The organism is Xanthomonas sp. XNM01 (assembly GCF_014851915.1).
Classification (GTDB): Bacteria; Pseudomonadota; Gammaproteobacteria; order Xanthomonadales; family Xanthomonadaceae; genus Pseudoxanthomonas.
The window spans coordinates 1,075,756-1,129,663 of the sequence record NZ_JACVAP010000001.1; the positions used below are offsets into that span (position 1 = coordinate 1,075,756).

Sequence of the window (53,908 nt, forward strand, 5' to 3'; positions counted from 1 at the left end):
CGAGCCGACGTAGGACATGCGGCCGCTGTCGCTCTCGATGAGCGAGGCGACGCCGGCACCGGCCGCCGTGATCAGGGCCTGCGAGCCGAGGTATTGCTGGGCGTTGCTGCGCCGCTCGCCGCTGACGCAGGGGATGCCGTGCGGATCGCTGATCCAGCCCAGGCCGTCGCGCTGCTGGTTGTTCTGCTGGTTGCCTTCACGGTCTTCGGGGATGGTGCGGATCGTGCCGTCGTTGAAGACGAAGGTGATGCTGCGCACCTGACCGCGCACGCACGAGAGCGTCCAGTCACCCGATGCCGTTCCGCTGAACACCGCGCCGGCCACGTCGGGAATGTCAATCCCGTTGGCCGTGAGGTTGTCCGGCCCGACCAGCACCTTGAAGGGGTACGGGTCGTTCACCGTCCCGTCGATCGGCACGCGGCCAATCAGCGCCGTCATCGCCACGGAGCCCATCAGCGTCGAGTTGGTCGGCACGGTATAGACCGGCTTGGCGCTCTTGACGCCTGCCGCACGTGCGCCGGCGTTCGCCACGGTTTCCGCGGTGGTTTCCAGCGTGCTTTGCGCGGGGCCGAAACTCGTCGGGAAGCTCATGCCGCTGCCCGTGCCACGACTGCCGTTGCGTCCCTCGGCCTTCTTCGCGTCATCCGGTTCGACCCAGCGCACGCCGCCTTCCATGCCGGCCTCGTCGCCGTCGCGCAGCCCCAGGCCCACGGGCAGATCGGCATGGCCGCCGCCGCGCCCGCCGATGCTGTCCAGGCGCCGCTGCAGGTCGGCGAGCAGCCCTTCGGTCTGCTGGCGCGCGCTGGCCGCCTGTTCCTGGTCGCGGCGCAGGTTCGAGCGTTCGGATTCGAGGGCCGAGTTGATGCGCTGGTCGATGGAGTTTTCGCGCTGGCGCAGGCGCTGGTTTTCCTCGCGCTGCGACTTGTTGTCGGTCAGCGCGGTCTGAAGCTCGGTGCGCAACTGCTTCACCTGGGCGACGAGCGTTGCCACGGTATCGCGCGGGGTATCGCCTTCGATGCCCAACGCCTTCATTTCCTCGGGCGTGAGCTTGGAGCCGGCATCCGCGGCGGGCGGTGCCGACGTGCTTCCGCCGGAGAACAGCCGGATGGCAACGAACAGCACCAGCAAGGCGACCGGGATCATCAGCCACTTGAGCAAGCCGTTACTGCGCATGGCGGGCCTCCTTGCCGTCGTCGGCTTCAGCGTCCGGCTGCGGCAGATGCACGGCCGGGTCGAAGCGCTGGATCGCCGGCAGCAGCGACTGCGCCAGGCCGCGCCCGCGCGTCACCAGGTACAGGACGGTCGTGTCCTCGGGTGTGCCGCGGGGGCCGAGCGCTTCGTGCTGGAAGGTGGCGGTGAGGAAGTCGCCTTGCAGCACGCGCGGGTCGAGCGTGACCCAGCTCGCGCCGGTGTTGGTCAGGCGCACGGCAGTGACCCACTGGTCTTCCAGCCGCCACGACGCGAGAGTGACCGCGCGCACGGGCAGCGTCGGCATCAGCATGCCGAGGTCGAGGTCACGGCGCAGGTTCACCCGCATGACGCCCGGCAGCGGCTCCACAGTGCGCAGCGGCGCGTAGAGGTTCTGCGCGGCGAAGCGCGTCAGGACGACCGGAACCGGCGTCTCGCGCCGCGCTGCCCGCCTACCTGCTTGATCCTGGGCGCGCGCAGGGGCCTCATCGGCATCGCCTGCCTGATCGCCATAGCGCGCCGGGGTGCTGCTGCCCTCGACGATGCGTACCGGCTCCAGCTCGGCTTCGCCGTCCTTGGGCGGCTCGGCCGCGATGTCGAGCAGGATCAGCGCGCCCGTATCGGCGTCCTGCAATTGCAGCCGCGTGGGCTCGATCGGCTCGCTGGCGCGCAGGTACACCGCGCCACCCGCGCTCTGCACGCGCAGGCGTTCGCCCACGCCCGCAGGCACGCCCACGCGGACGTTCCGGTCGATGAACACGATGCGCTCCTGGCCGACCTTCAGCGGCACCGCCAGCGGCATGCGCTCCCAGCGCAAGATTTCCACCGCCTGAGCGGGGGCCACGGCGACGGCCAACAGCCCCAGCAGCGTGAGTACAGGATGCTTCATGGGTTGTTTCCTCCTTGGGGCGCTTGCGGAGACAGGCCGCCAGGTGCCGGGCGCGTCGGCTCCGGGGCGCTGATGCGCTGGGGGGCACCGTCGTAGCAGTCCAGCGCCAGGCCGAACGGGTTGCGGGCGGGATCAATGTCCACCCGCGTGACCTTCACCGGGTAGCGCACGAGAGCGCGCTTGACCTGCTCGGCGCCGTAGTACTCGTCGGCGGTGATGTCGAGCGTCACCACCCAGTCGCGGTCGGAGACCACGCGCACGCGCGCCGTGGGGTCGTCGCCGTAGCCGCGGCCGGGGATTTCGTAGATGCCGCGCACGCGCTGGCGCAGCTCGCCCGTGCTGCGGCGGTAGTCGTAGTCCGCGCGCAGGAAGGCTTGGCAGGACGGGGTGAGATACGGCGAGAGCGTGTGGAGGTTGCGCGGGTAGTCCTCTTCGCCGTTCGTCGGCCAGCGGTTGAGGGTCTGGAACACGTAGAACGTGAACGCATAGACCGATTCGGGCGGCACTTCCCACCACTTGCGGGTACTGCCGGAGCGCAGGTCGGGCGGGACGTGGATCGTCAGGTCGCGCGGCGCGCTCCACCAGCCGCCGCCCATGACCAGGGCGACGATGACCAGCGCGCCAGCACCCAGGCGAAGCGTCTTGATGTGCGCCTGCAGGTGGGCGATCTCGTTTTTGAAACGGCTCATCGTGCCCCCCTTGCAACAAACCTTCGGGTGGACCAGAAGCCGGAACGCGAGATCAACACGTGGCCGCCCACCCATCCCGCCATCAGCGGATGGCGCGTGGCGATGCGCCATTGCAGTTGCCGGTACAGCCAGGTGTCGGGGCGCCCGCGCTTGAGGCGGCGCAGGATGCCGCCGCCGATGAAGACGCCCAGGGCCACGCCCAGGACGACGAACGTCGGCGCGATGGCAATCGTGCGGAACACCCAGGACAGCGGCGCACCGACCAGCAGGCCGGCGGCGCCGGACAGGCCGCAGCAGATCCACAGTTCGTCGGCGGTGAGACCGCGCACGACAACGGGGTGGCGGTTGAGCCGGTGCGGAAGGAACGTGACCGTCCCGTCCGCACGGACGTGCTGCTGCTCGGACATACCGGCCTCGCCTTACAGGATGCCGGTGGCTTCGGTGAGCAGCCAGATGCCGATCACGAGCAGCACGGCACCGATCGCGACGGTGAGGCCGAACTGGCCCCAGGTCTTGCGGCCGGTGTGGATTTCCGCGTAGGTGCCGTAGGCGTGGTAGCAGACGCCGATGAACATCGACGCCACGACCAGGAGGGCCACGAGCATGATGATGTCGTAGCCGTAGTTCCTGATCGTTTCCATGATGCCGTTGCCGGTGCCGCGGGTTGGGTTCTCCAGCTGCGGCAAGCCTTGCGCGAACGACAGCGCGGGCAGCGCGGCGGCGCCCAGTGCCACAGCGGCGCGCTGGGCAAGACGGGAATGGAGGATGCGGTTTTGCATGGTCGTGCCTTTCAGGTCAGGAGAGGAGGAAGAAGCTCAGGACGAGGTACATCGCGACGAAGCGGATGCAGACGCCGAGGAACTGGCGCTGGTTGAGGCGGCTCTCGGACCACCCCACGTAGGCCGTTCGGATGGCCCAGACGCCCCACACGAGCAGGACCGCGAACACGACGCCGACCAGGACGGTCGCCATCGCCGAAGGCGCGATGCCGCTGTTGGCTTGAAATGCCGAGACCTGGGCGCCGTTCATTGCTTGCCCTCCGAAGTCGTCGTCGGCGATGGCGAAGCGGACCGCTCGGTGCGGTAGTCGCCGGCCAGTTCGGAGGGGTCGCGCGGCTGGGCACGCGACGGTGCGAGATGGGCCTGGATGCCGGCGCGCACGCGCGCCAGGTCAGCCAGCAGCCGCGGGTAATCGAAGTGGTAGCGCTCGCCCGGCTGGATGGGGGCATGCGCGGCGCTGTCGCCGACGGTGCGCTCCAGGGCATCGAGCTGGCGCACCGCGGCGACCAGCTCCTGGCGCTGTGCAGGGGACTCGGCCAACGCCATCGGGGACTGACCCAGCAGAAGGGCCGTCACGAGAAAAATGGGCACGCCGCGATGCGCGGCGCGCTGCCAGATCGGAGCCAACATCGCGCCATTCCTGTGTGATCAGCAATGGCTTGATCGTGGGCAGCGAGGGGCTTCTAGGCCGCAAACAATAGGAACTCGCGCGTGCCCGGATTGATGGCCTAGAGGTACTTCTTGAAGCTGCCTGCGGTCAGGCTCACGGCCAGTCCCAGCAAGGCGGCGCTGGGCAGCAGGATCAGCAGTGGATGCACAGAGATCGGCAAGGCCAGGTACGTGACCCATGGAAGTACGGCCAGCGGCATCAGGCTGGCTTTCGCGCGGTGGTAGATGAAGCCGGATTCCCGGCCAGCACCGAACCGGCGCACGTCGCGCCGCACCAGGCCATCGATCAGGCCGACGAACGCCGCGGTGAAGATCAGCGGCAACGTGAGCACCAGAACCAGCAGGCGCACCAGGAACGTGAGCGTGGTGAAGGCCGCGGCGATCAGGTAGCTTTCGGTCCAGACATAGACCTGGCTGATGTAGTAGCGGAAGTTGCGCGTCTGTCCATGGCTGGGCGTGCGTGCGCGTTCGGCGGTCTGGCTCATGCGCTCCAGCAGCCCGGAACGCACGAACACCCATTCGTAGCCGGTATCCACCAGCTCGTGCGCCGTGCGCCCCGGCTCCTGCACGACCACGCTGCGCGTGAAGTGGCTGGACAGGTGCCCCAGTTCGTACTGCAACATCTGCTGCGAGTGCCGCCAGCCCTGGTCCTTCCAGAACAGGTGCATGCCGACGCACTCCACGACGATCGAGAACAGCAGCGAGCCGATCAGTACCCCGAGCAGCCGGAACGGCAAGGTGATGGTGCCGACGATCAGACCCTGGCGCTGGTTCTGCTCCCGCTGCGCCGTCGAGGCGGCGTCCTTCATGGCGAGGCCTCGTTGCCGGAACCATCGCCGGTGGTGGTGGCCACTGCGGAAGGTTCGGCCGCAGCGGCGTCATCCAGCAGGTCGTCGGGCAGGCCGGTGTCCTGCAAGGCCGGGGAGCTGGTGAACTCCCACCACTGCGTGGCTTCGCTGTAGCTCTGGCGCATGTACCCAGCCAGTTGCTGCAAGTCCGCCGGCATCACTTCGTCCGGGTCCGGCGCCGGCAACGGCATGCGCACTTTCCAAAGCTGGCCTCCCTGCAGCAGCGCGAAGCACTGGCCCTTGGGCAGGCCGACGACATGCGACGGCTCGATCATCGGCACGCTGGACATGCTGATGCGGTCCTGGGTGTTCGACGTGAAATCGGTCGCCCCGCGAATGTCCGAGCTGTCGGTCGCACCGCTCACGATGGTGGTGGTATAGACCTCGACCTTCGGCAGTTGCCGGGTCAGCAGTTCAGCGGTCGCGGTCTCGCGCACACGCAGCATGAACAGGTTGTTGAAGTTGCCGATGACCTGACCGGCCTTGGCGCGGTTGCCGATGCGGGCTTCGATGTCCGAGAGGGTCTGCGTGTAGGCGGTGACTTGCAGGCCGGCACCGCCGCCCTTGTTGATGAGCGGGATGAACTCGTCGCCCATCAACTCGTTGAATTCGTCGGCGTGGACATTGATCGGCACGCGCGCACCGGCCGATGCGCCCGGCAGGCCATCGTCGATCCCGTGCTTGTAGATGTGCCCGGCGACCGACACGAGATCGCTGAACATCGAGTTGCCGACCGCTGCGGCGACCTCGGCGTCGGATAGCGCATCCAGGCCCACATAGACGATGGCCCTCTTACGGATGATCTGCATCCAGTCGAAGATTGGGCGCGGGTCGGCCAGGTCGGAGTAGTTCGGGGCCAGGAGCTGCGCGATCTTGCCGCTGGTGAGCTTCTCCAGCAGCGGCAGCAGCGATGCGACGATCTTGTCGAAATAGGTCTTGTCGTAGCGGACGGCCGAGCGCAGGCCGTCCAGCACCGGGTCGTAGTTGCGTGCCTGCGAGAGGTACTGCTCCAGCGCCACCACACGCTTCTCGCGCCCGATCATGTTGCGCGGGATGTTCTTCTCGTTGAGCTTGGCCTCGATCTGGACGATCACCTCCCAGGCCTTGGGCTCTGTCTTGGCGAAGTAGTGCTGGGCGTACTCGATGAACAGCGCGTCGATGTTGATGACGTGCCGCTGGATCAGCATGTAGTCCGGGCGCTGCCCCAACTCCACCAACGCGCGCGCGATGATGTTGACGAAGCGCCAGGCGAACTCGCGGAACGCCGCGCTGTTGCCTTCGCCGGAGAGCTGCCCCGCGACGCGGGTGGCCACCTCGCTGATGCGGCCGAAGCGGCCCACGGCGTTGTAGCGCGCGGAAATGTCTGGCCAGCCCAAATGGAAAACATAGAACTCGCCTTCGCGGCCCGCGCGCTTGGCCTCGACGTACATCCGCTTCAGGAGATCGGCATCGCCCTTCGGGTCGATGACGATCACGACCTCGTGCTCGCCCGCGGCGTTCACGCGCCGAATGTCCTGGGTCACGAACAGTTCGGCCAGCCGCGTCTTGCCGACGCGCGTGGTGCCCAGCACCAGGGAGTGGCCGACGCGCTCGCCGAGCGGCAGGCTGACGTCCACCTCCTCGGGTTCGATGCCGTGCAGGCGCGGCAGGCCACCCACAGGCGGCAGCGGCCGCACCGGGTTGAAAGGCACGTCCCAGCCGGTGAGCGCGGGCAGCCGGGACAGTGGGAACGGCGCGAACTCCAGCCGTTCTTCCAGCCTTCGCGCCAGCCGGTACGCGGGTGTCGGCTCGACGTAGCGGCGGAATTCAGGCCGGTACGTCTGCATCAGCCTATGGGTGTGCTTCTGCTCCCACAGGAACCCGCGCCCCACGAACAACCGCTGCTGGCTGACCGGCACGTCCTTGCTGGTCATCACGTACCGAGGCAGGCGGCGGATGTTGCGCCGGTAGCGCAGGATCACACGGGCATCGCGGTAGCGGATGGCGCCGTAGGCGCCGAACGCCAGCGCGCTGCCGACGCCCATGGACGGGCTCAGCGCGAGCGACCATGGGGCCACCAGGCACAGGAACGCGGCGCCTGCACACGCTGCGACGGTGTATAGCTCCACCGCTGGGCGCAGCAGAACCTCGACCGGCTGTTTCCCCGACATGGCTTCATTGCTCGATGCCGGTGGCCGTGATCAGCGCCGGGTAGTGCCGCAGGCCCAGACGCTCGACCAGGTCGTCGCCGGACACGGGCGCGAGCGGCACACCGGGCACCAGGGCGCGCAGCCTCACCAGGCCCTGCACGGTCTCGACGTTGACCACCAGGCCGACCGCGCCGCGCTCGCGCAGCGCGGCCGCCTGGCGGCGCAGCCAGGCCCGGGACGCCTCGTCGTCGCCCACGACCACGAAGGGCCGCAAGCCCGGGGCCTCGATGACCCGCCGCGCGACGGTGCCGGGCGTGAGCTTGGCGCTGCGCACCGGCAGCATCGCGGCCTCGTCCGCCGGCGTGGCGGGAACCTGGGGCGTCGGGATCGGCGGCCGGGCCGGCGCGTTGGCGCGCGGCTGGAGGTTCAGGGCTTCGTAGTACGGCAGCGCCGACGCGCCGCCGCGGTCTTCGACCACGATCAGCGGCTCGCCGGCAAGCGAGACCAGCGGCAGACCCGCCAGCAGTACGAGCAGGCCCCGCAAGGCCAGATGGGATGTCGTCATGGGGATGTCTCCTGACGCGCGGCGAGGACCGCGGCGGTTGGGCGCGCGCCCTGCACGCGGGCAAGGTGGCGGGATACGCTGCGCCGGTAGCGGGCGGCAGGCTCGCCCCCGGCAGGACGGTGGTAGCGGCCAATCGCCAGCAACCAGTCCTCGCCGGGGGTGTGCTGCTCGCGCAGGATCTCGGCGGCGATGGCAAGGTTCCGGTACGGGTCGAGCAAGTCGCAGGCGCTGGCGTAGCGCTGCTGGTGGTAGCCGAGGTTGATCTGGCCCAGGCCCGCGTCAATGCGCGTGTGGGGCGTGGAGCGCATCGCCCGCTGCAAGCCCGCGCAGGCATCGGCACTGGTCGCATAGCGGCGCGACTGGCCGGCGACATTGAGCGACCACGGCCACGGGACGATGCGCCCGTTGCGGCGGATGCCGCTCTCCTGCAAGGCCACGGCGTAGAGCACCGTCGAGGGGATGCCCGCGCGCTGCGCGGCGAGCTGGTAGGCCGGTGGCGGAACCTCCTGGGCCTGGGCGGCGCAGGCGCACAAGCCAACGGCGAGCACCAGCGCGCGCAGGAACTGCGAAACAGAGGTGGCGACTACGGCTGGCGCTGCCATTGGCCGTTCACCTCGCGCACGACGGCCGGAAGGTCGCCGGGCAGGCCCAGCGACAGCCAGCGGCCGCGGTCGTGGTTGAGCGTGATGCTGCCGCTGCGCACGCGCGCCGGATCGACGTTCGAGCGCTTGGCCCAGTCGCGGATGCGCGCGTCGTCCTGGCGGCTGCCGACCATGTACAGGTCGAACTCGGCCCCCGATGTTTGCAGGCGCTGCACGAGCTGCCCGCAGGCCGCGCAGCCGTCCTTGACGAACACCGCCGTGCGGCCGGAGCCGCGCGTGGCTCCGGCGAGAGGCTTGTCGTCGGGCAAGTTCACCCGCTGCATGCCGGGGTTCAGGCGCTGCCAGGCCTCGTCGTAGGCCCTCTGGTAGGCGAGCAGCTTCTCCACGCGGCGCGCTTCGACCTGCACCTGCAGCTCGGCGTAGCGGCGCCGTTCCTCGTCGGTGCGGGCTTCGATGCCCAGGGCCGACAACGGGTCCAGGTTGGGCGAGTAAATTCCCAGCGGCCCGTCCATCAGTTCGCGGTAGCGCACCCACTCCTGCGGTTGCAGGCCCCAGTCGCTCGCCACCCGGTCGTCCAGAACGCGAGCGGCCAGCGGGAGCTCCTGGCTCTGCGCATTGCGGGCGGGAGCCGCAGGCGGCTGCTGCGCCCAGACGGGCCACTGGGTGGACGCCAGCAGGAGCGCGGAAAGGATGATCGATGGCTTCATGCAATCTGCTCCGGTCAGGGAATCGCTACGCGGCGGGTCTGGTCGCCGGCCTGGAACACCGCGGTGTTGCCCTCGACGGCCTGCAAGCGCCACGGGCCGACCGCATCGCCGGGTAGCAGCACCTGAAGCTGGTCGGGCGTGAAGTCGCCATTGCTCGGCGCGACGGACACGCTGCGCTCGCCGGCACGCAATTCGGCACCGACGATGCGGAACGGGAGCGGCGGCGGTTCGGGCTTGGCGGTGGGCTTGTTCATGGTGCGCGGCTGGTCGGGTGCAGCGGCGCGCGCAGCGGTCTGCCGCGCCTTGACTTGCTCGACTTCGGCGCGCAGTGCCTGAAGATCGTCGGCAGCGGCATAGGCGCTCAGCGATTTCTCGACCTGGGCCGCGCGTGCTTCCAGGATTTGGCGGGTGTCCTTGAGGTCCGCCGCCGTGGCGATGGCCGGACGCTGCTGGATGGCCTCGATGTTCTCGGCCAGGCCTGTCGCCTGCGCTTCGAGGCGTTGCAGGCGGGAATCGAGGCGCTCCTGGTCGGTCTGGTCGTTCATCGCCTGGTAGCCGAGGGCGACGAGGACACTCAGGCCGATCAGCCAGAGCCACATCAGGCTCTGCACCACCACGGCGGCCGTTGAACGATGGGCGGGCTGCGGGGCGTTCATGGCTGGCCTCCCGATGCCGCGGGCGCCAGCGGGAACGTCTGCACCGCCTCGGCGGCGGGCGGCGCGGGTACGTTGTCGGCGGTCATGCTGTAGCCGGGCCGCTCGAAGCAGACTTGCCGCGCGCGGTCATCCGCGTGCAGTTCCCAGGCCGGACCAGCCAGGGTGAGCAGCGCATCGCGCAGGGTCATGGGGCCGAGGTGCAGGTGCGCCGCCGGCAGCGGCAGTGCGTACAGCTCGATCACCGCGTGCGCCGTCTGGCATAAGCCGTAACCGCTGCGCTTGAGCACATGCCGTAGCCCGTCGCCGACCGTGGCGCGGGCATCCTCGGGCATCGACACGTCGATGGTCTGCAACAGCAGGTCGCGCTGCGCTGCCGTCGGTGCCAGTTCCACGAGGGTGTAGCGGCCGTAGCGCACGACGGGGATGTACTCGGGCGCCTCGGGTACGGGCGCGGCCGAGACTTCCTCGATGGTGTCGGGCGCGACCGGCGCGCTCGTCGTCGCGCAACCGCCAGCCAGCACCGACCAAAGCAGGCCGAGAAAACCCGCCAGCAGGCGGCGTTCGGGATGGTGAAACCAGGGTGGAGAGGGGCACATGGCGCGTCGTCCTGAAACATCGAGCCCTCACCATCGCCGCTCGGGCCACGAGCGGCAGCAAACAATGCGAACCAGGCAGCGCCCGATTTCCCGGCAGCCTCGCTCCAAAGAAAAAGGCCCCCGAAGGGGCCAGTGAAAACGCATCGGGCTTCGCTCGATCAATCCCGAGCCAGCTTCAGGCCGGGATCGACCTGTGCCAGTTGGGTGTGCGACCAGCAGCGGACGAACTGCCCGTTCTCGCCGAGCGGCCGGTTCGCCACCGCCGCCGAATACTCTTCGGTGTCGCTGGTGTCGTAGCAGATGACCTTGATCTCGCCGGGGCTGCCGGAGCCTCCGATGCAGGCGACCGCGACTTGCATCTCGATCTCGCTGCCGTCGGCAGGTTCGGTCGAGGGGATGACGGCTCGGCCCGTGGGGGCGTCGTCGTCCATGCCCATGCGCTCGCGCATCTCGTCGGCGAATGCCTCGGGGGCCATCAGGCCATAGCGCGCCAGGCGCACGGGAATGTCCTCGGCGCTGAGGTTGCCGTCCTCGATGCGCTGTTGCATGAAGGCGGCGATCTCGGTTTCCAGCGTTTCGCGATCGGCCGCCGAAGGCACCTCGGACACATCGATCGACCAGGTGTCCACTTCGGCGGCGGTTTCGCCAGTCAGAAGACCCTCGCCGATGGCGAGTTCGCACATGCGTTCCAGCCGTGCCAGCAATTCCGGCGCGGCCTCGCTGTTGAGCAGATAGGTCACGTCCAGCGTCAAGCGCGCATTGACGGTTTCGGGCGTGGCTTGGGTAGTAGCGTTCATGAAAATCTCCTTGGGATGAAAAAAGCGCAGCCACGTCCACGGAGACCGTGGGCGTGGCTACAAGGTGGGAACAACGGAAAGCCGGCGGCGCGAGGCCGGCGTTGGCGTGGGGATCAGGCGGCGACCAGTTGCCGGGCCAGTGCGACCTCGACGGAATCACCGTCCTGGTTGAGCACATCCAGCCCGGATTCGGGTACATCGCCGGACGTGCTTTGGGACACGAGGATCTTCTTGGCCATCAGCGCGAGGCACGCCATCTGCGAAGAGGCGGCGTATCCCAGGTAGATCACCTTCACGGCGAGCTTCTGGCCGATGCGCCACGAGCGGCGCGCGGCCTGCTGCAGCGTGTACACGTTCCACCCCGATTGCAGGAAAACAATCGTCGGAAATTCGAGCAGGTCCAACCCCGTCTTGACGAGTTCGGGGTTCGTGATGAGCACGTCGATGCCCCGGTCGATCTGCTCGGCAATCCAGTCCTCGCGCTGGCTGGCATCCACGCTCGCGCGCAGTACCGCCACCCGAAAACCTTCCTGCTCCAGCAGCATCTTCAGCCGGCTCGTGGTGTCCCGCGTGCCGGTATAGACCGAATACACCAGGGTCTTGCGACCCGCTTCCTTCTCCTGGCGGCAGATGTCGATCAGCTCGCGCTCCTTGGGCATCACCTCCAGGTCGTTGAACTGGGCCGGGGTGAATGCCAGTACCTCGCGCGTGCGCGGATGGCGGACCGTCTCTGCCCTGAAGCAGCAGTCGGGCCACGCCAGCAGCGTGTTGAGGACCACGCCCAGCAAGGTGGTGTCCCGCTTGCGCAGGGCCTCCTTGAGCTGTTGCGTGAGGCTGGAAGCCAGCTTCTGATACGCCTCGCCTTGCTCGGCGCTCATCGCCACGTCCCGGAACTCCTCCTCATACGGCGGCAGAACACCGCCGATGTCTCGCAGCTTCAGGAAGATGGTGTACGGCAGGATGCACCGCAGCACGCCCTTGGGGCCGAAGCCGGGGGCCTTGACCGTTCTGACCGTGACCTTGCTGCCCTTGGCCGTCTTGTGCGCCGGACCGTCGGACTCGGAGTAGATGTCCTTGAGGACGCCGTGATCCCTCATAAAGGCCATGGCGGCTGCGTTCATGCTGCCGTTGCGGCCTGGGATGTAGCCGTCCTCGATCATGCGGCCCGGAAGCGCGCGGAACAGCAAGTGGAAAAGATCGTCGGCGTAGCCGCCCATCAGCGTGCCGGTGAGCGAGACCGTCTTGCGGACCTTGGACGCGATGACGCCCATGGCCTGGCCTTGCGCCGAACCGCCCGTCTTGTACTCGTGGGCTTCGTCTGCGATGAGCAAGTCGAACGTGCTGCGCGGCAGATACCGCTTCACATATTCGCTGGGTTGGTAGCCGCCTTCACCGAAGCCGAATTCCATGTTCGCCATGGACCGTTCCATTCGGTGCGCCTGACGGTCAGAGAAGACCAGCTTCCCGCTCGCGTCCATCAGGTTGATGAAGTTGTGCAGGTTGTCGCCGAGCATCGAGGCCAGGAAGCTGTCCCCGAAGGTCTTCATCAGCTTCTGCGCGGTGGCTTCGCCGATGGTGGGAATACGCTTCAGGGCACGAAGCACGGCCGAGGACTGGTCGCTGCCGGACAGTGACCGCGGACGCATCAGCGTCCACAGCGCGCCGCCGCAGCCATTGCACTTGCGGCGGAACTCTTCCGCCTCCAGCTCCTGAGCGGTGATCGGCTCGCCGTCGAGGTTGGTGACGACCTCCCCGCAGTGCGGGCAGGCCCCCACGTCGCCGTGACGGGTGTGCTTGCGCGCGAAGGCGGGTTTCCAGTGGAACCCCATCCTCATACGGACACGACCGAGGACGAAAAACTCCTGCGCCGGCGAAGGCACACCAAGCTGCTCGCGCAACTTGATGAGCTTGAGCAGAGTATCCGGGCCATTGAGCACCCAGACCGTTGCGCCCGCGACGGTTTCGAGGATTTCCCGGCGCCACTTGTAAACGAGGTGCGGCGGGCTCAGGACGAGCGTGCGGCGATAGCCCTCGGCATGCAGGACCGCGGCCAGCGCAATGCCGATCGTGGTCTTTCCGGTGCCCATCTCGCCGTTGACGAAGACGGCCCGCTCGCCTTGGTTGACGAGCAGTTCCGAGGCCGCATGCACGACCTCGGCCTGGGCGGGGAACAACTGGCGCTTCAGCCCGGCCAGCACCAGTTGCCGGTGCGGGCGCGGCGTGCCGCTATAGACGGGCGGGTTCGCCCGGTTGAGGGATTCCAGCAGCTCGTCTCCGAACTCGGAAACGAAGTCCTGAAGGCTCATGGATAGCTCGGACGGTTCCTGTTCGAGCAGGTCGTCCATCGGGGACGAGGTATCAGCGGCCGGCGCCGCGTCGATGACTTGTGCGTTCATGGTGATGCTCCGAAAAGAAGAACGGGGCATGCACCACTCCCCAAAGGGCGGTGACATGCCCCAGGGGTAGGAAGGAAAGACCGGCCGGATTCGGGATCTGGCCGGTGATGACGACGATCAGTACTCGCTGGGCAGCAGCACCGTGGTGACGCTGCGATCCCATTCGGTGATGACCCAGACCTTCAGGCTCGGGCCGACCTCGTAGGACGAAAACAGGCGGTCCTCTCCCGACTTCAGCGCGGCGTCGTTCTGGCGCCGGTCGCTGTCGTCGAGGTCGCCCCAGTCGGCGGACAGATGTCGCAACAGGTACGGTCGGGGATTGAGCTGGCCTTGTTGAACCAGGCTGGCGACGCCCGAGGTCATGACGACCTGGCCGGGGTTGAACCTGGGAAAAGCGTGCTGTGCAGGCATGGACATGGAGATGGCTCCTTCAGAAAAAGAGGCACCTCGCCCCATCGGGGCGAAGTACCCCGGTGGGTTGAAGAAAAGACGCCGGACTAGCGTTCGGTCGTCAGCAGGATGTGCGTAGCACTGCTGTCGGCTTCGGTGACCACGCAGATGCGCAGTTCCCGATGGACCAAGTACATGGATTCGAGCCGCTCGCCAGCTATCAGGGCAGTGTTGTTGGCTTGCCATTCGTAGTCGGCGACTTCGCCCCAGTCGCCACGGGTATGGCGCTGGAAGTACGGCATGGGATCGAGGCGGCCTTCGCGCATCAGGCGATCGACGCCTTCGCTGAAGACCAGTGCCCCGATAGGAAACAGCAGAGTGCGGCGGTAGCCGTTGGGATGGACGGTAGCCATGGAGATGCTCCTGCTCTATTGGCGGGAGCGATCTCCCGATCGGGAATCGTTCCCGACAGGGTGAATGGATAGGTGATTTGCAACCGTCAGATCAAGACTTTTCTTCCGGCAGTTGCACGACCGTGGTGCGCTGGTCGTCACTGGTGATGACGAGCAGGAACAGCCTCGGGGTGATCTTGAAACGCGAAGTCATGGGTGCCCCTTGTTCCAGCGCGACGTCGTTCATCTGGCACTCGGCCTCACTGGCCTCGCCCCAGTCGCCGCGCACATGGCGCTGCACGTAGGGCAAAGGGTCGATGAGGCTTTTGCTTGCCAGCCAATGCACCTTCTCGCTCAGCTTGAGCGTGCCCAGTGCGAAGAGCGGTGGAACCTGGGGCTTGCGCCCCTGGAAGATGGACAGCATGGGGATACTCCTTGCAGGTGATGAAGAGCAGGCGGCAGGCCGCCTTCGAGGTCAGTGGATGGTGAGAACCTGTCCCAGCGTGGAAGAGCTGGGTGTGAGGTCCCAGGCACGAATCACCGGCACGAACTTGTCCGTCAGGATTCGGGTCTCGGCCAAAGAGCCGTCGTCGCGCTCGCGGTATTCCACGACGGAAGACTTCTGCTTGAACGTGTCGCCCTTGACGGCCAGGGTGCGGCCGGTGGGTGACTGCACGACACCGGAGATCGCGCCGGCCGCGAGGGCCAGTGCCAGGTGCCACTGGGACAAGGCGCGTGCCGGAGCACGCAAGGTCTGCTGGGTCGCGCCCAGATGGGTCTCGAACGCGGGCCACAGGCCTTTGAGGCGCCGCACTTCGTCGGCGAACTGATCCGGCTCCATGCTGATCCGGTAGAAATGCTCCGGCTCGGCCTGGGCCGTGGGGACCACATACGGCAGCAGCGTCCATTCGGGCGGCAGTTCGTCTGGCTCCAACTCGGCCAAGCCGATTTGCAGCAGCCGGGCGCGCGACGCTTTCACGTCATCGCCCGTCTGGTCGCGCTGCCGGACACGACGCCCGAACACCACGACTTGCTTGAACTGCTTGTCCACCGCTTGGAACACGGTCAGGTCCGCGAAATGGCGTGTCAGCCAGCCGACCATCTCCTGATCCAGCACGTAGGACGGCAGGATGAAGACCAGGATGCCGCCGTACTGCAACAGGGGCAGCGTGCGCTGGTAGAACAGCTTTTCCAGACGGGCGCGGCCCTTGCCTTCATAGCCCAGGTTGCCGCTGGTGTCCCTTGCGAGATCGCCATAGGGCGGGTTGAGCCACAGGAGGCCGAAGGCCTGCCGCGAGATCATGGTGTCCATCAGGTCACCGTGGATGCAGTGATCGACCAGCAGCCGGGCGTGGGTGGCCCGCTCCTGATCGAACTCGACGGCATAGGCGCTGGTCAGCTCAGGCCCGAGGGCATGGGCGGCTTCGGCGATGGCAACGCCTTCGCCAGCGCAGGGATCACAAATGCACATGGGCCCATCGCTGGGCGCGAGCGCGCTGAGGGTTCTTTCGAGGGTGGCTTCGTCGGTCGGGTAGTACCCGTTCTTGGCGAAATTCCGAGCGAGCCTGGGGAACATGAGTGCCATGGGAAGTCTCCTGTCTGGCGGGGATGAAGGACGGAAGCACGCCAAGGCATGCCTCCGCGGTGGGTCAAACCGATTCCACTTCCGGCGTCCAAATCCTGGCCGGATAGGGATAGGCGGTGAGCACGCCCTGGCGGATGAGGTCGCCCAGCGCGTCGGTGAGCGCGGGCACGTCGATGGCGAGCCGGAACCCTTGCAGCGGCCCGAGGGCCATGCGCAGGGAGCACAGCATTTCGCGCTCGCGCAGCAGCGCCAGGACTGGCGATCGCCAGTGGTCCAGCAGCGGCAGCGGGCACGTGTCCTTGACCAGGTGCCACAGGCGTGACGTGGGATCGGCCGCGGAGCGCGGCAGCAGCGCCAAGGCGCTGGCCGAACTCTTGTCGGGCCGGATGCAGCGCCGGTCGAACAGCCAGAGATTGACCATCGAGCCGAACAGCGTGCGGCGATAGCTGCGGGTCAGGCGCTTTTCAAGGCGCTCGACCGAGCCGACGAACACAGGCAGCGAACCGCCCTGGTCGGTGACGACGTGGAACTGATCCAGGCCGTCCTCGCTGCGGCCCAGGGTGAGCCGCCCGATGAACTGCTGGATGGCGGTGTCGCGCGCCCAGACCGAGAGAAAGATCAAGTCGCCCTGGTCCCCGCAAACGCAGGCATCGGCCATGAGATCGCTGCATTCGTCGATGCGGTACAGGGGCTGGTCGGGTGAAATGGCAGGCATGGTGGTTTCCTCGATGTGAGGGGCGCACCGCCCGCAGGGGCAGTGAATGCCCCGTTAGGGATGAAAACGCGCAGCGCCAGGGCGAATGCCTCGGCTGCGTCGCAGGTGACGTCAGGCTTCCAGTTCGGTGAACGAACCATCGGCCTCATGCTTGACGACGCGATTGCCGACGTTCCCCGCGTAGTCCTTCTGGACCTCGGTGAACATGCTGCTCGGCACGTCGATGTGGAAATGGCCCAGGACCGCACGGTAGTAGTCCAGGCCGTGGCCGAACGGGTCTTCCTCGTGCAGGTTGCTGTACAGGAAATCCTCGTCCTCGACCTTCATGGCGCTGTCGATCAGCTCGGCAGGCTTGCGGATCGTCATGAAGAAATAGCGCAGCGGCCGATCCCAGCCGAGCATGACGGTGATGGGAAATCCCTTGTGATGGGTCTCGAAGTAGTGCTGGCTCATGGTGGTGTCCTTGGATGAGCTGGAACAGCACCGCCCGCATGGGCAAGTGCTGCCCTGGCGGGTGGGAGGAAGAGATTCAGGCCTCGGCGGATGCCGGGTTCAGATGCCGATGTGCGTGGTAGGTGCGAACGCCTGCACGCCAGGCTGCAGACTGCTCCGGTGCGAGATCCAGATAGGACAGCGGGCACGAGTAGTGGTACGGGTGCATGGATTCGTCCAGCGGCTTGTAGCCCCACTGGCCGCCGCTGCATTCGAGCAGATCGCATCGGATGTAGCGCAGGGACTGACCCGGCGAGAGATCACGATGCACGCCTTCGACCTTGGCGGTCATTTCGACCACGGACCACAGCACGTTGCCGCGCAGGGTGTGGGCGATGACCTTCGCGCTGACGCGCTCGGTCTCCTGGGGTGCGACCAGTTCCGCGATCAGTTCAGATCGCGCTTGGGAAGAGAAGTACCAGCCCATGAGAGGCCTCCTGGAAAGTGGAGCCGGAGGCCTCCCCGTGGGGAAGACCCCCGGCGGGTGATGGAATGCCGCGTGTGCGGCGATGGAACTCAGTGCGGACTAGGAACCGCAACCGGCTGGGCAACAGCCGAGGGTGATTCCGTGCGAGCAGCAGCCCTCTTCGGCGAGCCACTCCTGCGTTTCCTGCCTTTCGGCAGGTGTTGCGTAGTCCCATTCCTGGGCGGCGATTTCCAGGGCATGAGCGCGCTGGCTTTCGGGCAACCGACTGACTTGCGCGTCGATCTCGGAACTGAAAAGCGTGACCCAGTGCTCCCAGGACAGGCCGCAACCACGCTGGGCGTGGTCGGCGGCCGTCTTGCAGACAGCCTGCCATGCGGATTCGTCCAGCGTGGAACGGGGGGTATCGCAAGCGATGGTGGACATGACGAAGACCTCCAAAAAAAGCCGAGGCCTCTCCCGCGTGGGGAAAGGACCCCGGCGGGTGGATGAAGAGCACCGCGGATGCGGCGTCTGCGATCACGCAGGTTGCAGTTGGCTCCACTCCTGCGTCTTGAAGTCCAGCGCGTAGCCCATTTCGCCCAGGCGGGCGATCTGCGCACGCAAGGCGCGACGGTCGATGGTCGATGGTCGAATCCAGTTTTACGGACTCGCCCAGCGGCCACAGGATGCCGAACAGCGCGGCGTCGTCGTCTTCGGCGCTGCCGGTGGCAGCCGCCGCCGCGGACGTCGGCGCATCCACTCCGAAAGGCGTGGTATCGACCAGCGGGTCCGCGGATGCCTGCACGGGGGCGGGCTTGGCGGGCCTGGATGCCTTGGAAGGCTTGGCCGGCGTTGCCGCTGGCTGCGCCCCCAGTTCTTCATCGAGCGGATCGACTTCCTGCGTGGCGAAGCTGCGGGCCTCGTCACGGCTCAGTTTGTCGGTTTCGTTGAGCGTCATCCCGTCCAGGCTGGCACGGACTTCAAACCGCGCGCCACCTGCGACCGGATAGGACTTGGCGAAGATGTAGCGGATGACGAATTCCCCCTCGTACTTGCCTTCGGGGTATTGCTCCAGTTCCGCGTCCTTGACGGCGAACTCGCCGATGGGAGTGGTCAGGCGACCGACCGTGAACGGGCCGTTCTTGCCGCGGATGGTCCGCAACGTGAGCTGGCCCGGGACGACGATGGGCAGGACTGATCTCTCGGGTGCCGATGTGGCTGCCATGATGGTTCTCCTTGGGAAATAGGAAAAAGGCAAGGCCCCGTGAGGGGCCATGCCGGATCAGAACGAAGCAGCCAATGCCGGCTCCTGCTCCTCGACTTCACCTGCGGGCTCGCGCTCGGCGGGCTCGACGGGCTGGTCGGCAGCGGTGTCGGCGGCAACCTCGGCTTCGGGCGCGGGTGCGTCCTCGGCTTGCGGCGCCTCGGCTTGCGCCTGGCTCGTCGGATAGACCTGGGTGCCGTCGATCTTGATCAGACCGATGTGGACGAGCGTCGCTTCGAGGCTTGCTCCCGGTTCCCCGGCGCGCTCGCCCTTGGTGCGGATGTACGGATCGATCTTCATGTCGTTCAGACGGAAGGCGATCAGCACCTTGCGGTCCCCTTCGATGGCCTGCACGCACCGGCGAACCAGGTGCTCGGCTTCAGGGGTGGCGACGATGGTGTCGAAGTACCGATATTCCGGTTCACCGACAGGTCCGGCCAGCGCCGCGACGCAGCACGACAGGAACGGATCGCCATCCTTGGGGGAGACGTCCTTCGGACGGCTGAGGTAGCCGATGCCGCGGGTGATCAGCTCGTGCTGCTTGATCGAGGCCAGTTCGGCCCGGTCAAGCGGCTCGGCCTTGAGCAGCCGTGCCTTGAGCGTCGCGCCGGCCTCGCCCTTGTGCTCACCCTTGTCGCGGATGTACGCATCGCCCCAGAGGTCTCCGAGGCGGAAGCGCACCAGCGGGCGCTGCTTGGGATCGTCAACGCCGATGTAGCGCTCGACCAGCTTCTTGGCATCCGCACCGGACACCTTGACGTCGAAGTAGCGGTAGCCGGGGTCCTTGGCAGAACCGACCAGCGCGGCGATGGTGCATGCCAGGAAGGGCTGCGCACGGCGGCCGCCCCGGACGGGAACCTCGCGGACGCGCTGGATGTAGCCGATGCCCGAGGTGTGGAGGTCGAAATACGATTTCTCGTTGGACGTGGTGTTCATGGTGAATCTCCATAGGGATGAAGCGGAGACACACCGGCCCACGCATGCGGGGAAAGGTGCGTAACCCCGCGATGGGTTGATAAGGCGAAAGCATCCGCCACCAGAGACTGGTGGCCGCTCGCGGATGGATGCGGTGCGAGCTGGCTCGGTCACGCAGTGGGAACTGCGCGGCAACCTCGAAGACCGATGGTTGCCTGGCATGTCGCTGACAACGTCAGCAGGCATGGGGTCAGCATGGCCGGGCCTCGCGCGCGCGGCAGCAATCAATCGGCATCCGGGTGTTTCCCTTTGTCCGCGCCGCCTGGCGCCTGCCACAGGCACTTGCGGCCGCGCAGGTGGTCGGGGGTGCCGGCTCGGGGACGGCTGGGGCGGTTCCAGGCGCCGCCGCCGCGCATACCGAGCAGCCGCCAACCGGCGGCGCGCAGGCTGGCACCGCCTTCCTCGGGCAAGGTGTAGGTGATCAGGCGTGTGTAGCCCAAGGCCTTGGCCGCCTTCCACGCTGCACCGTATAGCTTGCTGCAGGCGTTCGGTGCGCCATCGGTGCAGACGCGGGTGACTTCGAGCGTCCAGCCGTCATCCAGGTGGCGGGCGACCGGGCGGCCGACGATGGCCACACCGCAGATGGCATCGTTGCCGGACAGCGCAACGGCCAAGGCGAACTTCGCGCCCTGAACTGGCCGGTGGTGGCGGTGGTGCTCCTGCACGAAGGCATTGGCACGGCGCAAGGACACCGGAAGTAGTCGCAGCGATGGGGAGGGCGATTGCCCGTCCATGGCCGTCAATCGCCGCAGAAGCAGGCGATCGATTCCTCGGCGGCGTCGAACAGATCGCCCTGGTCGGCGGCGAAGCGTGCCAGCTCGGCGTAGCTGGGGCCATCGGCGCGGAACCGGGCACCGCTGGGTTTGCTCGCCAGGTTCAGCGATTCCATGCGAATCCACCACACGGCGGCCTCGGGCCGGGCCTTGATGAGGGCCAGGCGCTGCCCGCGCGGTTTGAGGAAACACAGGTCGCAGTTGCCTTCGAGCGTGCGCCCGTTCACCGTCAGCAGGTCGAGGTCGAACGCTTGCGCCTGCCAGAAGGCGCCCACGTCGCGCACGGTGACGCCGGCATCCGCCAGCGGCATGCACATCGTCTCGTGGGTCGATTCGGTGGAATGGCCGCGTGCGCGAATCTTGGCGACGCGGCGCTGCTCGTCGGCGCGGATGCCAATCATCTGGTCCCAGTCGGTCCACCCCAGATGCCGCAGGTAGCGGTGCATCGGGCGGATCTTGAGGCTGGTCGTGCAGCCGCGCGCGACGGGATTGGGCAGGTACTGGCGCTTGCGGATCAGCGCCTCGAACGGCTCGCCCTGGCGGCTGGCCTGATCGAAGTCCACCAGCGTGAAGCCTGGCTCCGTGGGCAGGTATTCCAGCCAGCGTATCGGCACCTGCCAGTGCGCGGCGCAGTTGCGCACAAAGCGCAGGGTCGCTTCTACCTCCTTGCCGGTGTTGGCGAAGCAGACCACGGTGTCGGCAGGCAGGCCGCCATTGGCCTGCAACACGCGCCAGAGCATGTAGGCGCTGGTGCGTCCGCCCGAGAAGCTGATGCAGGTCGGTTGGGTGATCTTGAACGGGTCGTGCATGCGGTCGTCTCCGTGGGTAGGTCGGCGGGCGGGCCGACGCGGCGGGCCATGGCGGCCGGAGACGAGCACGCACGCGGCGAAGGCCGCAGTGCGGAAAAAAGGAAGCCCCCAGGAAGGGGGCCGTGAGGGGATGGTGGTAGTCGTCGCGCTACACCGATGGCACCACCTCCAGCGACAGGTGCGTCGTGGTGGCAGACAGCATCAGGTCGTCCGTGCCGTGCAGGATGCGTGCGAAGACGCCTTCCTTCGGGTCGAAGAACTCGCCGAAGTCGTCGCCACCCAGCTCGGCGCGCGCCAGCTCCCACCAGTCGTCAAACGGGTCGGTATCCGGGTTGCAGCCGACGGCATAGGCCAGCAGCTTCGCGCGGCCATCGGGACGGCGTTCTCCCTTCTCGGCGAGGAAGTACACGCCCTGGTCCTTGGCGAGGACGACGCGGCATTGGTTGGCAACGGCCTCGGCCAGCACGGGGCGCAGGTCGGAGCCTTTGAATCGAAGTGACATGGTTCATCTCCTGAAAAAAAGGCCCTCCACCCGAACGGATGAAAGGCCTATGGGGCAAGTCGCCGGTAGGCTGCGGAGTCAGCCGTTTGCCTCGCACGTCATGCCGCAACCGCCTGGCGGCGCCGCGGAGCCTTGGCGTCGATCACGCTCACGTCGATCAGGCGCCAGCGCCCGTCGTCGATGAGCCGATCCAGCACTTCACCGAGCATGTCGAAATACACCTCGTCGTGCCGATCGATCAGCTCGCCGTCGCGGCGCAGCTCGACCACGTAGGTGTCGCCGCCGCGGTCGTAGAGGATCGTCACCTGGCCCTCGAACTTCGCGGTCGAAACCGAGAAGCTGATCGCTGGGGGTGTCTCGATGATCTTGGACGGCTTCGGATCGACCCAGGTGAAGTCGCGGGCACCCGCATCGACCAGCATGTGGGTGATGCGCCGGAACCCGTCGGGAGCCGGCATTTCCTCCAACTGCTGGATGAGCTGCCCCAGTTCCATGCACTGCGGCTCGGGGATGGGCAGCTTGGCAGGCGCGGAGCCGAGGACGTGCCTGGTGATGGTGTAGGGAACACCGTCCGCGGTCTTCTCGGTGATCACTTCCGGGGTGTCCGCACGCAGGCCGTCGAAGCGGCGGCGGGCATACGGTTGGACATGCACCTTGGCACCTTCGCTGGGAACGGTGGTCACCAGGTTGGGATCGAGCACCGCGAACTCGCTGGGCTTGAGCTTGACGACGATGGCGTCGTCGTTGGCCGCGACCACCTTGCCGTCGAAAGGCTTGGGATCGATAGCGAAACCCAGCGCCGAGGACTGAGGCTGATCATCGAACACGCGGTACTTGAACGACCGCACGTTGCGGGGCACATGGCCTGCGACGAGCGAAGGCATCAAGGATTTGATGAGGGAACGGTCCATGGGAATCTCCTTGGGAAGAACAAGGGACTCCCCATCCACAAGGGAGAGGTCCCTTGTGGGTGGATGGACGCGGGGCGTCCGTAGGAAGAAACGACCAGCACGGTTTCCCGTGCTTGCAGCCTCGAAGGTCTCGGCTGCCTGGGCATGTGTCGGCGACGCCGACGAACATGGCGGCAAGGATGGCCCTGAATCTGCTGGTCCGCTCGCGGGAAACGGCATTGCCTCGCGCCCGCATTCCTGCGCTAAGGAAAGAAAATTGGGCGCCGTGCCCGACGCTAAGTGCGCCGGAGGCAAAAGGTGTCAGGACCTAGCGCGATGGCTGGCCTTGGGACTGGGCGCGAGCACTGCGAGGACCGCAAATCCGCGCGGTCAGCGGTCAGTCGGAGTGTCAGTCTGTTTGCGAGGGACGCTCTGGTCGCTCGTTCATCGACAAGGACCTGGCGCCATACCCCATCAGCACCAACAGCCCTATTACGAGAAAACCTACGCCGGTCACGATGCCCAACAGTCCGGGCCAAACCCCAAAGTAGCGCCGAAAATCGAGAAACAAGAGGATGGTCTCCGGCGAGACTACCGCCGGTAGTGGCTCGAAGCCAATGAAGTCGCGCGCACCGAATGCCGCGACGACAGCTCCGAGCAGCACCATGAAGCAACCGACGTATCGTCGGCCCGCCTCGTGCTCGTCTTCCTTGGGATTCATGGCGGTGATTGTGCGCCTACTTCGCCATAACGTGAAGGCGCAGCTCTCCGTCCAGCGGCTTCTGCCCCGCAAAGAGCCAAGAAAAAGCCCCTCGAAAGGGGCAGGTTGGGTCAGGCTTCGTACACGAAGTAGTGCTCACGGTGACCCGGGAAGAACACATGCTCATCCACGTGTCGCCGTTGGTTCAGCGTGCCCAAGGCGAGGACGGCCCTGACCTGTCTCAACGTATCGAATGGCGAGGCGCGACGGGGCGCCGCCTGCGTTCGCGCGTGGCGCTACGCCGCTGGTGCGGGGGGCATCGGGCGCGTATGGCGACACGGCGTCCGGTTCCCATGGCTTCACAGCAGCCGCGGCGTCTTGGACGGGAACATGCTCACTTTCCCGCCGTGGCCGCGAGCTGCTGCTCCAGCGCCGTGCTGGCGCGACGCGCCATGTCGGCGTCCACGCGCGCCGCCAGCACCTGGGTAAGCTGGCGCAACTGAGCTGCCGTCAGGCCTACGTTCATGCTGATGCGCATGTGTGCCTGCAGTTGCGATTCGGCGCCGGGCAGCGCCGACAGCATGCCCACGGTGGCCAACTCGCGGCTTTGCCAGTCGAGGTTGTCTCGCTCGAAGATGTCGCCGAACAGGTGGGTGCGCAGGTATTCATTCGCCGCTGGTGCGAAGTCGAACAGCGGCCCCTCGACAGGTCCGCCCGAGAGCTTGGTTTGGTTTGCCGTGCCGGCGGCCAGCAGCGCGTCGCCCTTCGGAATGGGACGGCTGGGCGGGCTGCCGGGCGCGTCCTGGATACCGCGCTGCTTGCGCGCGTCGAGCACCTTCATCAGCTCGCCCAGCGCATTGAGACTGCGCGGAAAGCCCGCGTAGGCGTAGAGCTGCACCAGAATTTCACGGGCGTCGCTGATCGTCATGCCGGCGTCCAGCCCCTGGTTCAGGGCCGCATTGAGCCTGGCTATGTCGCCTGCGGCGGCGAAGGCCGCGATAGGCACGATGGCCTGCTGGCGCGCGGTAAGGGTTGCGGCCGCGCTGGCTTGGGTCGGGGTCATTGGTTGCGTCTCCTGCGCGTGCGCAACAGTGGCTCCGGCCGTCGCCATCGTCAGAGCGACAGCGAGTGCGGCGGCGCAGCGGTGCGCGCGGTGTCGCTTAGCGGGCGTTGTATTGCTCATCGGTGACTTTCTCCATCCATGTGACGTTCTTGCCATCCATCGTGCCGGTCACGGCCAGGTGCGTCATCGCCGTGCCGGGAGCCGCGCCATGCCAGTGCATGACACCTGGGGGGCACCAGACCACATCGCCGGGGCGGATGATCTGCACGGGCTTGCCCCATTCCTGGGTCAGCCCGACGCCGGAGGTCACAACCAGGCGCTGTCCCGCGGGATGGGTGTGCCAGGCGGAACGCGCGCCAGGCTCGAAGGTCACCAGGCCGCCAGAGGCATTGATGTTCTTGTCGGCCGGCCAGACGGGATCGACCCGTACCCGGCCGGTGAAGAACTCGGCCGGCCCGGCGGCCGAGGCCTGTTCTCCCGCGCGCGTGATCTGCTGCGCGCTGCCGGGCCGAGGTTCAGCGGCCAAGGTCAGGCCGGTGTGCAAGAAAGCCGCACACAAGGCGATGTTGAGAAGAGAGCGCATGGGGGGCCTTCCTGGTGGTGTGCGGGGTCGGTTTAGCCGCGCGGCGACCCGGCGAAGTATTGCTCGTCGGAGACGTGCTCCATCCACTCGACATTCTTGCCATCGAGCGCTTCCTGGATCGCGATATGGGTCATGGCCGTGGTCGGCGAAGCGCCGTGCCAGTGCCGGTGGCCCGGCGGGCACCAGATGACGTCGCCAGCGCGGATTTCGACGATCGGCTCGCCTTCGCACTGCGTCCAGCCGCAGCCCGCGGTGACGATCAGCGTCTGTCCCAGCGGGTGCGTGTGCCAGGCCGTGCGCGCGCCCGGCTCGAAGGTAACGGCGGCGCAGGACACGCGGGCCGGCGCAGGTGGCGCGTTCAGCGGATCGATTCGGACCGTACCGGTGAACCACTCGGCGGGTCCTTTGACGGAAGGCTGAGATCCAGCGCGTTTGAGTTCCATGGCGGTTCCTTTCAGAGATGGGGCTGGACTGCGAGCAGCCGAGGAGCCGAGGAGCCAATGCCGAAATACCCGAGAACGGGCAAGAACAGCAGGCATGTCGTTCATACGAAACTTTATGGCGTTCGTCATTGGCTGAGAAGATCGTAAAATCGACATACTCTAGTGAATAAGATTCACCAATGCCCAAGGAAAACCTCAACGACCTGCAAGCCTTCGTGGCGGTGGCCCGCGCACGCAGCTTCACCCGCGCTGCGGCGCAACTGGGGCTGTCGCGCTCGGCATTGAGCCACGCGATGCTGGCGCTGGAAGCGCGCCTGGGCGTGCGGCTGCTCACCCGCACCACCCGCAGCGTGTCCACCACGGAAGCTGGGGCCAGGTTGCTGGACGCGGTGGCGCCCCGCCTGGACGAGATCGAACTCGAACTGGGGTCGCTCAGCGCCTCGCGCGACAAGCCCGCCGGCACGGTGCGCATCACCGCGCACGACCATGCCATCTCCACCGTCCTCTGGCCCCGCTTGCTGCCGCTGCTGCGGGACTACCCCGACGTCCACCTCGAATTCAGCGTGGACTATGCGTTCACCGACATTGCGGCGCATCGCTTCGATGCCGGCGTGCGCATAGGGGATCGCGTGGACAAGGACATGATTGCCGTGCGTATCGCCCCCGACCTGCGCATGGCCGTGGCGGCGTCGCCGGAGTACTTGGCCGACAGGCCGCATCCTTGCACGCCCCATGATCTGACCGAACACCGCTGCATCAACCTGCGCCTGCCCACGCATGGCGGCCTGTATGCCTGGGACTTCGAGAAGGATGGCAAGGCGGTCAACGTGCGAGTAGGCGGCCAGACCACCTTCAACAATACCTTCCTGATGCTCCAGGCGGCGCTGGACGGGATGGGCTTCGCCTTCGTACCGCTGGACACCATGCAAGCCCATATCGAGGCGGGCCGGCTGGTGCCGGTGCTGCAGGACTGGTGGCCGACCTTTCCCGGCTACCACCTGTACTACGCGAACCGCCGACAGATCGCGCCAGCGCTGTCCTTGGTGATAGAGGCGTTGCGGTGGCGCTGAAACGACGCCTTCGACGTGGGCAAAGAAAAGCCCCTCGAAAGGGGCTGGTTGGGTCAGGCTTCGTACACGAAGTAGTGCTCGCGCTGACGCGGGAAGAACACATGCTTCCACGTGTCGCCGCTGGTGTTGCCACCGTCGAAGACGACCATCTCGTAGTCGTCAATGTCGGTGTCCACCAAGTCGGCGCCGGCGATATGGCGCATGTGCAGCGTGCCGTGCGTGCGCTCGAATACCAGGATCTGGCCGATGGCGTCTTCCTGGCTCATGGCGTTGACGCAGGCTCCGAGCTGGTGCTCGAAGTCCGGTGCGCGCGAAATGAGGTTGGGGAACATGAGGTTGCTCCTATGAAAATGGACCAGCCCGACTCCTGGAGAGGAGACGGGCTGGCATGACAGGACAAAGAGGAAGACTGGCGTGTCGCGCGGCTGCTAGGGCCCGGCCAGCGGCAGGCCCAGCAGCGCGGGTGCGTCGGCATCGAGGATGAGGATGCGTACATCGGCCTGGCCAGCCAGTTCAAGGATGTTCGCCAGGTCGTCCGGCATGCCCTTGTTCTGGTGCTCCTGTCGAAGCTGCTCGGCGGTGATGCCCTCGGCGTGCTCCAGGTTCTTGTCCGTCCAGGGGGTGGAGATCAGCTTGACGCCGATCGCCGGGCTGTACGGCACACGGAAGGCGATGAACAGCATGGCCTCCGGCGTGGCGAGGTCCGCCAAGTTGGCGAGGTAGTGCCAGGTATCGACCGTGATGTGCTCACGGCTGATCTCCCAGCACCGGCTGTAGTAGCCGGTCTCGAAACTCAGGCGCTGCACCACTTCCCGCGCGGCCTCGGCCGAATAGGCGTCACCGACGTGGACTGGGCGGCCGTCGAAGTCCTCGCCATGGATGGCATAGACCACAGCACCGATCACACCTTCGCCGCTGACGCCTTCACCGGCATCGCATTCGGCTAGTACCTCGGCGTTCACGGCTTCGCGGCCATCGCTGACCACGGCGAAATCGTTGGCGACGATGCAGGACGATGAAACCAGTTCCTCGTCGGAGAGGTGTTGCTGGCTCGCGTGGATGTTGCGCCAGACATGCGGGCTTCCGTCCTCGTAGCTGATGCACAGCGTGCGGACGATTTTCAGATTCCAGTAGCCACGGAGAAAGGGATTGGGTTTCTGGGACATGGGAACTCTCCAGATTGAATAATGGAGCCAATTCCCCCCACCGGGAATTGGACCCGGTGGGTTGAAAATGGAAAATGCGTCAGGCGGCGCTGATCGTTGGCATCTGGGCCAGTCGTTCGGCAACGCGATGGTGCACATTCAGGCGGAACTGCTCGTCGTTGATGCCTGCGAGCAGGTTGGCGGCTTCGAGCGCGATCAATGCCGAGGCCTCTTCGATGTCGGCGGCCAGAATGGTCTTGCGCAGTTGGTCGCCGAGTTGGAGCGCCTGCGAGGACGTTCTGAAGACCTGAACCTCGCGGCTCAGGTAGCAGCCGTTGCCGCCGAACTCGAACAGCCTCGGCTTGCTGCAGTACCAGCAGCCCTCGAACTGGATGGCGGTCAGGCAATGGCCGTCATCGAAGCAGGAGGCGATCAGAAGCAAGGCGTCCAGGTCGGCGCTGCCCTCGAACTTGTGATGTTCGATCAGGTTTTCCAGCTCCCCGTCCTGCTCGGCACCGAAGTGCGCGGCCAGCCGTTCGAGCAGAGGTGGAATCGACAACTCTTCGTCGTCGGGCATGGGGATGCCGAGTTGTGTGGCCAGGCCTTCCAGGCCGTCCAGCACGTCCGTCCAGCGCGGATCATTGGTCTCGGCGATCTGAGCGATGTAGGCCTGCCCGTTGCCGGGATGGCCTTCGTCCAGCGCGAAGGCGCCGAACAGCGCCTTGATGACGGGGGTTACATGCTCCAGCACGAGAACGCCCGTGCCTTCGTAGTAGTTGTTCGCCATGGTGGCTCCTTTCGAGAAAGCGGAGCCAGCCCATGCGGACATTGGCATCCGCAGGGTGATGGAGAAGAAATTGAGGGACATGGCCTTGTGGGCGCATGTCCCTCTAGGGGGGAACGAAAAACAGTGGTGTGCCGGAGACCGGCTCACCAACCGTTGTAGTTCACGAGCAGGTCGGCGATGACTTTGCGGCGTTGCAGGTCGAGACCGTCGAAGTCCGACAGCCCGTGGAAGTGGCAGCGCTTGAGCATGGCACCGCCCTCACGCGCGTTGTAGAAGCTGACCATGGCGGACAGGAACATGCGTTCGCCGCTGCTCAGGACGCCGAGGGCGTCGTTGAGCCGCAGCATGTTGGGACGCAGATCCCACTTGCTCTTGGCCTGGTTCAGACCTACACGGGTGCCGTCGCCGAACCACTCGGGGCCAGCAATCTCGACGCCGCGCTTCCATGCCTCGAAAAAGGCTTGGGGCGCGGCGGCGAAATGCTGTTCTTCCCGCATGATCTGATCGACGACTTCCCGCGGCAGTAGCTGATTCATGACGTGATTCCTCCAGTTTGGATCAAGGAACGGCGAGCTGGGACCAGCCGCCTCTTTCGAGGGCACGTTCAGCCGCGGCATAGCTGCGGAAGTACTCGCGGGATTCCCGCGAAACGGGGCCTTCGGTATCGCGCGTGCCGATGTAGTGGCCGGCGGCGCTTTGCAGGACTTCGAGCGGCAGGAACTTGCCGCAGTAGGTCGAGGCCAATTGGCCGAAAGAGGCTTGCTGGGACATGGACGGGCTCCTTGGAAAAGCGGGGCCTCGTCCCTCACGGGATGGCAGCTCCCGCACGCGGTTGATAAAAGGCATCGACGTCACGAGGACGCGCGTCCGCGGAATTGATGCGATGCGGACTGGTGGGCAACGCGGGAGAGACCCGCGGCAGCCTGGAACCCTGGCTGCTGGCATGTGCTGACGAATCAGCGAACATGCGGGCAGCTTCGTGCTCGGGCCGCGCCGCGTCAGTTGGATATCGGCATCCGGCCCAGCCCCGATTGATGCGCGCATAGAAAAAGAAGCCCCGCATCGAGTGCGGGGCTGTCAAGAGGGTGCGTCGGTACTGGATCAGTCGGGCTAGTCGCCCAGGACATGCTGCTTCCACAGGTCGAATGCCTGCTCTGGAGGAAGCTCGGCCAGGATGACGATGGGCTGGGCCTGCCGGGCGCGCAGCGAAGCGAAGTACGCCTTGCGGTCGGCGATGGCCTTGAGCTTGATGCCCTTGAGGAACTTCAGCTTGCCGTCCTTGATGAACAGCACTTTGTTGCCGATGTCGCGGTTGAACGCGGATCGCACCTTGCGTTCCGCGTGCATGGCATCGGCCAGTTCATCGACCAGGAAGTCGAGCGTCATGTCGATGTAGTGAGGGTCTTCGCCCTCCTGGCCGAGGTCGATCGGCGCAGGCGGCAAGCCCTTGGCGAAGGCTTCGGCCTGCGTCAGAAGCGCAGCCTTGCCGTTGAGCGCTTGGAGGAACGTCGAGCCGCCGTGGCCATCGTTGCGGGCCTCGGCGATGGGAGTGCCGTCGAACACGACGGTGGCGCTGAAGCACAGCGTCTCCTCGCTGGCGAAATCTGCCACCTTGAGGTTCTTCAGCGTGATGCGGTCTTGCTTGGTGATGTTGTCCATGGGAAGTCCTGAAATCGACCGGGTGGCGACATGCCCCTGACGGGACGTGGCGGCCATCCCGTGGGTTGGAGAAAGAGGCATCGGTGCCCCGGTGGGCAGCGTTCGCCGGTGAGATGCCGAGGCGAACTGGCGGGTGGCGCGGGTGGAACCCGCGGCAGCCTTGACACCCTGGCTGCGGGCTGCTGCCGATACGCCGGCAATGCAGGGGGGAGAATGGCGCGGCCCGCAGGCTGCGTCGCCGATCAATCCGAAGCGGTCGAGCCCGTCTTGTGCAGGCACTGCACGAGCCGCTGCCCCAGCCATGCCATGCACGGGACGGCCATGGAGTTGCCGATTGCCTTGTAGCGTGGAGCGTCGGCGGCTGGCTTGCCGCGGTACGGGATCAGCGTGTAGTCGTCGGGCATGCCTTGCAGCCGCTCGCACTCAACTGGCATCAGCCGCCGCACGCGCCAGTGCGACCAGTCGCCGGAACCAGGTTCGTTCCATTCGTAGCGGAAATGCGCCTCGAAGTCGGGGGTCAGCACATGGGGCTTGTCCGCGCCGCCGCCGCTGGTGCGCAGTGCGGTCGCTACGTTGCCGCCCAGTTCCAAGGCCAGTTCTTCGGCGCGGCCGCGCAGCGCCGCGCTCAGCACCATGGGCCGGCCCTGGCCCGGCTTGCCGCCGCCCGTGGAAAGCGTTCCGGCAAGCTGGCCGTGACCGGATTCGAGCCGCAGTTCGCCACGGGAGTTTTGTGCGAAAGCGACGGCTGGCACCACACCCGCATTCGCGTGACTGTTGCGGTGCCCACCAGCGCGCAGCGTCGGTGCTTGGTTTTCCATCGCATCCGCGCCGCTGCCCTGGGCGGTGAAGGCGATGATCGGAACACCCTTGCCGGTGCCGTCTTCGCTGCTGCCCTTGCCTCCATTGGCGGTGCTGAGCGTGTGGGTGATGTTGCCTGCAACGGACTGCGCGAGGAAGGTCTCGACCTCAAAGTCATTCTTCGGACCGGGCGCGGCGGTCAGGCAGGCGGCCACGTCGATGGGACCTGCGGTATTGCCACCGCCGAACCCGAACGTGATGGTGACCTTGCCATAGGGCTGCTTCAGTCCGGCGTAGCCGCCTGCTGCTGCAGCGCCATGTCCAGCAGTGCGGGAAGCGTCTTGCCACGGCGAGCAGCCCGGCGAAGAATCCCCGCGCAGGCCGTCGGGCTCAAAAAGTACTTCTGCGGGATCGAGGTCATCTCCACCACTTGCCACAAGAAACACGCGCTTGCGGCGTTGGGCGACACCGAAATATTGAGCGTCGAGCACGCGCCAGGCGATGCGGCGGCGGGGTCCAGACACACAACCAGCGTGCGCCCACCGATCCCCTGGCGGCTGGAGCGCACGGTTTTCTCCGGCCAATGCCCCCAGGAAATGCCCGAAGGCATTGCTGCGGTCGTTGAGGACGCCGGGGACGTTTTCCCAGACGAGCGTGGCCGCCGGGCGGCGGTCTTGATGGCGGGTTTGGTCGATGGCATTGGCAAGCTCCACATAGGCAAGGGTCAAGGCACCGCGCGGGTCATCCAGCCCACGGCGCGCACCGGCCACGCTGAACGACTGGCACGGCGTGCCGCCGACCAGGATGTCGGGCGCCGGCACGGTGCCCGCGCGCACCTGGCGGGCGATCGCGGTCATGTCGCCCAGGTTGGGCACGTGGGGGTAACGGTGGGCGAGCACGGCGCTCGGGAACGGCTCGATTTCGGCGAACCACGCGGCTTCGAGGCCGAGGGGTTGCCAGGCGAGGCTCGCGGCCTCGATGCCGCTGCACACGCTGCCGTACAGCAGTGGCGCGGCCTGGGGCGCACCGCGTGGGGTGCGAGGTTGCGGGTTCATGTCGGGTCTCCTGTTCGTGTGGCCCTGGACCGTGTGGCTGGGCCGGGACGTTGATCGGCAGGAGAAAGGTGCCGAAGGCCTTGCGGCCTCCGGCTCGGGAGGACAGAACCACCCGTGGGCTGGTGCAGGCCCGGTCGTCGCTAGAACCGTCTGCTCATCAGCAATCGCACCCGGCGCATGTCGTGGTTGGCGCCGGCATCTTCTGGCGCACATCCGCGCACAAAAGGAGCCCAGTTTTTCGCCGTTGGGCACGGCATCGAATACCGCTGACCGCGAAGGGTCTCCGGGTGGCTCGCGGGCTCGCAAGCCATCGGGGGACCCTTCGCAGAGGCGGAAAAGTTCAGATCAGCAGAACGCGCCGGGAAACCCCGGACATGGTTCGCGGAGAAGCTACCTTCAGGTCCCGCGGCCGGGGGCGGCCGGGCGGGACGCGCACACGGACAGGAGAAGGCGTTGCGCGCTGGGCGTCCCGCAGGGCGTGCGGGACATGGGCCACGCCGCCGATGGCGGGCACGGCTCTCGGGGAGCGGGGTCGGTCAGGAGCCCTTGCGGCCGCTACTGCGCGGGCGCGAGGCACCGCGCTTGGACGCGCCGGTTTCGACCGGCAGCGTACCTTTGCAGTCGGGGTAGCGACTGCACGACCAGAAGGGGCCGGTCTTTCCGGTGCGCTGGCGCGTGGGTGCGCCGCACTGCGGGCAAGCGGGTCCCTGGGGAACCTTGATGGACAGCGAGGTGCTGCCGTACTGCGCGATCAGTTGCGAAACCCAACTCGCCTGCTTGCCGATGAACACGTCCAGGGTGAACTGTCCCGCCTCGATCATGTCGAGCGCCTGCTCCCACACGGCGGTGGTCCCGGGGTCGGCAATCGCCGAGGGCACAGCGTCGATCAACGTGAAGGCCGCATCCGATGCGCGGATGGAGCGTCCTTTCTTCACGAGATAGCCCCGCGTCAGCAGGCCGGTGATGATGTTGGCGCGCGTGGCTTCGGTGCCGATGCCCGTCGTGTCCTTCAACTTCTGTTTCAGGCGCGGGTCGGTCACGAAGCGCGCCACGCCTTTCATCGACTTGACCAGTTCGCCCTGGGTGTAGGGCTTGGGCGGCAGCGTCTTGAGCGCCTTGATCTCAACCTCGGCCACCTGGCATGCCAGACCTTCGCGCAGCGCGGGCAGCACCTGGCTACGCGCGGCGGCATCGCCGTCCTCGTCCGCTTGCGGCTCGGCCAGCACCAGGCGCCAGCCCTTGACGACCACCTGCTTTCCGATGGCCGCCAGCTTCTGCTGGCCGCAGGAGAACTCGGCGACAGTGCGGTCGAACTCGTGATGCGGCAGGAACTGCGCCAGGTAGTGCGCGCGGATCAGCCGGTACACCGCCAACTCCTTCTCGCTCATCGCAGAGAGGTTCGCGGGTTCGAGCGTTGGGATGATGCCGTGGTGCGCCGTGACCTTGCCATCGTTCCAGGCGCGAGAGCGCTGCGAGCGGTCGAGCTGGCCCATGATCGAGCGCAGCGAGGGATCGGTCTTGAGCAAGCTGTCCAGGACCGTGGGCACCTCGGCGAACATGCTTTCGGGCAGGTAGCCGGAATCCGAACGCGGGTATGTGGTGGCCTTGTGAGTCTCGTACAGGGCCTGGGCAATCTCCAGGGTCTCCTGCACGTCCAGCCCAAGCTGCTTGGAACAAACCTCCTGCAAGGTGCCCAGGTCGAACAGCAGCGGCGGGCCTTCGCGCACGCGCTCGGTTTCGACCGATGCCACCTGGGCGCTGCCCGCAGCGCGGATCTGCTGCGCGGCCTGCTGGGCCACCGGCTGCTGCAGGCAGCGGCCGGCGTCATCGGTGCAGCCATCGGGCGGAACCCACTGCGCGCTGAAAACCTGTTCACCTGCGGAAAGGGACACGTCGATGGCCCAGAACGGCACCGACTTGAAGGCCGCGATCTCGCGGTCGCGGTCCACGACGAGTTTGAGCGTCGGCGTCTGGACGCGCCCGACCGACAGCACGCCGTCGTAACCTGCCTGCCGGCCCAGCACGGTGAACAACCGGCTGAGGTTCATGCCCACGAGCCAGTCGGCGCGTGAGCGCGCCAGCGCCGAGTAGTACATCGGCAGCGTGTCGGAAGACGGCCGCAGCTTGCCGAGCGCGGCGCGGATCGACGCATCGTTGAGCGCCGACAGCCATAGCCGCTCGATGGGGCCGCGGTAGCCGCACAGTTCGATGATCTCGCGGGCGATCAACTCGCCCTCGCGGTCGGCATCGGTGGCGATGACCAGATGGGTCGCCTTCGCCAGAAGCGCCTTGACGACCTTGAATTGCGTGGCGGTCTTCGGTTTGACCTCGACCCGCCACTGCTGGGGAACGATGGGCAACTGCTCCAGCGACCAGCGTTTGAGCGCCGCGTCATAGACCTCGGGGGCTGCCGCTTCTACGAGATGGCCGATGCACCAGGTGACGGTGACGCCGGAGCCGCTGAGACAGCCTTCACCGCGCTGCGTCGCGCCGAGGATTCGACCAATGTCTTTGCCTTGCGATGGCTTCTCGCACAAGAACAGCCGCATGTCCGTCCATCCGATTTCCGTGGTTCATTGAGTTGCTGGAATCGAGGATGCCGAGCACCACCAGGGGCAGCAGCAAACAAGCCGCATGCGGTGGCGACCACTTTCACGGGATGGCGGGGACGGGAGTGGCGTGCGGCCGGGGGTGTGCGGTTCGGGAGCCGCGGTTTTCGGGCGCGCGTGGACGCCGGTGGACGTTGATGGAGCTATCCCCTGGGGATAGCTCGCGAGGGCATGGGGCGACGAACGACTGCCGTCGCCCCATGCCGGGTCACTTCCTGCGCTTCGGCTCCTTCGGCGCGGTCGGTTCCTGGGCGGCCTGGGGCTTCGGCTGCACGTCCTGCGCGGTCTCCTGCTGCCTGGGGCTGAGGGTCACGGACTCGATGCGGAACGGCAGGATGCCGACGCTGCGCGCGTTGATCTGCCAGGTCTCGCGCGGCTGATCCTCGTTGTCCGTCCAGGGTTCGCGTTCCATGCGGCCGACGACCAGCACACGCATGCCTTTCTGGTACAGGTCCTTCCAGTGCGCGGCGTCGCGGTGCCAGATTTCCACCGGCGCCCAGAAGCCGCCGCGATCCTCGAAGGTGCCATCCTTCTTGGGAATGGGGTTGTCGAAATAGACGTTCAGGCGCAGAAGGCGGCTGGGCTCGTCGTTGCCGTTGGGGAACTCCCGGTACTCGGGGGGCGAACCGATGTTGCCTTCGCCAGAAAAATGCGTGCTCATGTTGCAATCTCCGTGGTGGTTGAAATACCCGCACCTGGTTGGCGGCGGGCGCGTGCTGGAGTACCCCGCGCGATTACCGATCGCGCAGGGTGGGCGGTGTGGACTTGAGCCGGCGCAGGTAGGCGTCTTCCGCCTCGGCGGCCTTGCTGGCGCACTCCTGGGCCTGCCTGCCCAAGGTGTGCAACAGGCTGATCTGCATGTTCAGCGTGATGCGCTGAAGCTCGATCGCGTGCAGGTCGGCCAGCAGGTTGACCGGCGTGCTGGTGCTCGCCATCAGCTCTTGCCACAGGGCCACGCCCATGGCTGACCTGTCGTGCTTGCGCCAGCGCAAAAACACCGTGCCTGCGCCAGTGGTCTGCTGGGCCAGTTCGATGGGCAGCAGGTGGAAGGGATGCCCGAGGGCCTGTTGCAGCACCTGTCGCTGCGCCAAGCCAATCAACTCGTCGCGCATGGCGAAGCACTGGCTGGCCCAGGCCTCCAAGTCCCCTTTACCCTTAAAAGGCCTTAAAAGGCCTTTTTGAGAGCCTGCGTGTTCCAGCCGCATGAAGGCGGTCTGTTGCAGCGGGCGGAAGTAGCGGGTGTCGCGGTTCGGGTCGCTCATGCCTGCGCGTCCTCGCCCGCGGTGGCCTCGGGTGCCTCGGTGGTGGTGGCCTCGTCGCTGGGCGATGCGGCTGCGGCAGGACCGTCACCGCGCTGCTGCAGGCCACGGCGCACGATCGGCGGCGCGAAATTCGAGCGGCGCGTGCCCTCCAGCACGTCCTGCGGCAACTCGCCGTACTTCTCCAGCGCCGCCCGCGCTGCCGCATTCTTGGAAGCGAAGTCGTCGCGGGTGCAGCCCGAGTAGCGGTACTGCTGGGCCAGCGAGAACAGGCTGCGCAACGCATGGGCACCCTCGTTGAGCCAGCGCTCCAGGGTGCTGCGGTCGATGAGCGCGGTGTGGTGCGCGAGGATCAGCTTGCGGGCGATGTCGTCGTAGTCGGCCAGCAGATACACGGCGGCAAAGCCGAGCTGTGCATTGACGAACAGCGGCAGCTTGACGGGCTGCACGTTGAGGTTTTCGCCCAGGGTGAGTGCCGGCGGCACGCTCGCCAGGGCCTGGTCCACCTGCTCGCGCAGCGATTGCAGCGTGGCCTTCGTCTGGTCGAGCTTGTCCTCGATGCGCAGCATCCAGAAGTCGCTGTACGGGTCGTCCTGCTCCGAGCCGCGCCGCATCTTGTTCATCTGGGCGATGTAGCCGTTCAGGCCGACGATGCCCGGTCGCCCCTCGGCGGCGGCGCGGCCGTGCCAGATGCGCGAGGCGTGGTGCGTGTGCAGCGTCAGCGACATCGCGCTGCGCAAGGAGCCGAGATTCAGTTGCAGGGGTTCGTTGGTGGTTGCCATGGTGTCCGCTCGTTGTTGGAAAAGAGCGGACAGCTTCGGCAGGTGGCGGAAGGCAGTCAGTCAACAAACCGAAACCCGCCCGTCCCCGGTTCAGGGCGCGGCGGTCGAATGCGTCGCGAGCTATCCCCTGGGGATAGCGCCATGGAGAGCCAAGGAACGCTGCGCGCCCGGCTCAGCCCGGACAATGTCGATCCCGCCGCAGGCGATCGGGGCTTGGCGTGCAGCGGTTCGACGTGTAGCCGTCAGTGGAACTATCCCCTGGGGATAGCTCTACTGGAAGCCACTGGCATCCACTTCACCGCCTTGCAGGCCCGCTCACTTGCTGGCGAGCAGCTTGCGCAGCCGCTCGATGTGCTGCCTGGCGACTTCTGGCGGCACCGGCTTGCCCTGCGGCTGGGATGGCGGCGGTGCTGGTGGTGGCCGCTCATTCGGCGGAGCGTGTGCCGATGGCGCGTCTTTCTTGGCCCAGGCGTTGAACTCGCCATGGATGGCCCGCTGGATGATGCCGAACAGATACCCCGCAGGATTGCGGATGCCATGACTGCTGCATCGTGCAGCCCATTCGTCCAGCACGGCCTGCCTCAGCGCGGCATCGACCTGCTGCAATGCCACCCGCCCACCTGTCTGCTGCTCCGCCTTCAGTTCCGCGAAGCGTTTGGGCCATTGCAGGTCGCCCAGCGCGCGCGCCTGCGCCTGTGCCTGCGCGGTAGTACGTACTTCATTAATACGACTACTACGTACTGTACGGGCCCGCTTCGGATTCCGAAGAGAGGCGTCTGGCGCGGGTTTCGACCCTGCTTCGGATTCCGAAGTGGGGTCGTCAGGATTCCGAAGAAGGCTCGTCGGCCCTTCTTCGGATTCGTGAGTCGCGTCCTCTTGTGGATAACTTTCGGTTGCCATGATGCCCTGGCTGGCGAGGCGCTCGGCCAGGACTTGCAGCCTCGACGGTAGGGTGCGCCCGGCCAGCATCGGGTCTTCGCCGATTTCCTTGAGGGTGTGCAGGCCCACGATCTGCACGGCTTTGGCCGAGTGGCCGAGCGCCTGGCTGACGAGCTGCAGGTAGTCCGGGTCGAGCTGCATCGCTTCAAAGGGGGTCAGCGGCTCGTCGTGCAGGACATAGAGGTTGCCGAGGATGCGGCCGGTCTTGGCGTCGCGCCGTCGCCGCACCAGGCTCAGCCATCGGGTCAGCCGCAGCAGCGTCAGGGCTCGCGCCACGGTTTCGTGCGAGGCCTGCCCGGCGCAGGGCATCGAGGCCAGCCAGGGCCGCAACTGCTCATAGGTGGGGAATGCGGTCACGCCGTCGTCGTTGAGCATCAGCCGGAACACCTGCCAGGCGTTGCGCTCCAGCGGCGTCAGGCGGCGATCGAGGAACAGCCGCCGCGGTACGGTTTCATGCCGGTTGCCGCTGAAGAGGAACGCATCGCCTGACGCAGCCGGTGTCGTAGGTGACGTCGCAGGTATAGGCGTGGGAGTGGGCGTGGGCGGGCTGGGCCTGGGCGCAAGGTCTTTCAGCGCCGCGTCGAACAGGTCAGCGAGTGCGACGGGGCCATGGCGTGGTGCGGTGTCGTCCACGGCCATGGCTCAACCCAGTCCCTGATCGACCCACGACTTGATCGCGGCCCAGACCACCGACAGCGGCAAATCCATGCCTTCGGCGAGGTCCATGGCCGCGTCGAGAATCGAGGTCTCGTCCTCCAGGTCCACATTCCTGCTGCTGGTGATGGCTTTCCAGCGCCGCCACAGTTCGACGTCCTGCTTCTCGTCCAGGACAGGGTGGCGCCCCTTGCGCTTGGGCAGGCCCAGCACCTCACGGCGCAGGGCGACTTCCTGATGGGTCAAGCCGTAGAAGCGACTGACCATCTCCGTGCTGGCCCCCAGGCGCAACATGCGATCGACGGTCGCTATTTCCTTCTCCACGTCCTGCGCCTGCGAGAGCAGACGCCGGAGCACCTCGCGGTTCACGGACACGGAACACCACGAGACATTGGCGTTGGCCAGCACGCTCACCATGGCGGGATGCTTGAGCGCATCCAACTCGGCCTCGCTGAAACCCATGGCTTTGCAGCGGCGCAATTGGCCGTTGCGCAGGTCGTAGAGCGCCTGCGCGATGACGGCTTGATTGAGCGGGTGCGGGGCGGACATGCTGGTCTCCTTCCTTCATGCCCCAGGGCCTGCGACACCGGATTCCAGGTCCAGCAGGCGCCGGGCCAGGCGCAGCAATCGGAACAGCTTGACCAGCGCCGTGTCGCTCAAGCGGCGGGTCGCATCGCCTTGGCCGTGCAGCAGCGCCGGCAGCTCGGCGGCAAGCTGCCCGCCGTCCAGATCGGCATCGGCGAAGCCCTGGCCTGCCAGGCTCGCCAGCAATGCCAGCACGGCGCGGCCCTGCGGTGATGGGGACTGCGCGCTGGCATGGCATGCGAAGCCAACACCGTCCGCGCGTTCCTCGATGCACTGATCGAGGCCTGCCTCGCCCGCGATCTCGCGTGCGAACTGCGCGATGTGGATGCGCAGGCGATCGGGTGTGTCCAGGCCTGCGTCGATGTGCCAGACGTCGGAAATCGGGTAGAGACCGCCCGCCTGGACGGGAATGGACTGCAGGACATTGGCCGAGAAATCGGGCAGCGCATCCCCCAGCTCGTCGGCGACCATCCGCTGAATGGATTGCAGCCGCTCCGTCGTCGGTGCAGGCGAAACGATGTGCCCCTGCAGCAGATCACCAGGAGCCGCCACGGGGCTTCCTGCGGGCGAGCCGTCCGTCCCTGAGCCGCCCTCGCGCTCGCGCGACCCAGGTGTGGCCGCCGGCGTCGGGGCCGATGGGGCCGGCGCGGCGGGCGGGCGTGCCACGGTGCCCGGCTCAGGCAGCGCGGGCGGTGCCGATGGAGGGGTCGGATCGCTGACCAGGGCGCGATGGCGGCTTTCGGATTCGGTGAGGTCAAGCGCCAGTACGTCGTAGTCGATGCCGAGCAGTTCGGACATCTGGCCGATCAGCTCGTCCTGCACGCGCTGGGGGGCGAACTCGTCGGCCTGCGTGTCGAACTGCGACAGCACCTCCTGAAAGAAGTCGTCGAAGTCCTGCACCAGCGTGCGGCCCTTGGCGTAGCGCTCCCAGGCGAGCATGCAAGCCTTGCGCATGACCGACAGGCGTTCGACCTGGTGGCGGCCGAGCCCGCCATAGAGCACGGTCGGGATCGCCGGCAGCAGGTAGCGCACCGCGTCGTTCATCCGGCTGATGTGCGACTGCTGGACCGGGAAGCCATCGGCGGCGAGGCGGCGGGCCAGCTCGGACTGGTTTAGAGCGGCGCCGCATTCCTGTTCGTAGAACTCGCGCGCCTTCTCGACGCCGAGGGCGCGCTCGATGAACGTCAGGCCCCCGCGCAATTCGTTCTCGGCCAGGTGGCCGGTCAGCATCACGACTTCGCCGCGGCTGGGCCACGGCCGGAACAGGCACGATATGCGGAAGAACCGCTCGTCCTTGGTCTCCGACCACAGTTCGCGCAGGATCGCCAGACGCGTGTTGCCGCCGTTGCGGATGATGTAGTGATCCTCGCCCGGGCGCCGGGTGATCGCCGGCGCCGCGTCCAGGCCGCGCTCACGGATGGACGCCTTGATGTCCTCGTAGGCCAGGTTGCGTTTCTTCCTGGGATCGTGGTCGTAGGGGCGCAACTGGTCCAGGGTCACGACCATGGGCGTGTCGGCGATCGGGTCGCTCAAGGCCGGGGTGGACGGGCCGCTGCGCTCGAACCCGGCCGCGAGCAGCTTGCCGGCCATCTGCTGGGAGGTCATCTCAGCCATGGCGGCCTCCCTGCGCTGGGGACCGAGCCTTGCGCTCGGCGCGGCGGATCTGCGCACGGGCATTGAGGGCTGCCCGGTGGTCGCTGGCCGTCGAACTGGTGTAGATCGCAGCGCAGCCGGCCTTGGTGAATTTGAGGTGGCCGCCTGGCGTGCGCTTGACGTGCCAGCCCTCGCCGACGGCGAACTCGATCAGGGCGCGCAGCCGCTTGTGGCCTCGGGCCAGTTCATGTGCGTTCGCCATGGGGCCTCCCGGTATCAAGAGGGAATGGCGGGCGGCCGGACACCGTGGCAAATCGGTGCTGCCATTGCGGGAACAGTTCGCCAGCGAGGCCGCGCATGGTGTCGAGCGCGGCGGGGGCGACTCTGCCCGGTGGCTGGCGGTACTCGACCCGATGCACCGGCAGGCCGCGCGTCGCGGCGCGCGGATAGGCTTCGATGGCTGGCACGTCGGTGGCCAGCACGCGGATGCCGGTGTGGTCCTGGAACAGGTCGCGCAGGGCCTGCTGGATCAGCCGGGCGTTCGCCGACACGGGGTGGACCCGGTTGATGAGCAGATGCAGCGGCGGCGGCTCGATGCCCAGGTGCCGGTACGGCGCGATGTCCTCCAGCAACTGCATGGTGCCGCGCCGCAGCTCGCGGGCGGCGAGGATTTCCGGGGTCACGGGTGACAGCGCGAGATCGGAGGCGAGCACCGCCATCTCCAGCGTCACCGAGCGTGCGCCCTGGGTGTCGATCAGCACCAGGTCGTAGAGGGAAGCCAGTGCCGGCAGAAGGTGCCGTAGTCGCAGGCGTCCGTCCGGCGCATGCAGCAACAAGGTGTTCAGCTCGCCCCGGTGGTCGTTGGAGAGCACCAGGTCCAGGCCTGTGATGATCGTGCGGGACACGAGCTGGCCGAGGTCGCGCTCGTTGAAGGCCAGCAATTCATAGATGCCGCCGGGCGCACGGTGGGCCAGCTCGTAGTACGAGGACAAGGTGGGCTGCACGTCGAGATCGAGCAGCAGCACGCGCAGCCCCGCGTCGGCGGCGAGCCCGCCCAGGTTGGCGGCCGTGGTCGTTTTACCGACGCCCCCTTTGGTCGAGACAATGGATACAACCTGCATGGCGTTCTCCGTGTGAGGATGGAAAGTCCGCGGGAGAACGGGTCAGGCCCGGCTGTTGACGCGCTCGGCGATCCACTGGTCGATTTCGATGGAGTCCCAGCCGACGGCGCGCACGCCCAGGCGCAGCGCTTGCGGGAACTGGCGCTTCCTCATCAGGTTGTAGATGTGGGCGCGCTTGAAGCCAGACTTCGCTTCGACTTCTTCCAGGCGCAGGATGCGGCGTTCGTTGGGCGGCAGTACAGGTGTTTGCGACATGGCGGTCACTCCTGAACGCTCAGTGGCGTTTGTTGGCGTGACACCTATTCAAATGTCGGCTTCTGTCCCAAACCACCGTAAATGCGGTTTCCGCGACCGCAGATACGGGCTTGCAAATATCAAGAAACGGCAGCCCGCAGCTTGCGGCGGGCCTGCGCAAATTTGGCTTGCAGCGTGCGATCCGTAATGCCCATGAGTTCGCCGTGATGCGCGATCATCGCGGTAGCAATGGATTCCTGGCTGTTGAAGCTGGAGTACGGGGTGCCCGACGGGGATTGGCCGAGCATCAGTTCCAGCATCGTGCCGATGATGTGCAGGTAGGTGGCCTCGGCACGGTCGCTGATCGGGCACTGGGCGCATGCAGGAATCACCGTGGACTGCTTGAGCAGCGCGTCGTGCTGGTCCTGCAACTCGCGCAGTTGACGCTTGCACTGCTCCAGGGCGGATTTGAGGGCCAAGCGCTCGACGAGCATGGCTTGGCCGGTCTCCAGCGAGATGAAGGGATGGGCGATGCGCTCGCTGCGGCAGAAGAGAAAGCCGGGCCGCTGCTCGGGGTAGTGCTGGCGCATCCAACGCTTCAGATCCACGTGACGAACCGTCAGGTCAGGGGATTCGATCAGCGCGATGTCGCGTGCCGTGATGCCGTTCTGCCCGAAGGGCAGTTCCCCATTGAGGATGCCGTCGTAGATGCGATCGGTGTACAGCCGCAGTTCGCCCCAGCGCGGGCAGTCCAGCGATTGCGGCAGATTCCTTGGCGACGAAACCGAGGCCAGGATCACTTGCTCATATCGCAGCAGCCCAGCCCAGCGGATGGACGCTTCGATCGGGCGGTAGAACACCTTTGATGTGGGTGCATCATTCTTGTTCTCGTGCATGCTCGGTCTCCTTCCAGGAGAAGAACTACATGGCCGACTCCTTTGCCGCCGACCTCATGGTCGGCCTGTTACCTGTGCAGGAAGCGAGTCCCGATGCCCGCTTCGTCATGGGGCTTGAGTACTTCTCACCAGTTCGCGCTACTGGTAGCCGTCGTGTGCTCGATGTGCAAAAATTCATCGATCGCTAGATGGTCGAGCGTCGGAAAGCAGACTCGACAGCGACGCGCACGCTATCAGGGTCGTAAGAAGCTACGGTCCCTGCAAAACCGTCTAGGTATGACGTGATATGCCAGCGGTTTCACCGGGCACGAAGGGATGGCAATCGCTGTCCAACGTCCAGCCGGACGTAGCAAATCCACGCCTGTCATGCTTGCCCGAGCATCCTGATATATCGACAAAGAATCGTGCGCTGACTTGCCACGGCTAGGGTGTGCGTTCTTCCGGCGCGACTTGAGCAAACCGGCAATGCGCGGCGCGTGTGGGTCCTAGACGGCATCCGCGCTAGGCCGACGCCAAGAGCATCAGCTTGGTCGTCATCGTGTTGATGGTGTGCGGAAGCAGAGGGCAAGGCGTAGGCGACCAGTTCGAGACTGTTGCGGACGACGCAGTGCCGGGTGTGGGTCTGGTGCGCTGAGTACGGGTCTATGGCCGTCAGTGGAAGTCTTTGGACGATCTTGTTGCCGGGGACCAAAAACAAGGCTACAATTGAGGTCTTCGCTGAGCACCTCGGCGAAGAAACTGTTCGGGAAACAACGACTTACGCGCCTAGTGCAAGTCTCGTTTCCCGCTCCAGTTCTGGCGCCATGCGCCACAGCCGCCGGCCAGCCGGTGCGTAGGGACCCCGGAGACGGGGTTTCGTGGTTTCCAGGAAAGCGGTGCGGGCGCGGTCGTCCACGTCGTGCCGGATCCAGAGCGGCGCCCATGCCGGGCTCAGCGCTGGAACCGGCGGAGCAGTGCGGTACATGCGGGAATAGCTCAGTTGGTAGAGCGCAACCTTGCCAAGGTTGAGGTCGCGAGTTCGAGTCTCGTTTCCCGCTCCATCCGGCGCTCTGCGCCGCAGCCACCGGAACCCCGGTGCGTAGACGCCCCGGACACGGGGCTTCGTCGTTTCTGCAGGGGCGCCCTGCAGAAACGCTGGGGAGCGACGGTTGAAGCGCGCTCCGACCGTCTCAGCGCCGGCGTGGCGGCGCGGTGCGGCGCGGCACCGGGCCGGTCGAGTTGCGCACCTGCAGCTGGTAGGGCACCTGCACCACACCGCCGCTCGCATGGCCGCCGATCTCGGTCAGCAGCTGCTGTGCGGCGATCCGCCCCATCTCGCGGCTGGGCTGGCGCACGGTGGTCAGGCTCGGCCAGACCTGGCAGGCCATCGGGCTGTCGTCAAACCCGAACACCGACAGGTCCCCGGGGACGTCCAGCCCGCGCGCAGCGGCTTCGTAGAGCACGCCGCAGGCTGTGTCGTCGTTGGCGCCGAAGATCGCGGTGGGGCGTTCGTCCAGCGCCAGCAGACGGCGTGCGCCGACGATGCCGGACTGGAACGAGAACTCGCCTTCGACCACCAGCTCCGGATCGAACGCGATGCCGGCGCGGCGCAGTCCGTCCTGGTAGCCGGCCAGGCGCCACGAACGCGCGCCATGGCTGCGGTGGCCGGTGATGTGGGCGATCCGGCGATGCCCCAGCGCGACCACGTGGGCGACCATGTCGGCCGCGGCCGCGCGTTCGTCCAGGATCGCGCCCAGGCGCGCATTGCCGCGTTTGGGCGAAATGCTGGAGTAACGCACGCCGAGGTCGTTGAGACGACGCAGCAGCGGCTGGTCGTCGGTCAGCGGCGGGGTCAGGATCAGGCCGTCCGGACGGTTCTGGCTGACCAGGGTTTCCACCGCCTCGATGTGGTCGCTCTGGCGCACGTCCAGCGGACGCAGGGTGAGGCCGTAGTTGCCTTGCTCGCAGGCCGCCAGCACGCCTTCGATGATCTCCATCATGTAGTTCGACGACGGGTTGTCGTAGAGCAGGGAGACCAGATACGACCTGCCGCCGGCGAGGCTGCGGGCCGAGGTGTTGGGCCGGTAGTTGAGCGTCCGCGCCGCTTCCTCCACCTTCAGGCGGGTCGCTTCGCGCACGTTCGGTTCGCGATTGAACACCCGCGAGACGGTCTTCATCGATACGCCCGCCGCGGCGGCTACATCCTCGATCCTGGCGCGCATACCCCTCCGGTCCGTGCCTGCCGCCTGCATCCGGCGGCAGGCGCATTCTAGCCGCAGCCGGCAGAGTCGCCACGCCGCGTCGCGGCACTGCGCTGCGGCGGTGGTCCCGCGGCCGGTGGTGGCACAATAGGCGCGCCGTCCGCGCCCGGGTGGTGAAACTGGTAGACACACGGGACTTAAAATCCCTCATCCGAAAGGGTATGCGGGTTCGAGTCCCGCCCCGGGCACCAGCGCGCCATCCGGGGAACATACAGGCCAGGCCGTGACTTCTCCCCGCGTCGCCACCGAGCTCTGCAGCGAGGACGAGATCGTGCGCCTGGTGCACGCGTTCTACGCGCGGGTGCGCGCCGATGCGCTGCTCGGCCCGATGTTCGAGACGCATGTGGCGGACTGGCCCGCGCATCTGGCGGTGCTGGTCGATTTCTGGTCGGCGATGCTGCGCGGTACGCGGCGCTTCCGCGGTGCGCCGGTCACCCGGCACCGGGCGCTGCCGCCGCTGTCGCCGGCGATGTACGCGCGCTGGCTGGCGCTGTTCGCGCAGACCACCGCCGAAAGCGGCAATCCGGCGCTGCAGGCCGAGGCCGATGACGCCGCCCGGCGCATGGCCCGGACCCTGCAGGCGCGCAGCGCCGACCCGCTGGCCTGATCCGCGCTGGAAGCCTCCGGCTTGACCCCGGTCATGGGCGCGCGGCCGGGACTGCCGCAGTCTGGCGCTGCCCGGCCAGGCGCTTGGCCGCGATGTCCGCTCCCGATGACCTATTACCTGCTGCTCGTCGTCCATCTGTTGTGCGCGTTCGTCTTCATCGGCACGGTGTTCTTCGAGGTGCTGATGCTGGAAGCGGTGCGCCGGCACGTGCCGCGCGAGGCGATGGCGCAGGTGGAGCGGGCCATCGGCGATCGCGCCCGTGCGCTGATGCCCTGGGTGCTGCTGTCGCTGTACGGCGCCGGGCTCGGCCTGGCCTGGCACTACCGGCCGTTGCTGCAGGCGCCGCTGGCGAGTGCGTTCGGGTTGCAGCTGCTGCTCAAGCTGGTGCTGGCGGCCAGCATCCTGGGCCACTTCTGCATGGCGATGCGGCTGCGCCGGCAGGGGCGCCTGCGCGGGCCCGCATCGCGCAGGATCCACCTGAGCGTGTTCGTGCACATGCTCGGCATCGTGCTGCTGGCCAAAGGCATGTTCCACCTGGCCTGACCGCCGCGCCGCGGCCGTGCATGGCCGCCTACAATGGCGCGTCCGATCACCGAGCCGCCCATGACCGCCATCGATGCGTCCGTCGTTCCGCTGCCCGCCGAAGGCGCGAGGATCGCCGTGATCGGCCTGGGGTACGTGGGCCTGCCGCTGGCGGTGGCCTTCGGTGCACGGCGGCCGGTGCTCGGGTTCGACATCGATCCGGAACGCGTGGCCGCGCTGCGTGGCGGGCGCGACAGCACGCTGGAGCTGGAGGCCGATGAGCTGGCCGCGGCCACCCGGCTGGACTACAGCAGCGATCCGGCGGCGCTGGCCGGATGCGACATCTTCATCGTCGCGGTGCCGACGCCGATCGATGCCCAGCACCAGCCCGACCTGTCGCCGCTGCGCAGCGCCAGCGCGCTGGTGGCCGCCGCGCTGACGCCCGGCGCGCTGGTGATCTACGAGTCGACCGTCTACCCCGGCACGACCGAGGAAATCTGCGTGCCGATCCTGGAGGCCGGGTCGGGGCTGCGTTTCAACCGGGAGTTCTCCTGCGGCTACAGTCCCGAGCGGGTCAGCCCCGGCGACCGCCAGCGCCGCCTGTCCGACATCCGCAAGATCACTGCCGGTTCCACGCCGGAGGCCGCCGCGTTCGTCGATGCGCTGTACCGGCAGGTCATCGCCGCCGGAACCTGGCCGGCACCGTCGATCCGCGTGGCCGAGGCGGCCAAGGTGGTCGAGAACATCCAGCGCGACGTCAACATCGCGCTGGTCAACGAGCTGGCGCTGGTGTTCGACCGGCTCGGCATCGACACCGGCGACGTGCTCGAGGCGGCCGGCACCAAGTGGAACTTCCTGCCGTTCCGCCCCGGCCTGGTCGGCGGCCACTGCATCGGCGTTGACCCGTACTACCTGCTGCACAAGTCCGAGAGCGTCGGGTACCACCCGGAACTGATCCACACCGCGCGCGCGGTCAACGAGCGCGTCGGCGAACACGTGGCGGCACGCGTGCTGGCGATGCTGGCCGCGCGTGGCGTGGCACCCGACCAGGCGGACATCCTGGTGCTGGGCGTGACCTTCAAGGAGAACTGCCCGGATCTGCGCAACAGCCGTGCACTGGCGCTGGCGCTGCGGCTGGCGCAGGGCGGGGCGCGGGTGGAGGCCTGCGATCCGTGGGCCGATGCCGACGAGGTCGCCAGGCAGGGCGTGGCGTTGTGCGCCGCACCGCGCGCGGGCGGCTACGACGCGGTCGTGCTGGCGGTCGCGCACGAGGCCTGGCGCACCTACGACGCGACGCAGGTGCGGGCGCTGGGCCGGCCCGGCGCGGTGGTCTACGACGTCAAGTCGGTATGGCCGCGCGAAGCCGTCGACGATCGCCTGTAACCGCGGCACCGGCTGCGGCATGCGCGCTGCTGGCGGCGCGGGGCGAGTGCGGTCGGCCGGTGCATGCGGTGGTCGCCAGCTGCGCTGTGGATGCATCGGCCGCGCCATCGCGGTACTGGCGCACCGCACGGCATGACCGGGCCGCTTCCATGGATCGGATCCGCAGCGTGATCGCGTGTGGACGCGTTCGGTGCGTGGCATTCGGTGCGCTGTACTGCGCGCGTCCGCCCGCAGCTGCTCCGGCGATGGCGCGCGCTCCAGGTTGTGTCGCGGATCGACCGCGCTGGGCGCTTGCCCGATCGCCCGCTCCGACAGGCCCGTCATATCGCGCGGGATAGACTGCAGGCTGGCATCGACCAAGGGAGAGGGAATGAGCCGTTACCTGGCCTATGCGTGCAGCATCGCGCTGCTGCTTGTTTCGTGCGTGCTGGCGATGTTCTGGCCGGCCTGGTGGTGGGGCGTGGCCGCGTTCGGCCTGCTGGTGGCGATCGGCACGCTGGATCTGCTGCAGACGCGCAGCACGCTGCGCCGCAACTATCCGATCCTGGCGCACTTCCGCTACGGGCTCGAATCGGTCGGCCCGGAAATCCGCCAGTACTTCATCGAAGGCGACACCGTCGAGGCGCCGTTCTCGCGCGCGCAGCGCGCGCTGGTCTACCGCCGCGCCAAGGGCGTGATGGACGTGGTGCCGTTCGGCACGCTGCAGGACGTGTACGCCGTGGACTACGAGTGGATCAACCACTCGATGGTGCCCAGCGACATCCCCGGCCACGATTTCCGCGTGGTGGTCGGCGCGGACACCGCGCATCCGTACTCGGTCAGCGTGTTCAACATCTCGGCGATGAGCTTCGGCTCGCTGTCGGCCAGCGCGGTGCGCGCGCTCAACGAAGGCGCGCGCCGTGGCGGCTTCTACCACGACACCGGCGAGGGTTCGATCTCGCCCTATCACCTCGAGCACGGCGGCGACCTGGTCTGGGAGATCGGCTCGGGCTACTTCGGCTGCCGCGATGCGCATGGCCGGTTCGACCCGGAGCGCTTCGCCGCGCAGGCCGCGCGACCGCAGGTGAAGATGATCGAGGTCAAGCTGTCGCAGGGGGCCAAGCCGGGTCATGGTGGCGTGCTGCCCGCGGCCAAAGTCAGCGCCGAGATCGCGGCCACGCGCGGCGTGCCGGAAGGCGTGGAGTGCGTCTCGCCCGCGCGGCACTCGGCCTTCGACTCGCCGCTGGGACTGCTGCGGTTCGTCGCGCGGCTGCGTGAGCTGTCGGGTGGCAAGCCGGTCGGCTTCAAGCTGGCCATCGGCCATCCCTGGGAATGGTTCGGCATCGCCAAGGCCATGCACGAGAGCCGGCTGCTGCCGGACTTCATCGTGGTCGACGGCGCCGAAGGCGGGACCGGCGCCTCGCCGGTGGAGTTCATGGACCACATCGGCGTGCCGATGCACGAGGCGCTGCTGCTGGTGCACAACACCCTGGTCGGGCTGGAACTGCGCGACAAGGTGCGGATCGCCGCGGCGGGCAAGATCACCAGCGCGTTCGACATCGCCAAGACCATGGCGATGGGCGCGGACTGGTGCAACTCCGGCCGCGGTTTCATGTTCGCGCTCGGCTGCATCCAGTCGATGAGCTGCCATACCGACCGCTGCCCGACCGGCATCGCCACCCAGGACCCGCGCCGCTGGAAGCACCTGGATCCGGCCGACAAGGCCACGCGCGTGCACCAGTACCACGACAACACGCTGCGCGCGCTGCACGACCTGCTCTGCGCGGCCGGGCTGTCGCATCCGTCCGATCTGGGCCCCGAACACATCCTGCGGCGGGTCTCGCCGATCGAGATCCGCTCGCTGGCCGCGCTGTTCCGCTACCTGGAGCCGGGCGAACTGCTGCAGCGCGTGCCCGACCACGCGGTGTTCCAGGCGTTCTGGGCCGAGGCGCGCAGCGATACGTTCGCCCCGCCGGGCAAGGTCGGCGCCCTGCGCCGCAGCAAGTCAGGCTGAGCCGGCGGGGCCGCTCAGGATGCGCGCTCGGCCACCTCCAGCAGCAGGCGCCCGGCGAAGCCCGGGCGCACGCCGTCCGGGCTGGCCAGCGCGATCTGCAGCAGCCGGGTGCCGCCGTCGCCCTGCTGCAGGCTGGCAGCCAGTGGCGCTTCGTCGCCGTGCAGCGAGGCCAGGCCGTAGCGCACGCTGCCGTCGCGGATCGCGAAGGTGATCCGCTCGCGGTAGTTGTAGCTGTTCATGTAGTTTCGCCGGAACAGGCGGCCGCCGACCTCGAACAGCGGCACGTGCACGGCCAGGTCGATGTAGAACACCAGGGCGCGGTCCGCCGCTTCGCGGGCGGCCTTGAGCAGGTAGCCGGTGAACAGGTAGACCGGCTTGCCGTCCTTCACCAGTGCGTCGTACTCCATCAGGATCGCCGAGTTCTGGTCCTGGCGGCGCTCGTTGAGCATGTACAGCGCGTTGCGCACCGAACTGGCGGCATCGATGTAGTAGGAGCCGCGGACCTCTTTACCGGCGTCCTTCTCGGCCTGGACTGCGGCGGGCAGGGACAGCGCATCCACTGCAAGGCGCGCGGTGATGCCGACCTCGCCGAACAGGAACCGCCGCAGGTTCTGGTAGCCCTCTTCGGAATTGACGATGCCGTAGGGGCCGGAATGGCTGCGGTGCGCGATCGCGCGCGGCGCACCTTCGATCGAGGCGTCGGCGATCGCCACCAGGCCGTCGCTCATCGGTCCGGCGGCCTTCTTCGACAGCCCGGCGAAGGCCTCGTAGTCGCGGTGGTTGGAGCCGATGAAGCAGAACGTGTGCTCGACCGGGAACGCGCCGTCCAGCGAATTGACCGGCGCGCCGGCAGGCAGCTTCAGGTACTCGCGCATGCGCCCGCGGTTGAAGTTCGAGACCTGCAGGCCGTCCAGGCCGCCGAAGTCGGGCACGTTCATGCCCAGCATCTCGATGCCGCCGTGCGGCGTGCCGTAGGTGTAGAAGCGGCCGACATGGTGCCGTGCGCGGGCGGCAGCGCTGTCCAGTTCCAGCGCCTTGTCGCGGGCGGTGTCGCCGGTGCCATGGCGGCAGAGGTTCTGCAGGTAGCTGCGGCAGACCAGCCCGCCCATCGAGTGCGCGACCAGGGCGACCTGGAAGTCGCGCGCGGCGGCCGCATCGTCTCCGCAGATCGCCCGCCGCACCTGCAGGATGAAGGCGCGCAGGTCGGCGGCGAACTGCTCCATTCCGACCCGCCTGCCGGTGCCCAGCGATTCGGACACCTGTTCGTAGTAGCGGAACACCCAGACCGAGCGGGGCGGGGCGGTGCCCGGCTCGTAGTCGATGCCACCGCCCTGGTAGGCATCGACGTAGTCGTGGTCCTTGATCAGGCGCAGCAGCGGCGATTCGAAGATGAAGCGGACCGGCTTGCCGTCCCAGCGCTGGCGCAGGTGCGAGGCGCCGAGGTTGAAGCCCATGTACGGGTCGGCGGTGGTCGCCTCGATCTCGGCCATGGTGGCGGCGTAGCCGCGCACGTAGATGATCGGCAGGAAGGGGGGGCTGACGCGTGGCATGGGCTGTCCTTGGCGATGCAGCCGCGGGCGCGGCCGTCCAATTCGAACACGGTTTGCGTGACCGGCGCCGGTCAGCGGCCGCAGCCGCGTACGAAAGTGCGCGCGGATGATTGACCGTTCCGTTCTGGCCGATTAAGATGCGCGCCCTGCAACACAGCATGCAGATCCGGGCGGTTAGCTCAGCGGTAGAGCATTGCCTTCACACGGCAAGGGTCACAGGTTCGATCCCTGTACCGCCCACCAGATATGGGAAAGGCCGGCTTCGATGCCGGCCTTTTTCTTTTTGCGGCCGGGACTTAACAGCCCGCTTCGTTGCCGGCATGATCGGAAGCCGCCCGGCGGATCCGGACCGGACGAAGGAGCACCATGCAGCCCAGCCAGATCGAGCAGGCCTACGTACGCTGGCGCGTCCCGGCGCTGGTCGCCTCGGTGTTGTTGATCGTGGTCCTGCCGTTCGTGCTGGCGCGGGACTGGAGCCTGGACGGGCTGGAAGCGGCCGAGTCGGTCCGGCACACGCTCGAGGTGGAGGCCGCGGTGCATGCGCTGGAAGCGCAGCTGCGCGAGAGCGAGTCCTACGCGCTGGCCATCGCCGCCGGCGCCGACGACCCGGTCTACGGCCCGGGCCTGGAGCGCAGCATCGCGCAGACCGCGCCGGCGCTGGCGCGGCTGGAGGAACTGAGCCGCGACAACCCCGGGCAGCAGATCCTGATCGGCCGGCTGCACGAGCAGATCCTGCGGCGCATGGAGATCTGCCGGCGGCTCGCGCTGGGTGCGCCGCTGGCCGAGCGCCGCGACCTGATCCACGACATGGGCTCGCGCTACCGGGTGCGCGAGCTGTTCGACCAGATCCTCGGCAACGAGCAGCGCCTGCTCAACGAACGCAAGCAGTACGCGCAGCAGCAGCAGCAGCGGATCGGCTGGCTGACGATGGGCGCCGTAGTGGTGCAGGTCGCGCTGCTGGCGCTGGTGATCTACCTGCTGTACCGGCTCGAGCGCAAGCGCCTGACCACCGAGCGGCGCCTGCGCCGGGCCAGCGCGCGAGCGCTGGCGGTGCTGCAGACCGTGCGCGAACCGATCGCGCTGCTCGATCCCGGCCTGCGCGTGATCATGCACAACACCGCGTTCGCCGAGCTCTACGACACCGAGGAAGACGAACTGCGCTCCACGCTGGACGAGGTCGGCAACGGCGCATGGCGCGATCCGGTGATCCGCCAGCGTCTGGTCGACGTACTGGTGCGCAACCGCGAACTGTGGGATTTCGAGCATGTCCAGCGCACCGCCGACGGCGTGGTCCGGACCATGCTGATCAACGCCCGCAGGATGCAGCTGCCGGACCGCGAGGACGACGCGATCCTGATGACCGTCAGCGACATCAGCGCGCACAAGGTGGCCCAGCAGCGGATCGCGAACCTGAACCGGCAGCTGGAAGGCAAGATCGAACAGATTTCGGAAGTCAACCGGGAACTTGAAGCGTTCAGTTATTCGGTGTCCCACGATCTGCGTGCGCCGCTGCGCCATGTGGCAGGATTCTCCGACAAGCTGTCGCGCCATCTGGGCGATGGCATCGACGAGAAGGGGCGCCACTATCTTGGGGTGATCGGCAGTTCGGCGCAGCGGATGTCCAGCCTGATCGACGACCTGCTGGTCTACTCGCGCCTGGGCCGCAGCGCGCTGAGGCTGCAGGCGGTGGACATGCAGTCGCTGGTCGCCGAGGCCCGCGCAGTCCTGGACTCCAACCTCGAAGCCGACGCAGAGGCCGGCGGCCGGGCGGTGCACCGGGTCGAGTGGCGCATCCAGCCCCTTCCCATCGTGGTGGCCGACGAGAACATGATGCGCCAGGTCTGGCTGAACCTGCTTGGAAACGCGGTCAAGTATTCCGCCCGGCGCGAGCCGGCCCTGGTCGAAGTCGGCTATCACCTGAACGACGAAGGTGCGCATCATTTCAGCGTGCGCGACAATGGCGTCGGTTTCGACATGGAATACGCGCACAAGCTGTTCGGCGTGTTCCAGCGCCTTCACAAGCCCAGCGAGTATCCGGGCACCGGTATCGGCCTGGCGAGCGTGCGCCGGGTCCTGACGCGCCACGGCGGCCAGATCTGGGCCGAATCCGAACCCGACAAGGGCGCCGTCTTTCATTTCGTCCTGCCGCCTCCGCCGGACGCCTCCTTCTCTTCCGAGAACATCCAATGACCACGATCCGCACCATCCTGCTGGCCGAAGACAGCGCCGCCGACGCCGAAATGGCGATCGACGCGCTGCGCGAGGCCAAGCTCGCCAACCCGATCGTGCACGTGGAGGACGGCGTCGAGGCGCTGGAGTACCTGCAGCGCAAGGGGCGGTTCGCCGACCGCGCCGACGTCGATCCGGCGGTGCTGCTGCTGGACATCAAGATGCCGCGGATGGACGGGCTGGAGGTGCTGCAGCGGATCCGTGCCGACGAGCGCCTGCGGCGGCTGCCGGTGGTGATCCTGTCGTCCTCGCGCGAGGAAAGCGACTTGGCCCGCAGCTGGGACCTGGGCGCGAACGCCTACGTGGTCAAGCCGGTCGACGTCGAGCAGTTCTTCGGCGCGGTCAAGACCCTCGGCCACTTCTGGGCGCTGGTCAACCAAGCGCCGACGAGCGAGGGCTGACATGCCGTTGCGTGCGATCAGCAGTGTCCACAAGGTGCGTGTCCTGCTGGTGGAAGACTCGCCCGAGGACGCCGAGCTGGTGCAGATGCAGCTGGAGGACGCCGGCCTGCGCGCCGACTTCCTGCGGGTGGACGACGCGCAGGGCGTGGCCTCGGCCCTGGCCGGCTTCAAGCCCGACATCGTGCTGTCGGACCTGAGCATGCCGGGGTTCTCCGGGCACGAGGCCCTGCGCATCGTGCGCGGCCAGGCCGCGCTGATGCCCTTCATCTTCGTCTCCGGCACCATCGGCGAGGACGCCGCGGTCG

62 protein-coding genes, 3 tRNA genes and 1 pseudogene (2 of these 66 running past the window's edge) are annotated in these 53,908 nt (G+C 67.1%); 12 read left to right on the top strand and 54 right to left on the bottom strand.

What is annotated here, in order from left to right:
* The 34 genes and pseudogenes from IB242_RS04865 to IB242_RS05030 form a co-directional block, all read right to left on the bottom strand.
* Positions 1-1,173, bottom strand: partial view of a TIGR03752 family integrating conjugative element protein gene (locus tag IB242_RS04865; protein ID WP_192276361.1) — the 5' portion only. The gene continues 246 nt to the left of window position 1, outside the view; only the first 1,173 of its 1,419 coding nucleotides appear in the window; the start codon lies at positions 1,171-1,173; its stop codon lies off the left edge, out of view.
* The gene (locus IB242_RS04870; RefSeq protein ID WP_192276363.1) at positions 1,163-2,077 is read right to left on the bottom strand and encodes a TIGR03749 family integrating conjugative element protein; all 915 of its coding nucleotides are present in this window, start codon (positions 2,075-2,077) and stop codon (positions 1,163-1,165) included. Before IB242_RS04870 ends, IB242_RS04865 begins: the two co-directional genes overlap by 11 nt.
* The gene (locus IB242_RS04875) at positions 2,074-2,766 is read right to left on the bottom strand and encodes a PFL_4703 family integrating conjugative element protein (RefSeq protein ID WP_192276366.1); all 693 of its coding nucleotides are present in this window, start codon (positions 2,764-2,766) and stop codon (positions 2,074-2,076) included. The genes IB242_RS04870 and IB242_RS04875 overlap by 4 nt, the downstream gene beginning before the upstream one ends.
* A complete protein-coding gene (locus tag IB242_RS04880) occupies positions 2,763-3,173 on the bottom strand; it encodes a TIGR03750 family conjugal transfer protein (protein WP_192276368.1) in 411 nt (136 codons plus the stop codon). The genes IB242_RS04875 and IB242_RS04880 overlap by 4 nt, the downstream gene beginning before the upstream one ends.
* A 12-nt stretch (positions 3,174-3,185) precedes the next feature.
* Complete coding sequence (locus IB242_RS04885) at positions 3,186-3,545, bottom strand: TIGR03745 family integrating conjugative element membrane protein (RefSeq protein ID WP_023095489.1); 360 nt, start codon at positions 3,543-3,545, stop codon at positions 3,186-3,188.
* A 16-nt stretch (positions 3,546-3,561) separates the two neighbouring features.
* The gene (locus IB242_RS04890) at positions 3,562-3,795 is read right to left on the bottom strand and encodes a TIGR03758 family integrating conjugative element protein (RefSeq protein WP_003050225.1); all 234 of its coding nucleotides are present in this window, start codon (positions 3,793-3,795) and stop codon (positions 3,562-3,564) included.
* Complete coding sequence (locus tag IB242_RS04895; protein WP_192276370.1) at positions 3,792-4,175, bottom strand: RAQPRD family integrative conjugative element protein; 384 nt, start codon at positions 4,173-4,175, stop codon at positions 3,792-3,794. The genes IB242_RS04890 and IB242_RS04895 overlap by 4 nt, the downstream gene beginning before the upstream one ends.
* A gap of 98 nt (positions 4,176-4,273) precedes the next feature.
* On the bottom strand, positions 4,274-5,023 hold the full coding sequence (locus IB242_RS04900; RefSeq protein ID WP_192276372.1) for a TIGR03747 family integrating conjugative element membrane protein: 750 nt from the start codon (positions 5,021-5,023) through the stop codon (positions 4,274-4,276).
* On the bottom strand, positions 5,020-7,212 hold the full coding sequence (traD, locus tag IB242_RS04905) for a type IV conjugative transfer system coupling protein TraD (RefSeq protein ID WP_192276374.1): 2,193 nt from the start codon (positions 7,210-7,212) through the stop codon (positions 5,020-5,022). The genes IB242_RS04900 and traD overlap by 4 nt, the downstream gene beginning before the upstream one ends.
* A 4-nt stretch (positions 7,213-7,216) precedes the next feature.
* On the bottom strand, positions 7,217-7,756 hold the full coding sequence (locus tag IB242_RS04910; RefSeq protein WP_192276376.1) for an integrating conjugative element protein: 540 nt from the start codon (positions 7,754-7,756) through the stop codon (positions 7,217-7,219).
* Positions 7,753-8,358: a transglycosylase SLT domain-containing protein gene (locus IB242_RS04915; RefSeq protein ID WP_192276378.1), complete on the bottom strand. Its 606-nt coding sequence runs from the start codon at positions 8,356-8,358 to the stop codon at positions 7,753-7,755. The genes IB242_RS04910 and IB242_RS04915 overlap by 4 nt, the downstream gene beginning before the upstream one ends.
* Positions 8,340-9,065, bottom strand: coding sequence for a TIGR03759 family integrating conjugative element protein (locus tag IB242_RS04920; RefSeq protein WP_192276380.1), 726 nt, complete (start codon positions 9,063-9,065; stop codon positions 8,340-8,342). The genes IB242_RS04915 and IB242_RS04920 overlap by 19 nt, the downstream gene beginning before the upstream one ends.
* Before the next feature lie 14 nt (positions 9,066-9,079).
* The gene (locus tag IB242_RS04925; protein WP_192276382.1) at positions 9,080-9,721 is read right to left on the bottom strand and encodes a hypothetical protein; all 642 of its coding nucleotides are present in this window, start codon (positions 9,719-9,721) and stop codon (positions 9,080-9,082) included.
* Positions 9,718-10,317: a PilL N-terminal domain-containing protein gene (locus IB242_RS04930; protein ID WP_192276384.1), complete on the bottom strand. Its 600-nt coding sequence runs from the start codon at positions 10,315-10,317 to the stop codon at positions 9,718-9,720. Before IB242_RS04930 ends, IB242_RS04925 begins: the two co-directional genes overlap by 4 nt.
* A gap of 158 nt (positions 10,318-10,475) precedes the next feature.
* Complete coding sequence (locus IB242_RS04935; protein ID WP_192276386.1) at positions 10,476-11,114, bottom strand: hypothetical protein; 639 nt, start codon at positions 11,112-11,114, stop codon at positions 10,476-10,478.
* 113 nt (positions 11,115-11,227) lie between these two features.
* Complete coding sequence (locus tag IB242_RS04940; protein ID WP_192276388.1) at positions 11,228-13,510, bottom strand: helicase-related protein; 2,283 nt, start codon at positions 13,508-13,510, stop codon at positions 11,228-11,230.
* Between the two features lie 117 nt (positions 13,511-13,627).
* Positions 13,628-13,933 (bottom strand): hypothetical protein, encoded by a 306-nt coding sequence (locus IB242_RS04945; RefSeq protein ID WP_192277743.1) that lies wholly within the window; start codon positions 13,931-13,933, stop codon positions 13,628-13,630.
* A 74-nt stretch (positions 13,934-14,007) separates the two neighbouring features.
* Complete coding sequence (locus IB242_RS04950) at positions 14,008-14,313, bottom strand: hypothetical protein (protein WP_192276390.1); 306 nt, start codon at positions 14,311-14,313, stop codon at positions 14,008-14,010.
* 91 nt (positions 14,314-14,404) lie between these two features.
* Entirely contained in the window at positions 14,405-14,716 is a 312-nt protein-coding gene (locus IB242_RS04955; RefSeq protein ID WP_192276392.1) for a methyltransferase, read from the bottom strand.
* 51 nt (positions 14,717-14,767) lie between these two features.
* Entirely contained in the window at positions 14,768-15,877 is a 1,110-nt protein-coding gene (locus IB242_RS04960) for a DUF6094 domain-containing protein (RefSeq protein WP_192276394.1), read from the bottom strand.
* Positions 15,878-15,941: 64 nt separating this feature from the next.
* Positions 15,942-16,592 carry a hypothetical protein gene (locus IB242_RS04965; RefSeq protein ID WP_192276396.1) on the bottom strand — a complete coding sequence of 217 codons (651 nt, stop codon included), beginning with the start codon at positions 16,590-16,592 and terminating at the stop codon, positions 15,942-15,944.
* Between the two features lie 111 nt (positions 16,593-16,703).
* Positions 16,704-17,045 (bottom strand): hypothetical protein, encoded by a 342-nt coding sequence (locus tag IB242_RS04970; protein ID WP_192276398.1) that lies wholly within the window; start codon positions 17,043-17,045, stop codon positions 16,704-16,706.
* Between the two features lie 76 nt (positions 17,046-17,121).
* Positions 17,122-17,511, bottom strand: coding sequence for a hypothetical protein (locus IB242_RS04975; RefSeq protein WP_192276400.1), 390 nt, complete (start codon positions 17,509-17,511; stop codon positions 17,122-17,124).
* A 99-nt stretch (positions 17,512-17,610) separates the two neighbouring features.
* Positions 17,611-17,934 (bottom strand): hypothetical protein, encoded by a 324-nt coding sequence (locus IB242_RS04980; RefSeq protein ID WP_192276402.1) that lies wholly within the window; start codon positions 17,932-17,934, stop codon positions 17,611-17,613.
* A gap of 93 nt (positions 17,935-18,027) precedes the next feature.
* A pseudogene (locus IB242_RS04985) lies at positions 18,028-18,715 on the bottom strand (DUF3275 family protein).
* 57 nt (positions 18,716-18,772) lie between these two features.
* Positions 18,773-19,690, bottom strand: coding sequence for a DUF3577 domain-containing protein (locus IB242_RS04990; RefSeq protein WP_192276404.1), 918 nt, complete (start codon positions 19,688-19,690; stop codon positions 18,773-18,775).
* Between the two features lie 263 nt (positions 19,691-19,953).
* A complete protein-coding gene (locus IB242_RS04995) occupies positions 19,954-20,463 on the bottom strand; it encodes an XF1762 family protein (protein WP_192276406.1) in 510 nt (169 codons plus the stop codon).
* A 5-nt stretch (positions 20,464-20,468) separates the two neighbouring features.
* Positions 20,469-21,380: a phosphoadenosine phosphosulfate reductase family protein gene (locus IB242_RS05000; RefSeq protein ID WP_343237087.1), complete on the bottom strand. Its 912-nt coding sequence runs from the start codon at positions 21,378-21,380 to the stop codon at positions 20,469-20,471.
* Positions 21,381-21,459: 79 nt separating this feature from the next.
* Positions 21,460-21,813, bottom strand: a complete 354-nt coding sequence (locus IB242_RS05005; protein WP_192276408.1) for a DUF3085 domain-containing protein — start codon at positions 21,811-21,813, stop codon at positions 21,460-21,462.
* Positions 21,814-21,911: 98 nt separating this feature from the next.
* Entirely contained in the window at positions 21,912-22,724 is an 813-nt protein-coding gene (locus IB242_RS05010; RefSeq protein WP_192276410.1) for a GTPase, read from the bottom strand.
* A 388-nt stretch (positions 22,725-23,112) separates the two neighbouring features.
* A complete protein-coding gene (locus IB242_RS05015; protein WP_192276412.1) occupies positions 23,113-23,424 on the bottom strand; it encodes a hypothetical protein in 312 nt (103 codons plus the stop codon).
* 373 nt (positions 23,425-23,797) lie between these two features.
* Positions 23,798-24,466 (bottom strand): carboxymuconolactone decarboxylase family protein, encoded by a 669-nt coding sequence (locus IB242_RS05020; RefSeq protein WP_192276414.1) that lies wholly within the window; start codon positions 24,464-24,466, stop codon positions 23,798-23,800.
* A gap of 97 nt (positions 24,467-24,563) precedes the next feature.
* Positions 24,564-25,049 (bottom strand): cupin domain-containing protein, encoded by a 486-nt coding sequence (locus IB242_RS05025; RefSeq protein WP_192276416.1) that lies wholly within the window; start codon positions 25,047-25,049, stop codon positions 24,564-24,566.
* A gap of 32 nt (positions 25,050-25,081) precedes the next feature.
* A complete protein-coding gene (locus IB242_RS05030; protein ID WP_192276419.1) occupies positions 25,082-25,492 on the bottom strand; it encodes a cupin domain-containing protein in 411 nt (136 codons plus the stop codon).
* 179 nt (positions 25,493-25,671) lie between these two features.
* On the opposite strand from IB242_RS05030, the gene IB242_RS05035 reads away from it, so the two are divergent.
* Positions 25,672-26,562: a LysR family transcriptional regulator gene (locus tag IB242_RS05035; RefSeq protein ID WP_192276421.1), complete on the top strand. Its 891-nt coding sequence runs from the start codon at positions 25,672-25,674 to the stop codon at positions 26,560-26,562.
* A 53-nt stretch (positions 26,563-26,615) separates the two neighbouring features.
* Here the strand turns inward: IB242_RS05035 and IB242_RS05040 are convergent, their stop codons facing one another.
* The 18 genes from IB242_RS05040 to IB242_RS05125 form a co-directional block, all read right to left on the bottom strand.
* Positions 26,616-26,894 (bottom strand): uridylate kinase, encoded by a 279-nt coding sequence (locus tag IB242_RS05040; protein ID WP_192276424.1) that lies wholly within the window; start codon positions 26,892-26,894, stop codon positions 26,616-26,618.
* A gap of 96 nt (positions 26,895-26,990) precedes the next feature.
* Positions 26,991-27,728: an ABC transporter substrate-binding protein gene (locus tag IB242_RS05045; RefSeq protein ID WP_192276426.1), complete on the bottom strand. Its 738-nt coding sequence runs from the start codon at positions 27,726-27,728 to the stop codon at positions 26,991-26,993.
* 79 nt (positions 27,729-27,807) lie between these two features.
* Positions 27,808-28,494, bottom strand: coding sequence for a hypothetical protein (locus tag IB242_RS05050; protein WP_192276428.1), 687 nt, complete (start codon positions 28,492-28,494; stop codon positions 27,808-27,810).
* A gap of 143 nt (positions 28,495-28,637) precedes the next feature.
* Complete coding sequence (locus tag IB242_RS05055) at positions 28,638-29,030, bottom strand: hypothetical protein (RefSeq protein ID WP_192276430.1); 393 nt, start codon at positions 29,028-29,030, stop codon at positions 28,638-28,640.
* A gap of 22 nt (positions 29,031-29,052) precedes the next feature.
* Positions 29,053-29,265 carry a hypothetical protein gene (locus tag IB242_RS05060; protein ID WP_192276432.1) on the bottom strand — a complete coding sequence of 71 codons (213 nt, stop codon included), beginning with the start codon at positions 29,263-29,265 and terminating at the stop codon, positions 29,053-29,055.
* A 339-nt stretch (positions 29,266-29,604) separates the two neighbouring features.
* Positions 29,605-30,153, bottom strand: a complete 549-nt coding sequence (locus IB242_RS05065; RefSeq protein ID WP_192276434.1) for a hypothetical protein — start codon at positions 30,151-30,153, stop codon at positions 29,605-29,607.
* A 242-nt stretch (positions 30,154-30,395) separates the two neighbouring features.
* A complete protein-coding gene (locus IB242_RS05070) occupies positions 30,396-32,006 on the bottom strand; it encodes a DNA cytosine methyltransferase (RefSeq protein WP_192276437.1) in 1,611 nt (536 codons plus the stop codon).
* A gap of 536 nt (positions 32,007-32,542) precedes the next feature.
* On the bottom strand, positions 32,543-34,555 hold the full coding sequence (locus IB242_RS05075) for a DNA topoisomerase III (RefSeq protein WP_192276439.1): 2,013 nt from the start codon (positions 34,553-34,555) through the stop codon (positions 32,543-32,545).
* A gap of 268 nt (positions 34,556-34,823) precedes the next feature.
* Positions 34,824-35,276, bottom strand: a complete 453-nt coding sequence (locus IB242_RS05080) for a single-stranded DNA-binding protein (RefSeq protein ID WP_192276441.1) — start codon at positions 35,274-35,276, stop codon at positions 34,824-34,826.
* A gap of 73 nt (positions 35,277-35,349) precedes the next feature.
* Positions 35,350-35,877 (bottom strand): DUF3158 family protein, encoded by a 528-nt coding sequence (locus tag IB242_RS05085; protein ID WP_192276443.1) that lies wholly within the window; start codon positions 35,875-35,877, stop codon positions 35,350-35,352.
* Positions 35,874-36,656, bottom strand: a complete 783-nt coding sequence (locus IB242_RS05090) for a PFL_4669 family integrating conjugative element protein (protein ID WP_192276446.1) — start codon at positions 36,654-36,656, stop codon at positions 35,874-35,876. The genes IB242_RS05085 and IB242_RS05090 overlap by 4 nt, the downstream gene beginning before the upstream one ends.
* A 315-nt stretch (positions 36,657-36,971) precedes the next feature.
* Complete coding sequence (locus IB242_RS05095) at positions 36,972-38,234, bottom strand: STY4528 family pathogenicity island replication protein (RefSeq protein ID WP_192276448.1); 1,263 nt, start codon at positions 38,232-38,234, stop codon at positions 36,972-36,974.
* A gap of 3 nt (positions 38,235-38,237) precedes the next feature.
* Entirely contained in the window at positions 38,238-38,798 is a 561-nt protein-coding gene (locus IB242_RS05100) for a DUF2857 domain-containing protein (protein ID WP_021205172.1), read from the bottom strand.
* 15 nt (positions 38,799-38,813) lie between these two features.
* Positions 38,814-40,448, bottom strand: a complete 1,635-nt coding sequence (locus IB242_RS05105) for a ParB family protein (protein ID WP_192277747.1) — start codon at positions 40,446-40,448, stop codon at positions 38,814-38,816.
* Positions 40,441-40,689, bottom strand: a complete 249-nt coding sequence (locus IB242_RS05110; protein ID WP_192276450.1) for a type II toxin-antitoxin system HicA family toxin — start codon at positions 40,687-40,689, stop codon at positions 40,441-40,443. Before IB242_RS05110 ends, IB242_RS05105 begins: the two co-directional genes overlap by 8 nt.
* A complete protein-coding gene (locus IB242_RS05115) occupies positions 40,673-41,548 on the bottom strand; it encodes a ParA family protein (RefSeq protein ID WP_192276453.1) in 876 nt (291 codons plus the stop codon). Before IB242_RS05115 ends, IB242_RS05110 begins: the two co-directional genes overlap by 17 nt.
* 42 nt (positions 41,549-41,590) lie before the next feature.
* Positions 41,591-41,803 (bottom strand): AlpA family transcriptional regulator, encoded by a 213-nt coding sequence (locus IB242_RS05120; protein ID WP_031276155.1) that lies wholly within the window; start codon positions 41,801-41,803, stop codon positions 41,591-41,593.
* Positions 41,804-41,922: 119 nt separating this feature from the next.
* Complete coding sequence (locus IB242_RS05125) at positions 41,923-42,678, bottom strand: hypothetical protein (protein WP_023095532.1); 756 nt, start codon at positions 42,676-42,678, stop codon at positions 41,923-41,925.
* A gap of 29 nt (positions 42,679-42,707) precedes the next feature.
* Here IB242_RS05125 and IB242_RS05130 point away from each other — a divergent pair, with 29 nt between their 5' ends.
* Positions 42,708-42,866 (top strand): hypothetical protein, encoded by a 159-nt coding sequence (locus IB242_RS05130; RefSeq protein ID WP_192276455.1) that lies wholly within the window; start codon positions 42,708-42,710, stop codon positions 42,864-42,866.
* Positions 42,867-43,642: 776 nt separating this feature from the next.
* Positions 43,643-43,718: transfer RNA gene (locus tag IB242_RS05135), tRNA-Gly, on the top strand.
* A 129-nt stretch (positions 43,719-43,847) separates the two neighbouring features.
* Here IB242_RS05135 and IB242_RS05140 read toward each other — a convergent pair.
* On the bottom strand, positions 43,848-44,879 hold the full coding sequence (locus IB242_RS05140; RefSeq protein ID WP_192276457.1) for a LacI family DNA-binding transcriptional regulator: 1,032 nt from the start codon (positions 44,877-44,879) through the stop codon (positions 43,848-43,850).
* Between the two features lie 143 nt (positions 44,880-45,022).
* On the opposite strand from IB242_RS05140, the gene IB242_RS05145 reads away from it, so the two are divergent.
* From IB242_RS05145 to IB242_RS05165, 5 genes are all read left to right on the top strand, one after another.
* Positions 45,023-45,109, top strand: a tRNA-Leu gene (locus tag IB242_RS05145).
* Between the two features lie 32 nt (positions 45,110-45,141).
* Positions 45,142-45,525 carry a group III truncated hemoglobin gene (locus IB242_RS05150; protein WP_192276459.1) on the top strand — a complete coding sequence of 128 codons (384 nt, stop codon included), beginning with the start codon at positions 45,142-45,144 and terminating at the stop codon, positions 45,523-45,525.
* A gap of 105 nt (positions 45,526-45,630) precedes the next feature.
* Positions 45,631-46,068, top strand: a complete 438-nt coding sequence (locus IB242_RS05155; RefSeq protein ID WP_192276462.1) for a hypothetical protein — start codon at positions 45,631-45,633, stop codon at positions 46,066-46,068.
* A 60-nt stretch (positions 46,069-46,128) separates the two neighbouring features.
* Entirely contained in the window at positions 46,129-47,430 is a 1,302-nt protein-coding gene (locus IB242_RS05160) for a nucleotide sugar dehydrogenase (protein ID WP_192276465.1), read from the top strand.
* 370 nt (positions 47,431-47,800) lie between these two features.
* Positions 47,801-49,423: an FMN-binding glutamate synthase family protein gene (locus IB242_RS05165; RefSeq protein WP_192276469.1), complete on the top strand. Its 1,623-nt coding sequence runs from the start codon at positions 47,801-47,803 to the stop codon at positions 49,421-49,423.
* Positions 49,424-49,437: 14 nt separating this feature from the next.
* On the opposite strand, the gene IB242_RS05170 is transcribed toward IB242_RS05165, so the two are convergent.
* Positions 49,438-50,973, bottom strand: a complete 1,536-nt coding sequence (locus tag IB242_RS05170; RefSeq protein ID WP_192276472.1) for a hypothetical protein — start codon at positions 50,971-50,973, stop codon at positions 49,438-49,440.
* A gap of 168 nt (positions 50,974-51,141) precedes the next feature.
* Between IB242_RS05170 and IB242_RS05175 the strand changes: the two genes are divergently transcribed.
* The 4 genes from IB242_RS05175 to IB242_RS05190 form a co-directional block, all read left to right on the top strand.
* Positions 51,142-51,216: transfer RNA gene (locus tag IB242_RS05175), tRNA-Val, on the top strand.
* 123 nt (positions 51,217-51,339) lie between these two features.
* Entirely contained in the window at positions 51,340-53,163 is a 1,824-nt protein-coding gene (locus IB242_RS05180) for an ATP-binding protein (RefSeq protein WP_192276475.1), read from the top strand.
* Positions 53,160-53,603 (top strand): response regulator, encoded by a 444-nt coding sequence (locus IB242_RS05185; RefSeq protein WP_192276478.1) that lies wholly within the window; start codon positions 53,160-53,162, stop codon positions 53,601-53,603. The genes IB242_RS05180 and IB242_RS05185 overlap by 4 nt, the downstream gene beginning before the upstream one ends.
* 1 nt (position 53,604) lies before the next feature.
* On the top strand, positions 53,605-53,908 hold the 5' portion of the coding sequence (locus IB242_RS05190; RefSeq protein ID WP_192276481.1) for an ATP-binding protein. The gene runs 1,217 nt beyond the window's last position; the window shows 304 of its 1,521 coding nt (coding positions 1-304); its start codon is at positions 53,605-53,607; the stop codon falls past the right edge of the window.

Bases quoted from the DNA above. Each gene is read 5' to 3' on its own strand.
- IB242_RS04930 (WP_192276384.1), bottom strand. From the start codon at position 10,317: ATGTGCCCCTCTCCACCCTGGTTTCACCATCCCGAACGCCGCCTGCTG.
- IB242_RS05155 (WP_192276462.1), top strand. From the start codon at position 45,631: ATGACCTATTACCTGCTGCTCGTCGTCCATCTGTTGTGCGCGTTCGTC.
- IB242_RS04920 (WP_192276380.1), bottom strand. From the start codon at position 9,065: ATGAAGCCATCGATCATCCTTTCCGCGCTCCTGCTGGCGTCCACCCAG.
- IB242_RS05120 (WP_031276155.1), bottom strand. From the start codon at position 41,803: ATGTCGCAAACACCTGTACTGCCGCCCAACGAACGCCGCATCCTGCGC.
- IB242_RS05140 (WP_192276457.1), bottom strand. From the start codon at position 44,879: ATGCGCGCCAGGATCGAGGATGTAGCCGCCGCGGCGGGCGTATCGATG.
- IB242_RS05100 (WP_021205172.1), bottom strand. From the start codon at position 38,798: ATGTCCGCCCCGCACCCGCTCAATCAAGCCGTCATCGCGCAGGCGCTC.
- IB242_RS05095 (WP_192276448.1), bottom strand. From the start codon at position 38,234: ATGGCCGTGGACGACACCGCACCACGCCATGGCCCCGTCGCACTCGCT.
- traD (WP_192276374.1), bottom strand. From the start codon at position 7,212: ATGTCGGGGAAACAGCCGGTCGAGGTTCTGCTGCGCCCAGCGGTGGAG.
- IB242_RS05020 (WP_192276414.1), bottom strand. From the start codon at position 24,466: ATGACCCCGACCCAAGCCAGCGCGGCCGCAACCCTTACCGCGCGCCAG.
- IB242_RS04965 (WP_192276396.1), bottom strand. From the start codon at position 16,592: ATGCCTGCCATTTCACCCGACCAGCCCCTGTACCGCATCGACGAATGC.
- IB242_RS05025 (WP_192276416.1), bottom strand. From the start codon at position 25,049: ATGCGCTCTCTTCTCAACATCGCCTTGTGTGCGGCTTTCTTGCACACC.
- IB242_RS05160 (WP_192276465.1), top strand. From the start codon at position 46,129: ATGACCGCCATCGATGCGTCCGTCGTTCCGCTGCCCGCCGAAGGCGCG.
- IB242_RS05170 (WP_192276472.1), bottom strand. From the start codon at position 50,973: ATGCCACGCGTCAGCCCCCCCTTCCTGCCGATCATCTACGTGCGCGGC.
- IB242_RS04980 (WP_192276402.1), bottom strand. From the start codon at position 17,934: ATGTCCACCATCGCTTGCGATACCCCCCGTTCCACGCTGGACGAATCC.
- IB242_RS05060 (WP_192276432.1), bottom strand. From the start codon at position 29,265: ATGTCCCAGCAAGCCTCTTTCGGCCAATTGGCCTCGACCTACTGCGGC.
- IB242_RS04885 (WP_023095489.1), bottom strand. From the start codon at position 3,545: ATGCAAAACCGCATCCTCCATTCCCGTCTTGCCCAGCGCGCCGCTGTG.
- IB242_RS05110 (WP_192276450.1), bottom strand. From the start codon at position 40,689: ATGGCGAACGCACATGAACTGGCCCGAGGCCACAAGCGGCTGCGCGCC.
- IB242_RS05035 (WP_192276421.1), top strand. From the start codon at position 25,672: ATGCCCAAGGAAAACCTCAACGACCTGCAAGCCTTCGTGGCGGTGGCC.
- IB242_RS05050 (WP_192276428.1), bottom strand. From the start codon at position 28,494: ATGGCGAACAACTACTACGAAGGCACGGGCGTTCTCGTGCTGGAGCAT.
- IB242_RS04870 (WP_192276363.1), bottom strand. From the start codon at position 2,077: ATGAAGCATCCTGTACTCACGCTGCTGGGGCTGTTGGCCGTCGCCGTG.
- IB242_RS04925 (WP_192276382.1), bottom strand. From the start codon at position 9,721: ATGAACGCCCCGCAGCCCGCCCATCGTTCAACGGCCGCCGTGGTGGTG.
- IB242_RS04990 (WP_192276404.1), bottom strand. From the start codon at position 19,690: ATGAACACCACGTCCAACGAGAAATCGTATTTCGACCTCCACACCTCG.
- IB242_RS05075 (WP_192276439.1), bottom strand. From the start codon at position 34,555: ATGCGGCTGTTCTTGTGCGAGAAGCCATCGCAAGGCAAAGACATTGGT.
- IB242_RS04895 (WP_192276370.1), bottom strand. From the start codon at position 4,175: ATGTTGGCTCCGATCTGGCAGCGCGCCGCGCATCGCGGCGTGCCCATT.
- IB242_RS05105 (WP_192277747.1), bottom strand. From the start codon at position 40,448: ATGGCTGAGATGACCTCCCAGCAGATGGCCGGCAAGCTGCTCGCGGCC.
- IB242_RS04890 (WP_003050225.1), bottom strand. From the start codon at position 3,795: ATGAACGGCGCCCAGGTCTCGGCATTTCAAGCCAACAGCGGCATCGCG.
- IB242_RS05065 (WP_192276434.1), bottom strand. From the start codon at position 30,153: ATGGACAACATCACCAAGCAAGACCGCATCACGCTGAAGAACCTCAAG.
- IB242_RS04940 (WP_192276388.1), bottom strand. From the start codon at position 13,510: ATGAACGCACAAGTCATCGACGCGGCGCCGGCCGCTGATACCTCGTCC.
- IB242_RS05090 (WP_192276446.1), bottom strand. From the start codon at position 36,656: ATGGCAACCACCAACGAACCCCTGCAACTGAATCTCGGCTCCTTGCGC.
- IB242_RS04960 (WP_192276394.1), bottom strand. From the start codon at position 15,877: ATGGCACTCATGTTCCCCAGGCTCGCTCGGAATTTCGCCAAGAACGGG.
- IB242_RS05125 (WP_023095532.1), bottom strand. From the start codon at position 42,678: ATGCACGAGAACAAGAATGATGCACCCACATCAAAGGTGTTCTACCGC.
- IB242_RS04950 (WP_192276390.1), bottom strand. From the start codon at position 14,313: ATGGCTACCGTCCATCCCAACGGCTACCGCCGCACTCTGCTGTTTCCT.
- IB242_RS04970 (WP_192276398.1), bottom strand. From the start codon at position 17,045: ATGAGCCAGCACTACTTCGAGACCCATCACAAGGGATTTCCCATCACC.
- IB242_RS05010 (WP_192276410.1), bottom strand. From the start codon at position 22,724: ATGGACCGTTCCCTCATCAAATCCTTGATGCCTTCGCTCGTCGCAGGC.
- IB242_RS04880 (WP_192276368.1), bottom strand. From the start codon at position 3,173: ATGTCCGAGCAGCAGCACGTCCGTGCGGACGGGACGGTCACGTTCCTT.
- IB242_RS04910 (WP_192276376.1), bottom strand. From the start codon at position 7,756: ATGACGACATCCCATCTGGCCTTGCGGGGCCTGCTCGTACTGCTGGCG.
- IB242_RS05015 (WP_192276412.1), bottom strand. From the start codon at position 23,424: ATGAATCCCAAGGAAGACGAGCACGAGGCGGGCCGACGATACGTCGGT.
- IB242_RS05165 (WP_192276469.1), top strand. From the start codon at position 47,801: ATGAGCCGTTACCTGGCCTATGCGTGCAGCATCGCGCTGCTGCTTGTT.
- IB242_RS05180 (WP_192276475.1), top strand. From the start codon at position 51,340: ATGCAGCCCAGCCAGATCGAGCAGGCCTACGTACGCTGGCGCGTCCCG.
- IB242_RS05130 (WP_192276455.1), top strand. From the start codon at position 42,708: ATGGCCGACTCCTTTGCCGCCGACCTCATGGTCGGCCTGTTACCTGTG.
- IB242_RS05055 (WP_192276430.1), bottom strand. From the start codon at position 29,030: ATGAATCAGCTACTGCCGCGGGAAGTCGTCGATCAGATCATGCGGGAA.
- IB242_RS04915 (WP_192276378.1), bottom strand. From the start codon at position 8,358: ATGGCAGCGCCAGCCGTAGTCGCCACCTCTGTTTCGCAGTTCCTGCGC.
- IB242_RS04900 (WP_192276372.1), bottom strand. From the start codon at position 5,023: ATGAAGGACGCCGCCTCGACGGCGCAGCGGGAGCAGAACCAGCGCCAG.
- IB242_RS05115 (WP_192276453.1), bottom strand. From the start codon at position 41,548: ATGCAGGTTGTATCCATTGTCTCGACCAAAGGGGGCGTCGGTAAAACG.
- IB242_RS04995 (WP_192276406.1), bottom strand. From the start codon at position 20,463: ATGGACGGGCAATCGCCCTCCCCATCGCTGCGACTACTTCCGGTGTCC.
- IB242_RS05070 (WP_192276437.1), bottom strand. From the start codon at position 32,006: ATGAACCCGCAACCTCGCACCCCACGCGGTGCGCCCCAGGCCGCGCCA.
- IB242_RS05040 (WP_192276424.1), bottom strand. From the start codon at position 26,894: ATGTTCCCCAACCTCATTTCGCGCGCACCGGACTTCGAGCACCAGCTC.
- IB242_RS05045 (WP_192276426.1), bottom strand. From the start codon at position 27,728: ATGTCCCAGAAACCCAATCCCTTTCTCCGTGGCTACTGGAATCTGAAA.
- IB242_RS05030 (WP_192276419.1), bottom strand. From the start codon at position 25,492: ATGGAACTCAAACGCGCTGGATCTCAGCCTTCCGTCAAAGGACCCGCC.
- IB242_RS05005 (WP_192276408.1), bottom strand. From the start codon at position 21,813: ATGTCACTTCGATTCAAAGGCTCCGACCTGCGCCCCGTGCTGGCCGAG.
- IB242_RS04955 (WP_192276392.1), bottom strand. From the start codon at position 14,716: ATGCTGTCCATCTTCCAGGGGCGCAAGCCCCAGGTTCCACCGCTCTTC.
- IB242_RS05185 (WP_192276478.1), top strand. From the start codon at position 53,160: ATGACCACGATCCGCACCATCCTGCTGGCCGAAGACAGCGCCGCCGAC.
- IB242_RS04935 (WP_192276386.1), bottom strand. From the start codon at position 11,114: ATGAACGCTACTACCCAAGCCACGCCCGAAACCGTCAATGCGCGCTTG.
- IB242_RS05085 (WP_192276443.1), bottom strand. From the start codon at position 35,877: ATGAGCGACCCGAACCGCGACACCCGCTACTTCCGCCCGCTGCAACAG.
- IB242_RS04875 (WP_192276366.1), bottom strand. From the start codon at position 2,766: ATGAGCCGTTTCAAAAACGAGATCGCCCACCTGCAGGCGCACATCAAG.
- IB242_RS05080 (WP_192276441.1), bottom strand. From the start codon at position 35,276: ATGAGCACGCATTTTTCTGGCGAAGGCAACATCGGTTCGCCCCCCGAG.
- IB242_RS04975 (WP_192276400.1), bottom strand. From the start codon at position 17,511: ATGGGCTGGTACTTCTCTTCCCAAGCGCGATCTGAACTGATCGCGGAA.